Annotated in this window: 46 protein-coding genes and 3 pseudogenes; 32 read left to right on the top strand and 17 right to left on the bottom strand. The window is 60.9% G+C overall.

Annotated features, from left to right (window positions below):
• Window positions 1-354: 354 nt before the first annotated feature.
• The 4 genes and pseudogenes from BN1800_RS33125 (at window position 355) to BN1800_RS33105 (ending at window position 3,188) form a co-directional block, all read left to right on the top strand.
• Window positions 355-1,023 (top strand): haloacid dehalogenase type II, encoded by a 669-nt coding sequence (locus BN1800_RS33125; protein WP_087004004.1) that lies wholly within the window; start codon window positions 355-357, stop codon window positions 1,021-1,023.
• 13 nt (window positions 1,024-1,036) lie between these two features.
• Complete coding sequence (locus tag BN1800_RS33120; protein ID WP_087004025.1) at window positions 1,037-2,311, top strand: NAD(P)/FAD-dependent oxidoreductase; 1,275 nt, start codon at window positions 1,037-1,039, stop codon at window positions 2,309-2,311.
• Window positions 2,312-2,526: 215 nt separating this feature from the next.
• Window positions 2,527-2,781 carry a type II toxin-antitoxin system Phd/YefM family antitoxin gene (locus BN1800_RS33110; protein ID WP_087003999.1) on the top strand — a complete coding sequence of 85 codons (255 nt, stop codon included), beginning with the start codon at window positions 2,527-2,529 and terminating at the stop codon, window positions 2,779-2,781.
• Window positions 2,781-3,188 (top strand): annotated as a pseudogene (locus BN1800_RS33105) (PIN domain-containing protein). Before BN1800_RS33110 ends, BN1800_RS33105 begins: the two are co-directional and overlap by 1 nt.
• A 24-nt stretch (window positions 3,189-3,212) precedes the next feature.
• Here the strand turns inward: BN1800_RS33105 and BN1800_RS33100 are convergent.
• From BN1800_RS33100 to BN1800_RS33085, 4 genes are all read right to left on the bottom strand, one after another.
• Complete coding sequence (locus BN1800_RS33100) at window positions 3,213-4,670, bottom strand: NAD-dependent succinate-semialdehyde dehydrogenase (protein ID WP_087003996.1); 1,458 nt, start codon at window positions 4,668-4,670, stop codon at window positions 3,213-3,215.
• A gap of 16 nt (window positions 4,671-4,686) precedes the next feature.
• Window positions 4,687-5,730 carry a tartrate dehydrogenase gene (locus tag BN1800_RS33095; protein ID WP_087003994.1) on the bottom strand — a complete coding sequence of 348 codons (1,044 nt, stop codon included), beginning with the start codon at window positions 5,728-5,730 and terminating at the stop codon, window positions 4,687-4,689.
• Between the two features lie 9 nt (window positions 5,731-5,739).
• The gene (locus BN1800_RS33090) at window positions 5,740-7,203 is read right to left on the bottom strand and encodes an aldehyde dehydrogenase family protein (RefSeq protein WP_087003991.1); all 1,464 of its coding nucleotides are present in this window, start codon (window positions 7,201-7,203) and stop codon (window positions 5,740-5,742) included.
• Window positions 7,204-7,697: 494 nt separating this feature from the next.
• Window positions 7,698-8,720 (bottom strand): helix-turn-helix domain-containing protein, encoded by a 1,023-nt coding sequence (locus BN1800_RS33085; RefSeq protein ID WP_087003988.1) that lies wholly within the window; start codon window positions 8,718-8,720, stop codon window positions 7,698-7,700.
• A 164-nt stretch (window positions 8,721-8,884) separates the two neighbouring features.
• On the opposite strand from BN1800_RS33085, the gene BN1800_RS33080 reads away from it, so the two are divergent.
• From BN1800_RS33080 to BN1800_RS33065, 4 genes are all read left to right on the top strand, one after another.
• Entirely contained in the window at window positions 8,885-9,457 is a 573-nt protein-coding gene (locus BN1800_RS33080; protein ID WP_087003985.1) for an SMI1/KNR4 family protein, read from the top strand.
• 19 nt (window positions 9,458-9,476) lie between these two features.
• Window positions 9,477-10,961: a DUF1254 domain-containing protein gene (locus BN1800_RS33075; protein WP_087003982.1), complete on the top strand. Its 1,485-nt coding sequence runs from the start codon at window positions 9,477-9,479 to the stop codon at window positions 10,959-10,961.
• A gap of 68 nt (window positions 10,962-11,029) precedes the next feature.
• On the top strand, window positions 11,030-12,583 hold the full coding sequence (locus tag BN1800_RS33070) for a DUF1254 domain-containing protein (protein WP_087003978.1): 1,554 nt from the start codon (window positions 11,030-11,032) through the stop codon (window positions 12,581-12,583).
• Window positions 12,584-12,755: 172 nt separating this feature from the next.
• Window positions 12,756-13,529 carry a hypothetical protein gene (locus BN1800_RS33065; RefSeq protein WP_087003975.1) on the top strand — a complete coding sequence of 258 codons (774 nt, stop codon included), beginning with the start codon at window positions 12,756-12,758 and terminating at the stop codon, window positions 13,527-13,529.
• A 361-nt stretch (window positions 13,530-13,890) separates the two neighbouring features.
• Here BN1800_RS33065 and BN1800_RS33060 read toward each other — a convergent pair whose 3' ends face one another.
• The 7 genes and pseudogenes from BN1800_RS33060 to argE form a co-directional block, all read right to left on the bottom strand.
• The gene (locus BN1800_RS33060) at window positions 13,891-14,868 is read right to left on the bottom strand and encodes a DUF1254 domain-containing protein (RefSeq protein ID WP_087004022.1); all 978 of its coding nucleotides are present in this window, start codon (window positions 14,866-14,868) and stop codon (window positions 13,891-13,893) included.
• A 66-nt stretch (window positions 14,869-14,934) separates the two neighbouring features.
• Window positions 14,935-16,353, bottom strand: coding sequence for a DUF1254 domain-containing protein (locus BN1800_RS33055; protein ID WP_087003972.1), 1,419 nt, complete (start codon window positions 16,351-16,353; stop codon window positions 14,935-14,937).
• A gap of 275 nt (window positions 16,354-16,628) precedes the next feature.
• Complete coding sequence (locus tag BN1800_RS33050) at window positions 16,629-17,222, bottom strand: recombinase family protein (protein WP_087003969.1); 594 nt, start codon at window positions 17,220-17,222, stop codon at window positions 16,629-16,631.
• A pseudogene (locus BN1800_RS33045) lies at window positions 17,167-17,367 on the bottom strand (Tn3 family transposase); the annotation flags it as partial. The pseudogene BN1800_RS33045 and the gene BN1800_RS33050, both read right to left, overlap by 56 nt.
• A gap of 345 nt (window positions 17,368-17,712) precedes the next feature.
• Window positions 17,713-18,063 (bottom strand): annotated as a pseudogene (locus tag BN1800_RS33040) (cupin domain-containing protein); the annotation flags it as partial.
• Window positions 18,064-18,086: 23 nt separating this feature from the next.
• On the bottom strand, window positions 18,087-19,010 hold the full coding sequence (locus BN1800_RS33035; RefSeq protein WP_087003962.1) for a 2-hydroxyacid dehydrogenase: 924 nt from the start codon (window positions 19,008-19,010) through the stop codon (window positions 18,087-18,089).
• 58 nt (window positions 19,011-19,068) lie between these two features.
• The gene (gene argE / locus BN1800_RS33030; protein ID WP_087004019.1) at window positions 19,069-20,193 is read right to left on the bottom strand and encodes an acetylornithine deacetylase; all 1,125 of its coding nucleotides are present in this window, start codon (window positions 20,191-20,193) and stop codon (window positions 19,069-19,071) included.
• A gap of 270 nt (window positions 20,194-20,463) precedes the next feature.
• Between argE and BN1800_RS33025 the strand changes: the two genes are divergently transcribed.
• Entirely contained in the window at window positions 20,464-21,345 is an 882-nt protein-coding gene (locus BN1800_RS33025) for a GNAT family N-acetyltransferase (RefSeq protein ID WP_087003959.1), read from the top strand.
• A 160-nt stretch (window positions 21,346-21,505) separates the two neighbouring features.
• Here BN1800_RS33025 and BN1800_RS33020 read toward each other — a convergent pair whose 3' ends face one another.
• Window positions 21,506-22,510, bottom strand: coding sequence for a LacI family DNA-binding transcriptional regulator (locus BN1800_RS33020; protein ID WP_087003956.1), 1,005 nt, complete (start codon window positions 22,508-22,510; stop codon window positions 21,506-21,508).
• A 191-nt stretch (window positions 22,511-22,701) separates the two neighbouring features.
• On the opposite strand from BN1800_RS33020, the gene BN1800_RS33015 reads away from it, so the two are divergent.
• The 3 genes from BN1800_RS33015 to BN1800_RS33005 are packed head-to-tail and all read left to right on the top strand — an operon-like array spanning window position 22,702 to window position 25,765.
• Entirely contained in the window at window positions 22,702-23,616 is a 915-nt protein-coding gene (locus BN1800_RS33015) for a sugar phosphate isomerase/epimerase family protein (protein ID WP_087004016.1), read from the top strand.
• A 43-nt stretch (window positions 23,617-23,659) separates the two neighbouring features.
• Window positions 23,660-24,583, top strand: a complete 924-nt coding sequence (locus tag BN1800_RS33010; RefSeq protein WP_087003953.1) for a TIM barrel protein — start codon at window positions 23,660-23,662, stop codon at window positions 24,581-24,583.
• A gap of 18 nt (window positions 24,584-24,601) precedes the next feature.
• On the top strand, window positions 24,602-25,765 hold the full coding sequence (locus BN1800_RS33005) for a Gfo/Idh/MocA family protein (RefSeq protein ID WP_087003949.1): 1,164 nt from the start codon (window positions 24,602-24,604) through the stop codon (window positions 25,763-25,765).
• Window positions 25,766-25,811: 46 nt separating this feature from the next.
• Here BN1800_RS33005 and BN1800_RS33000 read toward each other — a convergent pair whose 3' ends face one another.
• The 4 genes from BN1800_RS33000 to BN1800_RS32985 form a co-directional block, all read right to left on the bottom strand.
• Window positions 25,812-27,098: a D-tagatose-bisphosphate aldolase, class II, non-catalytic subunit gene (locus BN1800_RS33000; protein WP_087003946.1), complete on the bottom strand. Its 1,287-nt coding sequence runs from the start codon at window positions 27,096-27,098 to the stop codon at window positions 25,812-25,814.
• A complete protein-coding gene (locus tag BN1800_RS32995; protein ID WP_087003943.1) occupies window positions 27,095-28,078 on the bottom strand; it encodes a tagatose kinase in 984 nt (327 codons plus the stop codon). The genes BN1800_RS33000 and BN1800_RS32995 overlap by 4 nt, the downstream gene beginning before the upstream one ends.
• Window positions 28,075-29,268, bottom strand: coding sequence for an ROK family transcriptional regulator (locus tag BN1800_RS32990; RefSeq protein WP_244564743.1), 1,194 nt, complete (start codon window positions 29,266-29,268; stop codon window positions 28,075-28,077). The genes BN1800_RS32995 and BN1800_RS32990 overlap by 4 nt, the downstream gene beginning before the upstream one ends.
• A gap of 102 nt (window positions 29,269-29,370) precedes the next feature.
• Entirely contained in the window at window positions 29,371-30,255 is an 885-nt protein-coding gene (locus tag BN1800_RS32985; RefSeq protein ID WP_087003940.1) for a sugar phosphate isomerase/epimerase family protein, read from the bottom strand.
• A 417-nt stretch (window positions 30,256-30,672) separates the two neighbouring features.
• Between BN1800_RS32985 and BN1800_RS32980 the strand changes: the two genes are divergently transcribed.
• From BN1800_RS32980 to BN1800_RS32925, 12 genes are all read left to right on the top strand, one after another.
• Window positions 30,673-31,626 carry a helix-turn-helix domain-containing protein gene (locus tag BN1800_RS32980; RefSeq protein WP_027510256.1) on the top strand — a complete coding sequence of 318 codons (954 nt, stop codon included), beginning with the start codon at window positions 30,673-30,675 and terminating at the stop codon, window positions 31,624-31,626.
• Between the two features lie 239 nt (window positions 31,627-31,865).
• Entirely contained in the window at window positions 31,866-33,299 is a 1,434-nt protein-coding gene (locus tag BN1800_RS32975) for an extracellular solute-binding protein (RefSeq protein WP_087003937.1), read from the top strand.
• Between the two features lie 111 nt (window positions 33,300-33,410).
• Window positions 33,411-34,292, top strand: coding sequence for a carbohydrate ABC transporter permease (locus tag BN1800_RS32970; RefSeq protein WP_087003934.1), 882 nt, complete (start codon window positions 33,411-33,413; stop codon window positions 34,290-34,292).
• Window positions 34,292-35,128: a carbohydrate ABC transporter permease gene (locus BN1800_RS32965; protein ID WP_087003932.1), complete on the top strand. Its 837-nt coding sequence runs from the start codon at window positions 34,292-34,294 to the stop codon at window positions 35,126-35,128. Before BN1800_RS32970 ends, BN1800_RS32965 begins: the two co-directional genes overlap by 1 nt.
• A gap of 4 nt (window positions 35,129-35,132) precedes the next feature.
• Window positions 35,133-35,372, top strand: coding sequence for a DUF2160 family membrane protein (locus BN1800_RS32960; RefSeq protein WP_143534205.1), 240 nt, complete (start codon window positions 35,133-35,135; stop codon window positions 35,370-35,372).
• Between the two features lie 27 nt (window positions 35,373-35,399).
• Window positions 35,400-36,443, top strand: coding sequence for an NAD(P)-dependent alcohol dehydrogenase (locus BN1800_RS32955; RefSeq protein ID WP_087003929.1), 1,044 nt, complete (start codon window positions 35,400-35,402; stop codon window positions 36,441-36,443).
• 10 nt (window positions 36,444-36,453) lie between these two features.
• The gene (locus tag BN1800_RS32950; RefSeq protein ID WP_087003926.1) at window positions 36,454-37,515 is read left to right on the top strand and encodes an ABC transporter ATP-binding protein; all 1,062 of its coding nucleotides are present in this window, start codon (window positions 36,454-36,456) and stop codon (window positions 37,513-37,515) included.
• 25 nt (window positions 37,516-37,540) lie between these two features.
• Window positions 37,541-38,311 carry an SDR family NAD(P)-dependent oxidoreductase gene (locus BN1800_RS32945; RefSeq protein WP_087003923.1) on the top strand — a complete coding sequence of 257 codons (771 nt, stop codon included), beginning with the start codon at window positions 37,541-37,543 and terminating at the stop codon, window positions 38,309-38,311.
• A gap of 12 nt (window positions 38,312-38,323) precedes the next feature.
• Window positions 38,324-39,049: an SDR family oxidoreductase gene (locus BN1800_RS32940; RefSeq protein ID WP_087003921.1), complete on the top strand. Its 726-nt coding sequence runs from the start codon at window positions 38,324-38,326 to the stop codon at window positions 39,047-39,049.
• 82 nt (window positions 39,050-39,131) lie between these two features.
• Window positions 39,132-40,115, top strand: coding sequence for a beta/alpha barrel domain-containing protein (locus BN1800_RS32935; protein WP_087004007.1), 984 nt, complete (start codon window positions 39,132-39,134; stop codon window positions 40,113-40,115).
• A 20-nt stretch (window positions 40,116-40,135) separates the two neighbouring features.
• Window positions 40,136-41,152 carry a carbohydrate kinase family protein gene (locus tag BN1800_RS32930; RefSeq protein ID WP_087003918.1) on the top strand — a complete coding sequence of 339 codons (1,017 nt, stop codon included), beginning with the start codon at window positions 40,136-40,138 and terminating at the stop codon, window positions 41,150-41,152.
• 55 nt (window positions 41,153-41,207) lie between these two features.
• Window positions 41,208-41,936 carry an SDR family oxidoreductase gene (locus BN1800_RS32925; protein WP_027510245.1) on the top strand — a complete coding sequence of 243 codons (729 nt, stop codon included), beginning with the start codon at window positions 41,208-41,210 and terminating at the stop codon, window positions 41,934-41,936.
• 154 nt (window positions 41,937-42,090) lie between these two features.
• Here BN1800_RS32925 and BN1800_RS32920 read toward each other — a convergent pair whose 3' ends face one another.
• Window positions 42,091-42,708: an FMN-dependent NADH-azoreductase gene (locus BN1800_RS32920; protein WP_087003916.1), complete on the bottom strand. Its 618-nt coding sequence runs from the start codon at window positions 42,706-42,708 to the stop codon at window positions 42,091-42,093.
• An 80-nt stretch (window positions 42,709-42,788) separates the two neighbouring features.
• Between BN1800_RS32920 and BN1800_RS32915 the strand changes: the two genes are divergently transcribed.
• The 8 genes from BN1800_RS32915 (at window position 42,789) to BN1800_RS32880 (ending at window position 50,728) form a co-directional block, all read left to right on the top strand.
• Complete coding sequence (locus BN1800_RS32915) at window positions 42,789-43,169, top strand: winged helix-turn-helix transcriptional regulator (RefSeq protein ID WP_087003913.1); 381 nt, start codon at window positions 42,789-42,791, stop codon at window positions 43,167-43,169.
• Between the two features lie 364 nt (window positions 43,170-43,533).
• On the top strand, window positions 43,534-44,034 hold the full coding sequence (locus BN1800_RS32910; RefSeq protein WP_087003910.1) for an NADH-quinone oxidoreductase subunit J: 501 nt from the start codon (window positions 43,534-43,536) through the stop codon (window positions 44,032-44,034).
• Window positions 44,034-44,336, top strand: coding sequence for an NADH-quinone oxidoreductase subunit NuoK (gene nuoK / locus BN1800_RS32905; RefSeq protein ID WP_027510241.1), 303 nt, complete (start codon window positions 44,034-44,036; stop codon window positions 44,334-44,336). The genes BN1800_RS32910 and nuoK overlap by 1 nt, the downstream gene beginning before the upstream one ends.
• A gap of 4 nt (window positions 44,337-44,340) precedes the next feature.
• Window positions 44,341-45,804: a monovalent cation/H+ antiporter subunit D family protein gene (locus tag BN1800_RS32900; protein WP_027510240.1), complete on the top strand. Its 1,464-nt coding sequence runs from the start codon at window positions 44,341-44,343 to the stop codon at window positions 45,802-45,804.
• Window positions 45,801-46,055, top strand: coding sequence for a hypothetical protein (locus tag BN1800_RS32895; RefSeq protein ID WP_027510239.1), 255 nt, complete (start codon window positions 45,801-45,803; stop codon window positions 46,053-46,055). The genes BN1800_RS32900 and BN1800_RS32895 overlap by 4 nt, the downstream gene beginning before the upstream one ends.
• Window positions 46,048-47,808: a Na(+)/H(+) antiporter subunit D gene (locus tag BN1800_RS32890; RefSeq protein WP_087003907.1), complete on the top strand. Its 1,761-nt coding sequence runs from the start codon at window positions 46,048-46,050 to the stop codon at window positions 47,806-47,808. The genes BN1800_RS32895 and BN1800_RS32890 overlap by 8 nt, the downstream gene beginning before the upstream one ends.
• 8 nt (window positions 47,809-47,816) lie before the next feature.
• Window positions 47,817-49,292: an NADH-quinone oxidoreductase subunit M gene (locus BN1800_RS32885; RefSeq protein ID WP_087003904.1), complete on the top strand. Its 1,476-nt coding sequence runs from the start codon at window positions 47,817-47,819 to the stop codon at window positions 49,290-49,292.
• Window positions 49,289-50,728 (top strand): NADH-quinone oxidoreductase subunit N, encoded by a 1,440-nt coding sequence (locus tag BN1800_RS32880; protein ID WP_087003901.1) that lies wholly within the window; start codon window positions 49,289-49,291, stop codon window positions 50,726-50,728. Before BN1800_RS32885 ends, BN1800_RS32880 begins: the two co-directional genes overlap by 4 nt.
• Window positions 50,729-50,847 lie beyond the last annotated feature (119 nt).

Below are 50,847 nucleotides of genomic sequence, written 5' to 3'. Positions count from 1 at the left end.
TGCGGCCACGCCGCCTGCGCCGACCACAATGCGGCGCTGAACATCCTTTACCTGGGCCGCAAGGCCCGAACCGGAGGACATCCGGAGATGGCCTGTGAATCGAACCCGGTTGCGGGTCGGAAGCAGGAAGAAGACGGTAGCAGTCCCCGCGCGAATGCGGCGTGATCAAGACCGGAAGCCCCGTCCTTCACGGTGGGGAGAAGTCACTGTCGCCGCACAACTCTCTGCCAAAGTGCATGCCGGATACGAAACAATCTGCTTTGCCGGTTCCGATTTCAGTCGACCGGGCGGCCTGACCTCGACTTATGATGTGAAGAGACGAAATCGCTTTAGGAAAACTTACAGGATCCTCTCATGGCTCACTTCCGCCCGAAATACATCACCTTCGACTGCTACGGGACGCTCACCAATTTCCAGATGGCCGAGGCTGCGCGCGATCTTTATGGCAGCCAACTCGATGATGCGCAGATGGCGCAATTCATCAAGAACTTCGCTGCCTACCGCCTCGATGAAGTTCTGGGGGACTGGAAGCCTTACAACGAGGTGGTTCACAATGCCATCGAGCGGACCTGCAAGAAGAACGGTGTGGCCTTCCGCGACGAAGACGCGAGGATAGTCTACGAACGCGTACCGTCATGGGGACCGCATCCGGACGTACCGGCGGGTCTTGCAAGGGTTGCGAAGGAAATCCCGCTGGTCATCCTCTCCAACGCGATGAATTCGCAAATCATGTCGAATGTCGAAAAGCTCGGCGCACCCTTCCATGCGGTCTATACCGCGCAGCAGGCAAATGCCTACAAGCCGCGTTTCAAGGCTTTCGAATATATGTTCGATATGCTGGGCTGCGGTCCAGAGGATGTGCTGCACTGCTCGTCCTCCTTCCGATACGATCTGATGTCTGCCCACGACCTCGGAATTAAGAACAAGGTCTGGGTCAATCGTGGCCATGAACCGGCGAACCCCTATTACGGCTATGTTGAAATTGCCGATATCTCGGGTTTGCCGGGCGTCGTCGGGCTTTGAGAAAGACATGGCGATGAAGTTCCAATCCTATTGGCACGACACGGCCCCTATCTTCAAAGGCGCTGCACAAGGCCCTGTCGAGGGGCATTATGACGTTGCCATTGTCGGCGGCGGCTTCACCGGCCTTGCCGCCGCGCGCCATCTTGCAAAGGCTGGCGTTCGGGTCGTGGTGCTGGAGGCGGAACGCGTGGGCTGGGGTGCTTCGGGCCGCAACGGCGGTCATCTCAACAACGGCCTTGCCCACAGCTTCATTGCCGCCAAGGCCGAACTCGGCAAGGAGCGGGCCATCGCCCTCTACCGGGCGCTCGATCACTCGATCGATACTATCGAGGCGATTATCGCGGAGGAGGGGATCGATTGCAATTTCCGCCGCGCCGGAAAGCTCAAGCTCGCGTCCAAGCCGCAGCACTTCGATGCGATCGCCCGCAATTTCGAGGCCGTCCACGCCGAGGTTGATCCGGACACGGCACTTCTGACTGCGGCTGACCTCAAGGTTGAGGTCGGCTCGCCTTTCCACGGCGCCATGCTGTCGAAGAAGAGCGCGATGATGCATATGGGGCGCTATGTCGTGGGGCTCGCCACCGCCGCTGCCCGTCATGGCGCAACCATTTTCGAGAAGGCAGCGGTGACCGATCATCGCCAAGGCAACGGGCGGCACAGCCTGACGACGGCTCGGGGGACGATTACGGCCGATCACGTGCTCGTCGCGACAGGTGCTTATACGCCTCCGATCTTCGGCTATTTCCGCCGCCGGATTGTTTCTGTCGGAAGCTTCATTATCGCCACGCGCCCTCTGACCGATGCCGAAATTGCAGCGACGATTCCTGGAAACCGGACCTGCGTCACGTCGATGAACATCGGCAACTATTTCCGGCTGGCGCCTGACAACCGGCTGATCTTCGGTGGCCGCGCCCGGTTTTCCGCAACATCCGACCAGCGTTCGGATGCAAAGAGCGGAGAGATCCTTCGGGCGAGCCTGCTTCAGATTTTCCCGCAACTTTCCGGCGTCGAGATCGACTATTGCTGGGGCGGGCTCGTCGATATGACCAAGGATCGCTATCCGCGTGCCGGTTACGTCAACGGTGTCTGGTACGCCATGGGCTATTCCGGACACGGCGCGCAATTGTCTACGCATCTCGGTATGATCATGGCCGATGCCATCCTGGGCAAGGCCGACCGCAACCCTCTCAATGGGCTCGTCTGGCCGGCTGTTCCCGGGCACTTCGGCAAGCCATGGTTCCTGCCGTTGGTGGGCTTGTACTACAAGACACTCGACCGGTTTCAATAGCGAGCAAGTGATCCATCCGGGCCGCTTACAAACTGCTGACAACTCGTTGAGCAAACATTGGTTTGCGCGCCGCAAGGCCGAGACGTCGCCCTACGACCACGTGACCGACTGAGGGGACGGCGCCGGCGAAGCGCGTGGGCGCAGCGCCGATATCGAGATTGATCCCGGCAACCAGACACGCCATATAGCTCGACAGTCTAGCTTGGATCAGAATCATGGAATGGCAGTTACAGGACGCTAAGAACCAATTCTCGAGAGTCGTTCAGAAAGCTCGGGTCGAGGGGCCGCAGGTGGTCACCGTACGTGGCCAACGCACGGCTGTCGTGCTGTCGGCCCGCGACTACGACGCTTTGCGCGCTGGTCGACCGACTCTGGTGGACGATCTGTTGTCGGGACCTGCTTGGGATGATGACTTCTTAGAGGCAGTGACTGAGCGCTCTAGGACACCAAGCCGAGACGTCGCCTTCTGATGTATCTCCTGGATACGAATGTCATCTCAGAGGCACGCCGTGGCACGCCTCAGGCCGGTATCATGGCTGCGATCGGTCGATCCTCTGGCGGTCCATTTGAGCGTGTTCACGCTAGGCGAAATCATGCGGGGCATAGCCCTCAAGCAGAAGAACGACCCGAAGTCGGCTGGCCATCTTGCGGAGTAGCTCCGCAAATTGCGTCACGATCATGCTGAGCGCTTCTACCCGTATCAGACCAAATTGCGGTCGAATGGGGTCGCATAGCCGCAATCCGTCCGCGCGGCGATATCGCCGGTTTGATCGCCGCGACCGCGATCGTTCACGATCTCATCGTTGTCACGCGGAATATCACGGACTTCGAAGACACTGGTGCCATCATCGTCAACCCGTGGGACCTCGCCGTATGAGGATGCCGTCAAGCGACGGCCGGGTCAGCCAAGTCCGCCGATGTGGAAGCTCTTCATTTCCAAATATTCCTCGATGCCACATTGGGCGCCTTCGCGGCCGAGGCCGGATTGCTTGACGCCCCCGAAGGGAGCGACTTCCGTCGAAATGGCTCCGGTATTCAGGCCGATCATACCGAATTCAAGCGCCTCGCCGACGCGCCAGGAACGCTTCAGGCTTTCGGTATAGAAATAGGCGGCTAGCCCGAAGGGCGTGGCATTGGCGATCCGGATCGCCTCCTCTTCTTTATCGAAACGGAAGAGGGGAGCCACGGGACCGAAAGTCTCCTCGCTGGCAAGCTGCATATCCGTCGTCGCGGCGCCGAGGACGATCGGCGCCGTATACTGGTCGCCGTCCGGCAGGGCGGGCGGGGTCGAGATGATCCGCGCTCCTTTTGCGAGGGCGTCTGCCACATGGCGATTGATCTTCTCGATTGCCGCTTTGTTGATCATCGGGCCGATATCGGCGCCGGAATCAGTTCCGCGCCCCACTTTCATGGCGGAAACGCGGGCTGCCAGCTTTTCAGCGAAGGCGTCATACACGCCCGACTGAATCAGGATGCGGTTGGCGCAGACGCAGGTCTGGCCGCCGTTGCGGAATTTCGAGGCGATCGCACCCTCGACGGCGAGGTCGAGATCGGCATCGTCGAAGACGATGAACGGCGCGTTGCCGCCGAGTTCGAGGCTCAGCCGTTTGATGCTGTCTGATGCGCCACGCATCAAAAGCGAGCCGACACGGGTAGAACCGGTAAAGGAGATCTTGCGAACGGTCTGGTTTGCCATCAACTCGTTGCCGATCTCGGTCGGCATGCCGGTGACGATGTTGATGACGCCTTTCGGGATGCCGGCGCGCTCCGCCAGAACGCCGAGCGCAAGCGCCGAGTAGGGCGTCAGATCGGATGGCTTGATGACGACCGTGCATCCGGCGGCAAGCGCCGGCCCGACCTTGCGGGTGATCATCGCATTGGGAAAATTCCAAGGCGTGATGATCGCCGAAACACCGACCGGCTCCTTCAGGACAACGATCCGCCGATCGGCCGTTGGCGAGGGAATGGTGGTGCCGCCGATGCGGCGAGCTTCTTCGGAGAACCACTTGACGAACGAGGCACCGTAGCGGATTTCGCCCCGTGCTTCTGCAAGCGGCTTGCCCTGCTCGCTGGTGAGGATCAACGCAAGATCTTCGAGGTTATCGATCATCAGGTCGTGCCAGGCCTCCAGCAGTGCGGCACGTTCGGCATGGGTCTTCTTGCGCCACGATGGAAAGGCAGTCTCTGCCGCCTCGATCGCAGCGCGGGTGTCGCCGCCGTCCATGTCCGGCACTGTTCCCAACACCTCCTGCGTCGCGGGGTCAATGACCTCGATTATGCGTCCCGCGGCTGCACCGCGCCATTCGCCGTTGATGAGCCCGTGTTCGCGAAACAGGCTGGTGTCCTTCAACTCGTTCATCTTATCCTCTTTTCCGTCAGTCCAGCGCCGAAAGCACGGCTTTGGTGATTGTGTCTGTCTTGTCCTTGCCGGGAATTGCGCCGATGCCGCGCGCTGTCGTCGTCTCGATCGCAGCCATCACATTCCTGGCCGCTGCCGTTTCCCCCAGATGTTCGAACATCATCGCTCCCGACCATATGGCGGCGATCGGATTGGCGATGCCGAGATGGGCGATATCAGGCGCCGAGCCATGGACGGGTTCGAACATCGACGGCGCGGTGCGGTCGGGATTGACGTTGGCGGAGGCCGCAAAGCCGAGCCCGCCCTGGATGGCGGCGCCAAGATCGGTCAAGATATCGCCGAACAGATTGGAAGCGACCACTACATCGAGGCTTTCCGGCGCCATGACCATGCGGGCGGCCATGGCGTCGATGTGATAACTCGTCACCTCGACATCTGGAAACTCGCCGGCAAGCTTTCGGGTGATCTCGTCCCAGAACACCATGGAATGTTTCTGTGCGTTTGACTTCGTCACAGAAGCGAGCTTGCCGCGCCGGGCGCGCGCCTGCTCAAAGCCGAAGCGCAAGATGCGCTCCACCCCCTTGCGGGTGAAAATCGTGGTCTCGACGGCCACTTCGTTGTCCGTGCCTTGATGCACGCGGCCGCCGGCGCCGGAGTATTCGCCCTCGGTGTTTTCGCGGATGCAGAGAATATCGAAGTGGTCCGATTTCAGCGGCCCCTGAACCCCGGGTAGCAGCCGATGCGGACGGATATTTGCATACTGTACAAAAGCTTTGCGGATGGGCAGAAGAAGTCCGTGCAGCGAGACGGAGTCCGGTACTTTTGCCGGCCAGCCGACAGCGCCGAGCAGGATGGCATCGAAGGGTTTCAGCGTCTCGATGCCGTCGGCCGGCATCATGCTGCCATGCTGGAGGTAATAGTCGCAGGACCACGGATAGCTGGTGCCCGACAAGGCAAACCCAGCGGCGTTGGACGCCTTTTCCAGTACCGCCCAGGCTGCATCGGTGACATCTCGGCCAATACCGTCTCCAGGCAGAAGGGCAATCTTATAGATCTTCATGGTCGGTCCTCAAAGGCTGATGAGCACGCTCTTGCTCTTGCGGTTGGCGAGATAGGCTTCGCGTCCAAGATCCTTACCGATGCCGGATTGCTTGTAGCCGCCGGTCGGCAGGATGTGGTCGCGCGAGCGGCCGTAGCGATTGACCCAGACGGTGCCGGCCTGCAGGCGCCGTGTGAGACGGATGGCACGCGAAAGGTCACGGGTGAAAAGTCCAGCCGCAAGACCATAGGTCGGGTGGTCTGCGAGGGTCAGCGCTTCCTCCTCATCCTCGAAGGTCTGAATGGTCAGCACCGGCCCGAAGATCTCCTCCAGAACGGCCGGTGACGTCGCCGTCACGCCGGAGATCAGCGTCGGGGCGTAAAAGTAGCCTTCGCAATCCAGGCGCTTCCCACCAGCCAGGCACTCTGCACCATCGTCGACGGTGGCGCGGACGATGCTGTCCATGCGGCCGATCTGCCGCTCGGAAATGATCGGCGGGTAGTCTGTAGCCTCATCCCAGGTGGGACCGGGGCGGATGGCGGCCAGCCTGGCGATGATGGCGTCCACCAGCACGTCCGCCACCTTGGCCTCCACGATCAGCCGCGATCCGGCCACACAGGCCTGTCCGGCATTGCCAAGAAGGCTGGTCGCGATCGCGCCCGCCGCCAGATCGAGATCGGCGTCGGCAAAAACGAGCTGCGGGCTCTTGCCGCCAAGTTCGAGGGTCATCGGCTTTACGCCGGTTCTAGCAATATTGGTCATGATGGCCGAGCCGGCAGCCGTCGAGCCGGTAAAGCTCACCTTGGCAATGCCCGGATGGCCGGTCATCGCGTTGCCGGTGGTCAAGCCATCGCCGAGGACTATGTTAATCAGGCCCGCAGGCAGACCGGCACGCACGGCAAGCTCGGCGAGATAAAGTGTTGAGAACGGCGTGATTTCGGAGGGTTTCAAGACGACCGCATTGCCGGCGGCGAGCGCCGGAGCGAGCTTCCAGCCGGCCATGGACAAGGGAAAATTCCAAGGCGTGATCGCACCGACGACGCCATAAGCCTCGGTCATGATCATGCCGAGGCTGTCGTCAGCGGTTGGGACGAGGTCGCTGCCTTCCTTGTCAGCAAATTCGGCGAAGAAGCGGATCTGTTCGGCAGTCGCTGCAATATCGCCGGCAATCAAATGCCCAACGGGGCGAGTGGAACCAACGGCTTCCATCTTCGCGAGACGCACGGCCTCCTGCTCGATGAGATCGGCCCAGCGCTGCATCGCTTTGGTCCGTTCGCGCGGACGTAGCGACGCCCAGCCGCTCTCCTTCAAGGCTTTTTGCGCCGTGTCGACCGCTTGGTCGACGATATCCGCAGAGGCAACCGGACAATCCCAATATGCCTTCGCATCCGAGGGGCGGTGCGTCGGCAGCTCGCCTCTTGCCACGACCAGCCTCCCACCGATGAAGTGACCTTTCGGCAGAGAAAGTGAATCTGGATCGAAGCTGAGGGTCATGAAATGTCCTTGCTGGGCGTTTGCGCAAGGTTAGCGTTCAGGCTCCGGCAGCATGCGTCGACTGTGGCGGACAGGACGGAGGAAAATCCTGTTTATCAGCGGTTGCCGGTTGAATCTTCGGCGGATGATGCCGCCCGACCCACGCCGGGCAGCGTCGGCATCACATCACGGCCCCTGTGCATTATCGGGACACAGATTCACGGTAGCCGTTTCGCCGCTGCCTGATCAGCAAGGTTCGACCCCTCTCTGCCTTTCCGCCGCACAGCCTGAACCGGAAGTTCTGACCCGACGCTGTCATCGACGCTAGTTGCAGTGAACGGCTCGACTGCGCCCCATCGCAGCCGTCCAGATTTGCGCGCGAGACGGGTCAGGCCAGCGTACAGTTAGCAATACTCGCTTCAGGATAAATGCCCCATTCATCGCTCATGGATCATGCAGTTCGGACAAAAAGCTGTCGCCAGAGCGACCGCAGTGTTGCGCCGAATCTCTTCGCACTATCCGGGGAGCGCGCGAATCCAGTCGTCGAATCCGTCGGATCCGCCAAGCCTGGCGGGCGAAGTTTCGGAGGGGACTTCCGCAGCCCGGTGTGTCAGATTGCGGACGTCTCGCGCTGATCGCCCGTACAGGTGCTTGAACGCGCGGGCAAAATGATCGCCGCGCAGAAATCCGAACTCGGCAGCAACATCCGAGATGCGTCGGGTTTCGCACGGGTCGGCCAAGGCCGCCCTTACGCGCTCAAGCCGTCTGCTCTGGACATAGCGCAGCACACCGCCCTCCCGGTCGAACAATCGGTATAGCGTTCTGCGGGACACACCCACGGCATTGCAGATCGCGTCGATGTTCAAGTCGGCGGAATCGAGGTGTGCCTCGACATAGCGCTTCGCCCGACGCTGCAGGACCAGTTCGAGACCCGGACGCGCCGCCTCGACATTGGCAAGTGAGGGGGCAAGGCAAGCCGTCAGCATTTCGCATGTGGCTCGGCTCAGCGCCTGTTCGTCGCCCGCCGGCAAGCTGGGCAGCCGCCGTGCGAGGATATCGATGTATTCCGCCAGCAGCACGGCGTGGGGACCAGATGGAGCACTGCCGTGAAGAGCGCCGAGGTTCGGGAGTCGATCCTCAAGCAGTGATCTCGGCAGGAACAGCGCTACGAGACTGCAATCGGGTTCATCACTGATCAATTCACAGGAGAGATCAAGTACGGAAACCTGGCCGGCCGCACCCTTGAACTCGCCTCGTGGCGTCTGGGCTCTCCAGCCGCCTGTCCGATAAAGGTTGAGGACAAAATGGTCCATGCCATCCTGGCGCAGCCGCGCCGGGGATCTGACATACCGTTGGCCGCCAAGATCAGCGTTGGTGACAACCATGTCACCAAGTTGAAAGGCCTCGACCCTCGCGTCGAAAGTCGCGTCGGCATCGTGGGAAAGACGCTCCACGTCAAAAACCACGGCGATGCTCTCTCGCCATGCATCGAATTGCTGGGTCACAAAGTGGGTGCTTGGAATAGTCGAAGGGTCCATAGGTCTCCCACCTCCTTCCTCACGAGGTTTCACATCGCTTTGGCACGCTCAGTCAAGTTTTGGCACGGATATGGTCTTGAGACCGGCGGTGGCAAGCCTAACCTCGTACACAACTTCTTGTCCGAAAGTATCAATGCCGCTTCACTTTGACGAAGGAGGTGCCCATGTCGGCTGCCGTTGACTTGGTCTGGTTGCTAAGACGCATCGAAGCGTGGGTTGCGCGCAACCACCCGGACCGTCTGCCGTTCGTCCGGCCAGGGGCAGAGGCCTCCACACTTCAACGGATCGAGACCAAGCTGGGCAACGCACTGCCTTCTGACATTCGGCTTCTCTACGCTGCCCATGACGGCCAGCCAGAGGGAGCTCCCGCGCTTTACCTGAATCAGCGATGGCTACCCCTCGATCTTGTGGCTGTGGCCTGGGAGGATCTTTGCCTCCGCTACGGCGCTCCTGGCGAACTGCATCTGGCCGCAAGGGCCAAGGGCGGGCCTCGCCGGCAGGCAGCATGGTCGCCGAGTTGGCTTCCTCTCTTCGGCAGCCCGCGGGGTGATCACTATTGCATCGATATCAGCCCGGAGCCTTCGGAACGTTTCGGCCAGGTCCTATGGTTTCTTTACGACTGGCCCGGGCGCACGGCCATTGCCCCAAATATTGGCGAACTTCTCCAAAGGGTTGCGGATGGTATCGAAGCCGGAAGGTGGCGAATTGACGATGGGTACGATGGTTTGAGTGATTGATCGGCAATAGGAGGCGCATATGAACTCGAAGGTAATTTTTCTGACGGCAGCGATAACGTCAGCGCTGTCAGCTTCCACGGTCTTGGCCCAAGAGACAGAGCCACCAATGACGCCGTTGATGGAGCAGATCAACGGCGGCAAATGGCTGGACCAGGCGGAGGCGGCAAAGCTGCGCGACGAGCTTTACTACCAGCGCGCCATCGACGCCTATTTTCGTACGCTGCCGGCCCTGAACGTCATCGGCATGCGCGACGGCTCGGAGGCGAAGTTCGGAGCGGGCTACAACGTGCTGCCGATCTGGAAAGAAAGGATGGACAGCCGCGCCTGGGTGCCGACGCCGAACGCCGACGTGATCTATTCGATGAGCTACCTCGATTTGAAGGAGACGGGTCCGCTTGTCGTCGCCGCGCCGCCGAACCTGATCGGCATGTTCACCGACTTCTTCCAGCGCACGATCACCGATGTCGGCGCAATCGGGCCGGACCGTGCCCGCGGCGGCCTCTACCTCCTTTTGCCGCCGGACTATGACGGGCAAGTTCCGCAGGGCTATTACACGTTCACCTCGCCGACCTACAACGTCTTCCTGTTCTTCCGCACCATCATGCCTAAGGGCGACAAGGGGCCGGACCCTGCGCCAGCGGTGGCGGCGGCCGAACAGACCCGCGTCTACCCGCTCTGGACCTCGGAGAAGGAGGTCAAGCCGATGGAGTTCCCGAACGGCTCGGGGCAGGACGTCAACATGATGTATCCGGTCGACATGAGCTACTGGACCAAGCTCAAGGAGCTTGTCGACTACGAGCCGGTCGCCGCCATCGCTCCCGAGGTTCGCGGGGTGCTTGCCTCGATCGGCATTGTCAAGGGTCAGCCCTTCGAGCCGACGGACAAGCAAAAGGAACTGTTGCAGAAGGCTGTCGAAACTGCGCCAAAGATGATCATGGCGCTGCGGCAGGACTGGCGGTCCGACGGCCGCGACCGCTACTATCCGGATCGGCAGTACTTCAATGCCTGGGGCAGCGCGACATCGGAATGGCTTCAGGACAGCTATCTCGACGTGAATCAGCGCGCCACCTATTTCCAAGTCGCCTATTCCTCGGCGCCGGCGATGGTGATGCGGACGCTCGGCGCGGGGTCGAAATATCCCACTACATTGCGAGACGCCGACGGCGATTTCCTCGAGGGAGGCAAAGCCTATAGACTGCACCTGCCGCCGAACCCGCCGGCTGCCCTGTTCTGGGCGGTGACGGCATACAACATCACCGATGGTTCGATGGTCGCTGCGCCGCAACTCATGCCCTCGATCAACGGCATGAACGATGTTGCTACCAACGCGGACGGCTCGGTCGACCTGTGGTTCGGTCCCGAGAAGCCAGGCGACGCTGCCGACACGAACTGGATTCAGACGGTTCCCGACCGAAACTTCCTCGTCACGGTCCGACTCTATGGAACAGGCGTCGAATTCTTCGACCAGACGTGGAGACCCGACGATGTCGTCAAGGTGAAGTGACAACCCGGGCGCGCTCGTGGGGGCGCCCTTATTCATGGCCTGAGGCCCCGATCCCGGAGGATGATGCAATGAATCCCGATACGAGCAGTAATCTGAAAGTCACCCGGCGCGATGCACTCAAGAGCGGGCTCGGTGCCGCCGCCGCCCTTGCCACGGTTGGAGGCAGAGCAGCCGTCCCTGCTGCCCTATCGTCTGCGGCAGTGGTTGCGGCGGCAGCGACGACGAATGCGCAGGGCATGGCTGCACAGACTGAGGTAACCCAGCCGGCAACAGGTATCGAGATGCAACCCGGTTATGCCCGCGCCATCGCGCAGACGGCCTATATCTGGGGCTGGCCCATGGTCAACATGATCAACCGCAACGCCAGGACCACGCAGGCCCCGCGGCCGGGACTTGTCGGCGGCATTCTGCCGAGCGCGCCGCGCGGCCAGATTGGGATGCTGCACGACTACATAGTGCCTGAGGAAACTTTCGTCACCTGCCCCAATCAGGACGTGGTCTATGGTTTAGGGTTCTTCTCGCTCGACGAGGAGCCTGTGGTCGCGCAGGTGCCGGACTTCGGCGACCGCTTCTGGGTCTATGCCTTGTATGATCAGCGTACCGATCAATTCGGTCATATCGGCAAACCCTACGGAACAAAGCCCGGTTTCTATCTGCTGGTGGGTCCGAGATGGAATGGTCTGAAGCCCGCCGGCATCACCGATATCGTGCGTTGCCCGACGGTGCTGGCCAACGCGATCCCGCGCATTTTCCAGGACGATACGCCGGAGGACAAGCAGGCGATCCAGGCCGCGATTAACCAGATCGTCTTCTACCCGCTCAAGGATTTCACTGGCGAGATGAAGACGATCGAGTGGGTCAATGTGCCGGACCTCCCGGCTCCGCCGCCGGATGGTAGCAGCGGCGGCGGAGAAACGAAGTGGGTGGAGCCGGAAAAATTCTTTGATCAGTTCGGCGAGGTGCTGGCCATGCTCGATCCTTTGCCGGGTGAGGAAGCTCTATATCAACAATTCCGCCTGCTGCTTGATGTCTCGGCAAAGGATCCCGAGCTGAAAAAGCTGCTGGTCGACACGGCCGTCGAGACTGAAGAGAAGGTCATCCTTCCCTTCTTCCAGTGGAAGTACAACGGACGACCCGCCGGCAACGGCTGGAACCGCTCGACCAATAACGCGCAATGGGGCATCGACTACTACAATCGCACCGGCACGGCGAAGTCGAACATGTTCGACAACCGGCCGAACGAAACTCAATATTTCTACACCGATCACGACGGCACGGGTGACCAACTCACTGGTAGTGGCAGCTATGCGGTCACGTTCGCGGCGGGACAGGAACCGCCGGTCAACGGCTTCTGGTCATTGACTCTCTACAACGACAAGCATCTCTTCCACGCAAACGACCTCAGGCGCTACTCGCTCGGCACCAAGAACAAGAACCTTCAGCGCAACGCCGATGGTTCGCTGACCCTCTATGCCGGCGCTAAATCGCCAGGAGCAGACAAGGAGGCGAACTGGCTGCCGGCGCCGGGCGGAACATTCTCGCTGTACATCCGCGCCTACTGGGGCAAGGAAGCCATTCTCGACGGTTCCTGGCAGCCGCCGAAGATCGAGGCGGTTCAATAGCATGCCTAATGCCAGCGGGCGCAAATGCGCGCTGGCAAATTCTTCGACCACAGTGGAAGCCCCGGCGACTTCGGGAAGGTTGAATGACGGATTGTCGATGGTCGCCCGGGCACGCCACAAGGAAGCGACTGGGGGGTCGAGGAGGGTTCTGAGATGAGATCACTGGTCCGCCCTGGTGGTGTCCGCATTCGCGTCCGGGAGCGCGGCTTCCGCCCAGGACGCCGATCTTGCGAAGCAATTGTCGAACCCGATCGCTTCGCTGATCAGCGTGCCGTTCCAGTTCAACTACGACAGCGGCTTCGGGCCGACCGACGGCGACAGGGTGACGCTGAACATCCAGCCGGTGATCCCGATATCGCTCAACGAGGACTGGAACCTGATCTCGCGCACGATCGTGCCGGTTATCTGGCAGGAGGATATCGCCGGGCCGTCCGGCGATCAGTTCGGTCTCGGCGACACCGTGCAGAGCCTGTTCTTCTCACCCAAGGCGCCCGGCCCCGGCGGCATCATCTGGGGCGTCGGGCCGGTATTCCTGCTGCCCACCGGCACCGACCCGCTGCTCGGCGGCGAGAAATGGGGCGCCGGCCCGACCGGCGTGGCGTTGAAGCAGTCAGGCCCCTGGACCTACGGCATGCTGGCCAATCACATCTGGTCCTTCGCAGGCGACGACAATCGCATCGACGTCAGCGCCACCTGCCTGCAACCGTTCATCTCCTACACGACGCCCGACGCCTGGACCTTCGCGCTCAACACGGAGTCCACCTATGACTGGAAAAGTGAATCCTGGTCCGTGCCGGTGAATTTCACAATCAGCAAACTCGTCAAGTTCGGCCAACAGCCGGTCAGCTTGCAGGCCGGCGTCCGCTATTGGGCCGAGAGTCCCGAGGGAGGGGCGGAGGGTTTCGGTTTCCGTACCGCCGTCACCTTCCTGTTCCCGAAAAAATAGGCGCGAAAGGCCGGCATGAAGCGAAAGGCGGATAACCCCTCGTAAGCCGCTGTTGAAGTCCGCCGCCTCAAATGTCTAGAAATGGCGCAGTCGAGCCGACTAGGCCGAGCGAGGCGAATTCGGAGGCTGAACAACCTCCTACAGCCGCATCGGGTGTTCTTTGCCGTACCAGCCCGGCAAGTGAACGAGTAATGGCCCCAAATTCCGGACATTCCGGGCGCTGCTTCAAAGCCGACATTCGCGCTACAGCCGGAGTCGACCCTTCAAGGACCTTCGTTCGACGAAGTCCTACGTCCCTAGACCAAGGCGGACCTGGGCAACGTCCCGCGACCATGTTTACCTGATGTAGATACCTGCACCTTCAAGTCGAAGGTTGGGGCTCCGGGAAAGCCCAACTTCCGTCGAGAATCGTGGCGCGTGGACGATAAAGCCGGACCGTATAGTTCCATCCCTTCATGATGGGCAAGCAATTCGGAATTTTGCCGTCGCAGCCGCCGAACTGGACATCGATCGAACCATCACTGCTTTTCTCGGCCGTGACATTGTTGAGCGAATAGGCATCGTAAGGATTCTTCTCAAAGTAACCTTCGGCGTTGTAGAGGCTGATCGACCAGAAGCCGTCGACCGGAACGTCCTTCACATTCAGCTTGTAGACTGTCTCGCCATCGTTCTTCGCCGGCGTGATGTTGAGATAAGTGGCGTCCTTGTCGGGATTTCCGCCCCAGGCCGCAGCGCTGCTTACCAGATGCCGAACGGGGTCCACCTCCTCCTTGGAGCCGAACGCATTGTTGAAGTCGGGCATGGTCGTCGCGAGAACGAGAAGCGCATCCCTGACTTTCTTCTGGCTAGCCGGGTCCCACTCCGGAACCGCGAACTCGCCCGGCCCTCCAGGCTGGTCGATCTTGATGGCATCCTGCAACTCATGGACCTGCTTGACGTCCTCGGGGTCAGCGGGATCGACGAATGTTCGGATAGCGATCACCAGATACCGCGTGCCAACTTCGTCCTTCGCGAAGGTGCTTTCGCCGTCATATGCTACCGCTGACACATAGTGATCTTCGTTGATGGCCAGCAGGGACATGAACCGTTCGCCTGCATCCGGAAGAGTAATCGTCACCGGCCCGGCGTCGAGATCGAACACGGCGGCGGAGTAGAGCGTGTCGCGGTTGAGACGTATGACCGTCTGGCTGTCGATCGTGGCAGGTTCACGACGATGATTGAATTTGCCAAAACCTCCGTCCTTGACGATGTTGCTGAAGTAGAGGTCGCTCTCGGCCCGAATAAAATTGTCCACAGTGACAGCCTCTGCAGCAATCGCTGCCGCCGGCCACCCTACCATTGCGGCGAGTCCGACCACTGCGGCGAACGCGGGATGTCTGATGTTCATGGGAACCCTCCCTTCAGTTCAGTTTACCCTTTCGAGCGGCGGCGCTTTCCATTTTCCGTCCAATGCGTCCTGCTTCGGCCAGTAAAGACGCATCGCCATGAAAAACGGGCCGGCCGGCGCCGGAAGCCAGTTTGCTTCCTCGTCGGCTCCGGGCGACTCGTGCTGGACGTGGAGAGTCAGCCCGCCGTCGCTGTCCTTTCTCAGATCGGGCAGCATCGGCGAGTTGATGAGATAGCGGTTGATCGGATTGGCGGAGAGCAGGCTTGAGGGCAGCTCGTACAGCGTCAACGACCAGAAGGCGTGGACGGGAGGCAACTGGCCGGGCTTGAAGTTTATCCGGTAACGATTGGCACCGTTCGGCGGGTTCTTGTCGTTGTCGATGAAATAGACGGGGTAAATGGCCTCGTCTTTAGAGTTGCCATAGATGCCAAGAACCGCCCCCGACATTCGATCGATGTAGCTCCCGTTCAGGTACTCGCGCGTCCCGAAACTGTCCGCACTGGTCCGCTTTCCGGTGTCAAGCTGCGTTTCCTTGTACTCCTTGAACGCGGCCCACGCGTCGACCATGCCCGCCGTGATCGCCTCCCGAATGTCGGCAGGCAGGTTGGCGGCATCAAATTTCTTGCCGGCCCCGATACCAAGCTTGGCGAAGCGCGCCATCGTTTCGGTCTCTGACGGGTGCACCGGGCAGAACTGAAGAATAAAATTGAGTTCATTGAAAAACTCCAGCGATGTCTTTTCGTCTTCCGCGCTCAGCGGCTTGACGAAGTCTGCAGTCGGGGCTGGCGCGGGAGCCGGTTGGCCGAGAAACGACGAGAGCGGCTGGACCTTGTAGCCTGCCTGAACTTTCTTGACGTTGTCGATGTCATCCGGGCCGAACAGCTGTGTTCGGTAAAGGATAAAGGCAAATTCGGTCTCCGACCGGATAACATCCTTGATACCTTCCGGCTTCTCGCCCTGCCAGCCCGGTCCTGCAAGCAGGTAGCTTCCAGCGCCGTTGCCCGTTGCGCGGCTCCCGACATAGGCGAAGTTGAACGTGTACATGTCGATGAATTGCAGGGAGTAGTAGCGGCCCTGCTCGATCTCAGGTACCGTGAACACGAGCGGTTCGGCGCGAAGGTCAGCCCCGACATAAGAGTAGGGCGTATCGGAATTGGGGGTCTGGATCGCTTTGTCGTCCGGCGTGTAGACGCGGGCATTGTTGACGAGGGCGTTCCAGGGGGCCTTGTACTCGGCATCGTTCCGATCGACGAAGTAAGAGTACTGGATGCGATAGCTGTCCACGAGCGGGAAGCCATAAATGTAGGCTTCTTTGGCGATGGCTCGCGCATCTTTCGCGGATATCTCTTGGGAGTAGACCACAGGCGCCAGCAATGCCCCGCCGAGGAGCGCGGCTGCTACAGCACCTGACGCCAACAGTGTGTCCCGTCTGTTCATGGCATTTCCTCCTGATGGTGAGCGTTAGACGAGCGTCGAGACGGCACTGCTCGCGAGCATATCATGACGTATCTATATTGCATGACGGGTTTCGATGAGCGGCCACACTACAAAGATGTATTATGTCCCCTGCGGAGAAGGTGATGGAGGCTATCGTAAAGCGTGCGGGAATTGGCAAGCACGTTGCATCAAAAGGCGGCATTGGGCACCACCTGCTCGTTCCGATCGACGAGACAGACGGCAGAAAACCACCCCGTGCGGTCATTCAAGCCAAGTCATTCCAGTGCTTCATGTGCCTCCTGCTGGCGAAATTCGGCAACGATTCTTGAGACGGTTTGCTCGCTCACGTCATATAGCCTTGCCATTTCGGCGCCAGACTTGCGGCCCGAAATGACGGACTCGGCGATCTCACGCCGCTTTTTGTCATCGAGCTTGCGCCGTCGCCCACCAACGCGACCTTCCAGCCGGGCCTGAGCCAGCCCTGCACTTGTCCGCTCGCGGATCATGGCACGCTCGAATTCGGCGAAGCTGCCGACCATCTGCATCATCATGCGGCCAGCGGGCGTGGTGGTGTCGATCGCCTCGGTGAGCGAGCGGAACCCAGCGCCCGCCGCCTCGATCTTCTCCATGAGGTGCAGGAGATCCTTCAGGCTGCGCGACAGCCGGTCGAGCTTCCAGACGACGACGACATCGCCGTCGCGGAGCTGGCCGATCATTTCCTGGAGCCTGGGCCGATCCCATCGGCCCCCACTGGCAGCCTCTTCGAATAGTCGCTTGCACCCTACGGCGTTGAGCGCGCGAGCCTGTGCCGCAAACCGCGCGCGCCAGGCTGTTGCGGGCTTCCCCTTTGTTGAGTTCGCCGGTGACAAGCTGGCGGAGCGCAGGGTCCTGGAACCATCTCAATGTAAATAGCGTGCGTTCGATGCGACCAACCTCGCGCAGTGCGGCGGCAAGGCTATTCTGTTGCCGGTATGCGGAGAGCTTTTTAAGGATCAGCGATGGCGTGACGGTCCTGTCGCGCATCGCGCTGAATATCGGGCCAGTGATTGACGATCAAATCGCGGTTGAGCCTGTGTCCGAACAGCGGTGCCAGGCTACCGTAGCGCTTGGGTCTCTCGAAGGCATAGATGGTGTGCGTCGCGCGAAACCAGCTATCACTTCTGCATCGACCCCGATCTGCTCGGCTATATGATCGAGCATGATCCTTTGGGTTGGGACCGGATCAACCTCACTGGAGATTATGTCTGGTCAGACAGCATTGAACTCGACGCTAATGGCCTCATGCCGCTCCAATTGACCGCTCGCCCGTGATTGGTACTCCGCTACCGTGAATCCGTGTCCGAATAATGCACTGGGGCCAATCACAGTCACGTAGATCTTGCGGACAGTTTCGATGGTCTTCCACATGCCAGTGAAGCCAGGCTTCATGACGAAGCTGTCGCCGGCCTTGTAGACGGCAGGCTCACCGCCATCGGGGGTGATCTCCACAACGCCGGCAAGGATATGGCAGAATTCGAAGGTTTCGCCCTTGATCGAGCGGGTCTCGCCCGGCGTCGCTTCCCAGACCCCGGTATGGATCATCTCTCCGCGCGCCACATCCTGCGCCCAGGTCTTGAAGGCGGGATCCCCGGCAATGAGGCGTTCCGGAAGCGGTTTTGATTCCCGAGGGGCGGTCGAGGGATTGGTGTCGATAGTTTTGAGCAGAGACATGGAGGACCTTTCGTCGTTGAATGTCAGTAGCCGCGTGTACGATCGACCAAACCGACCGGATCGAGACCGGCGCGGTCGCGCTTGATGTTGTCTATGACCGCGCATGCGGCTGTTTCGGCTTGGGTGACGCTTGCGATATGCGGCGTCAGGATGATCTTCGGATGTGACCAGAAGGCATGGGCGGGCGGTAGCGGTTCGGGATCGGTCACATCGATGACGGCACCGGAGAGTTGGCCACTATCCAGCGCTTCGATCAACGCTTGATGATCGAGCTGCGGGCCGCGGCCCGTGTGGACGAGGCTTGCGCCGGAAGGCAGTTCGTTGAACAAATCCGCATTCAGCAAGCCGTGCGTTTCCGCCGTCAGCGGCAGCAGGCAGATCAGGGTATCGACCTTCTCCAGAAAGGGATTCAGTCCCTGCTGGCCACTGTAACAGGTCGCGCCGTCGATCTCGCGGGGGCTGCGGCTCCAGCCGGACAGCATAAATCCAAAGGGCTTGAGCCGCTCCAGCACGGCGCTGCCGAGCATACCGAGACCGAGAACACCCACATTTTGGCTTGCGGCCTGCTTCTGCGGAATCCCGCGCCACGACTGCCTCTTCTGCTGGTCAAGATAGGTGGGCAGATTGCGGTGAAGCATAAGCACGGCGAGCGTCACATATTCCTGCATCATGCGGATGATGCCGTCCTCGACCATGCGCACTAGCCTTATCTTTTCCGGTAGGCTGTCGAGCCTGAATTGGTCGATGCCCGCGCCGATCGAAAAGACGATCTCAAGATTGCGATATCGAAGAAGGTCGGCGGGCGCCGTCCAGGTTACCAGATAGCGGACCGCCTGCGGATCCACCGCGGCCGGATCCATCGAAAAGGCAAGGTCTGGAATCTCCCTGGCGAAAGCATCACGAAAAATGCGACCGCGCTCGGCGTCGGAATTGAAGAGCAGAGTCATCGGCATTTTCCCGTCGTTTCGGTATCCACGGTCATCGTTCGCATGGGCTGCTGCCTCACTAAGGGCAAAGCCTGTTGCCCAGCGCCTCGATCATGGATTGGCAGGCCGTCAATTCGTCGGTGAGAATGAACTCGTCGGGCCGGTGCGCACGTGCAATGTCGCCGGGGCCGCAGATGATGGCGTCGATTCCGGCGGCCTGATAAAGTCCGGCCTCCGTCCCGTAGCTCACAGCGGCGAGCGGCTCCTCGCCTGTCAGTTCCGCAAGTAGGCACGCGAGCGGCGCATCGGCTGAAAGCGACAAGCCGGGATAGGCGCTCGTGAGCTCCCAATTCACCTCAAAACCTTTGGCTCGCAGGCTCTCGGCCCTCGCCTTGAGGGGAGCCAGCAATTCGGTCGGGGAAACACCGGAAACCGCCCGGGCTTCGAACTCGGCGATGCACAGGTCAGGAATGATGTTGACCGCCTGGCCGCCCTTGATTGTGCCCGCCTGAAGGGAGGAATAGGCGGGCTCGAAAGCCGTATCGAAAGGACCCTGAGACGCGCGTTTGGCGCGTACGACAGCTTCCGCCAGCACTTCCGCCATCGCGTGGACGGCATTCAATCCCTGATCGGGACGCGAGGAATGTCCCGAACGACCGTGGATTTCGACGCGTGCCGCAGCCTTTCCCTTGTGCGCACGGATGGCGCGCATCTTGCTTGGCTCGCCGATGATCGCGCCTTCTGGCCTGGCGCAGAGTTCTGCGAAACGCGCGATCATGTGGGGTGCGCCCCGGCAGCCTGCCTCCTCGTCATAGGAAAAGGCAAGATGGATGGGGCGAGCAAGCGGCTTCGCTGCAAGCGCGGGCAGGGCGGCGAGCGCGGCCGCTAAAAAGCCCTTCATGTCGGAGGTGCCGCGTCCGTAGAGGCGATTTCCCTCCGCGCGAAGGGTGAAAGGGTCTGACGACCAGGCAGGTTCGTTGGCCGGTACCACGTCCATGTGGCCCGAGAGTATGTAGCCAGGAACGTCTGCCGGGCCGATAGTTGCAAAGAGGTTCGAACGGTTTCCTTCCGGCCCTGGCAGCACTGTGACCGTGGCATTGCAGTCTTCAATGTAGGCACGGATCCACTCGACGATCGCATCATTGGCCTGTCCGGCGACGGAGGGAAAGGCGATCAGGCGCTCAAGGATCTCAACGGCGTGCATCATAGGATTCTCGCGAACATGGCCGGCGCTCCGTCGGGATACATGGAAGGCCTAGTTGCGAAGCTTAAAGCCGCCGCACCGGATTGCGTGCCGAAATCGGCTCGGTTTCAGTGAATTGTTGCGGGCGGTGAGGCTCCTGGAGCGGATTGTACCGGCGCCTGCCGCCTAATATCCTTTTCAGCGGGTCCGGCGTGTTCCACGGATGCGCGGACTGCCTGCGTTTCGGATGCAATCGGGAGGTTTGAAGTGGAAGGAACGGCGTCAGAATCCATGGTTGTCGATTCCGTGCAGATGAAAATTGGCGATATCGTGGAGGCGGATCTCGACCAACTGCATGCGTTGTCGATTGCCGTCGGCTGGCCGCATCGCGCGGAGGATTGGCAGTTTCTGCGGCGTGTCGGTAAGGGCGTTGTCGCCCTGGACGACATCGGCCGCGTTCTCGGTTCGGCCATGTGGTTTCCGCATGGCGATAATTTTGCCACCGTCGGAATGGTCATTACATCGCCCCGCCTGCAGGCCAACGGGACCGGACGGTGGCTGATGCAGCATGCCTTTGCCCGGCTCGCGGGCTATACTCTCGGTCTCAATGCGACGCGCGCAGCACGGCGGCTATATCTTTCCCTTGGCTTTGCGGCTGAGAAGATCGTTTACCAGTGTCAAGGCGAAGCTCACGAGCCTGACCCTCCGGGTGCAACGCCGGACGGGGCGCATTTGCGCGCCATTGATATTGCCGATCTTGCTTTGTTGGCCGAGCTCGATCGCCAGGCATATGGTGCGGACCGCATGCCGGTTCTCGCCGGCTTGCTGAAGCACTCCAAGGGTTTTGGCCTGTTTCGCAATGATCGGCTTGACGCATTTTCGCTCTGCAGGCCTTTCGGCCGCGGGCATGTTATAGGCCCGGTGGTCGCCAATGGCGACCAGGATGCGATTGCGGTGATCCGGCCGCATGTTTCAGAGCATGCCGGCCATTTCCTCCGTCTTGATACCCGCCAGAAAGACGGAGCCTTCGCCGCGTTTTTGTCCCGATGCGGCATGCCCGTATTCGATACAGTTACGACGATGTCGCTCGGAAAGCGCTGGATTCCGGAGGACAGCCTGATCCCCGAAGGGCGCCCGATGACTTACGCGTTGGCAAGCCAGGCTTTGGGCTAAGCTGGGTGGTGGGTTGAGGAGTAACCTATGCAGATGCTCTGCCGACGAACCGCATTCTTGCGCGCCTATTATAATAATCGTGATTATAACATGGCGATATTTTGAGGCGCGCCCGATGACTTCCGCACTCGCAAGCAAGTTTTAAGTCAGGGATTCGAACTCACACGTTTTCGGGGGTTACGGTCAAGAAGCGCACAGGCTCCTTACTGACGTCGACCTCAATCAGACCAAGCGCCTTCAATGTCAAATCGATTGATCTGCGGGCCTGAATTTCCGGTACCTGATCGAGTACGACCGCCATGATGCCTTCACGCAGATAGCTCCGTGTCTGATCGCTCAATTCGTGCCCAACCCAAAACACCGCGCGTGCCTGCTGATTTTTGAGGACCGAGGCGACGGCGACGTTGTCGCCGCCGGCGCTGTAGACGCCAATGACGTCCGGGTGCCTGCGAAGCGCGTGGCGCAACAGTTCCATCGTGTTGTGTTCGTCGTCGAAATCGAACATCACCTCCACAAGGGCGTGTTCCCCATCGGCATGCTCGGCGAGATATTCGGAAAAGCCCCGGATACGCTCCTTGTGGTTTTCGTAGGCGCCGCTGTGGCAGAGAGCGACGAAGGAACCTGCCTTGCCCGCCTGCATGCGCGACATGTAATAGGCGGCCGTACGGCCGGCAGCGTAATTGTCGATCCCGACATAGGGCAGTTCCGTCGCCGGTCGCGTCATGATCTGGATGACGGGTATGCCGAGGGCCGCTGCTTGCCGGACACTCGTGACGACATCCGGATGATCGGGCGCGACGACGATCAGCGCGGACCGCCGGTTCTTCGGCTTTGCGATATAATGGGCGAAATCCGCGGGATCGTTTTCGCGGGCAAAGGTCCGGTGAACGACGATGCTGTGGTCAAGCAGGGCGGCGATCCTCTCGAACGCCTGGTTCATACGTGAATAGAAGTTCGTTTCCGGGCGCACGAGGATGACTTCGATCCGGACAAGGCCGCGATGGGCCTCTGGCATCACATGCCGATAGTTGAGCTTCCTGACCGCCAGAAAGACCTTCTCCACCGTTTCAGGTCTCACACCGCCACGACCATTGATCACCCGCTCGACCGTCGCGGTACCGACATCGGCTTCTCTCGCCACATCCCTCAGGGTGATCTTTGCCATGGTTTTATTCCGTCTCCCGTGACGAACTTCAGCATCTGCGCGGCACAAGGTCAATGATCAAATTTGATCAAGGAAGCATTGGCTCGTGGTCCGCAAGCACGCGTAATCTCGCCGGTAATTCGGGAGGAGATACCGAAGCCGAGCTAGATCGTTCGCTGGCCCGAATGCTGCCGGATGAAGGAGGAGACATCATGAAAATCGCACTCGACCCGCACATGCATCGCCATCTAGGCCCGAACGAGCTTTGCCGGAAGGCGGCAGAGCTCGGCTACGACTATATCGAGATGTCGCCGCGGGATGATTTTTTGCCCTGGTGGGTGCGCCCGCGCGCCCACAAGGAGCGGATTGCTCAGTTCAAGATGGCGCTTGCAGATCACGGCGTCAAACTCGCCTCGCTGCTTCCGATGTACCGCTGGGCAAGCCCGCATGAAGACGAGCGGGTGGCCGCGGTCGGTTACTGGAAGCAGGCCATCGAGATCGCCGTCGAGATGGGTTGCGATACGATGAACTCGGAGTTCGGCCGCGGCCCGTCGCCCGATCGCGGCCACAAGTCGAATTGCTGCGGCGGGCACTATACGCACGAATCCAGCGAGGCCGCCTGGTGGCGGTCGATCGAGGAACTGGTGCCGGTCTTCGAAAAGCACGGCGTGACCCTCAACATGGAACCGCATCCGGAAGACTGGTGCGAGACGCTTCATCCGGCGCTCGACATGCTGAAGACCATCGGCTCGAAGAATGTCAAGTTCCTCTATTGCGCCCCGCATACTTTCTACTTCGGCGACAACATGGCGAGGATGATCGAAGAGGCCGGTCCGATGATCGCCCACGTCCACGTGGCCGACACCTATAACCACAAGGCCTCGTCCGGCCTTCGCTACATCATCAATCCTCCCGGTGCGAAGGTGACGATCCACCAGCACATGGACATGCATCAGGGCGAGATCGACTGGGATGTCTTCTTCGGTTCGCTGGCCAAGATCGGCTTTGACGGCATCGTCACGGCTTGCGTTTTCGGCTGGGAAGACCGGGCCGATGCATCCGGCCGCTTCATGCGCTCCGAGATCCAGAAATATGTCGACAAGTATTGGCCGGTAAAGGGCACTTGAGCAAAGACCACGACATGACCGGCCCTTTGCGAGGAATAACCCCATGACCATCACCATCACGACCGCTCCATGCTGCTGGGGGGTCGACGACGTGAATAATCCGAACCTGCCGGCCTGGGAGCGCGTCTTCGATGAGGCGGCCGCCGCCGGCTATGGTGGCCTCGAACTCGGCCCCTACGGCTACGTACCGCTCGATCATCAACAGGTGGGAAAGGCGCTTGCCGAGCGCGGCCTTTTCATCGTCGCCGGCACGATTTTCGACGATCTCGTCTCTCCGGCCAACCGGGAGAACCTGCTGCGCCAGACGGACGAAATCTGCGCTGTTATCACCAGGTTACCGCAGCCCGCTCAAGTTGCAGGACAGCAGTTTAAGACGCCTTACCTGACCGTCATGGACTGGGGTCATGACGAACGGGATTATGCCGCGGGTCATTTTGATCGGGCGCCTCGGCTTTCCGACGAAGCCTGGGCCGGCATGGTCGCCAACATCAAGGCAATCGCCACACTTGCCAGGAGCCGATACGGCGTTCGCGCTGTCATCCATCCCCATGCCGGCGGCTACGTCGAATTTGCTGATGAGATAGAGCGGATCGCAAGCGATGTCCCGGCAGAAATCGCAGGCTTCTGCCTCGACACCGGCCACACCTATTATGCCGGCATGGATCCGGTTAAGACACTGCGCCGCTACGCGGGCCGGCTCGACTATGTGCACTTCAAGGATATCGACCGGGCCGTGTTCGAGCGCGTGCTCGGCGAGAAGATCCGTTTCTTCGAGGCCTGCGCCGAAGGGGTCATGTGCCCGATCGGGCGCGGTGTCATCGATTATCCGGCCGTGAAGCAGGTGCTTGAGGAGATCGGCTATCACGGTTTCATCACCGTCGAACAGGAACGCGATCCGCAGAGGGTGGCAGGAAGCCTCCAAGACGTGAAGGAAAGTCGCGACTACCTCCGGTCAGTCGGCTTCTAAGACAAGAGGAGACTGAACATGTCAGCAAGCAAGACAAGGCCGATCCGCTGGGGCATGGTGGGCGGCGGACGTGGCAGCCAGATCGGCTATATCCACCGCTCGGCAGCGCTAAGGGACAGCACGTTCGAACTCACAGCCGGTGCATTCGATATCGATCCGGAGCGTGGGCGCGCTTTCGGTGTCGAGCTCGGCCTTGACTCGGCTCGCAGCTATCCGGACTACGTGGCGATGTTCGCTGCAGAGGCTGAACGGCCGGATGGCATTGAGGCGGTGTCGATCGCCACGCCGAACAACACCCATTTTGCGATCTGCACGGCAGCGCTCGAACACGGCCTGCATGTCATCTGCGAAAAGCCGCTCTGCTTCACCGTCTCCGAAGCGGAAGAGCTGAAGGCGCTGTCGCAGGCGCGCGGTAAGATCGTCGGCGTTACCTACGGCTATGCCGGTCATCAGATGATCGAGCAGGCACGGGCCATGGTGAAGAACGGCGATCTCGGCGAGATCCGCATCGTCAATCTGCAATTTGCCCATGGTTTTCACAGTGCGCCCGTTGAGGAGCAGAATCCTTCCACGCGTTGGCGCGTCGATCCGAGGTTCGCAGGCCCAAGCTATGTGCTCGGCGATGTCGGTACGCACCCGCTCTATATCTCGGAAGTGATCCTGCCGCATTTGAAGATCAAGCGGCTGATGTGTACCCGGCAGAGCTTCGTCAAAAGCCGCGCGCCGCTGGAAGACAATGCCGTTACGCTGATGGAATACGACAACGGTGCCATCGCTACGGTCTGGTCGAGCGCCGTCAACGCCGGCTCTATGCACGGACAAAAGGTACGCATCGTCGGCGAGAAGGCGAGCATCGAATGGTGGGACGAGCGGCCGAACCAGCTCTCCTACGAGATCCAGGGCGAACCGGTCCGCGTCCTCGAACGCGGCATGGATTACCTTTATCCGGAAGCACGGATCGACGACCGCATCGGCGGCGGACATCCGGAGGGCCTGTTCGAGGCTTGGGCGAACCTTTACCGCCGCTTCGACCTCGCGATCAGCGGAAATAGCCGACTTGCTCCCGCAGGCGTCCGGAATCTCGTTTTCCCGGACATAGATGCGGGTCTTGAAGGGGTGCGCTGGGTTGAAAACTGCGTGCGCTCTGCCGATGCTGGAGGGATATGGGTGGACTACAAATAGAGCGGCGGTTCCCCTCGACGGAGGAAGCAGCATGCTTCCGTCGGGATCATGCCAAGGATTGAGGGCCGGGTTGATGGGCGCTCTGGTATTCCTCGAGGACCGCCCGCACGGCATCGATCAGCAATTCCTGCGGGTTAAGCGGCTTTCCTGCGTGTCCTACCAAACGGGGCAGATGCTGCCGGAAAAGAGGTGCCGGGATAATCCGGTGGTCGAGCGCTCTCGCGAGCCGCAAGACGGCGGCCTCCGCCGCCGGGTGATTCCAGTAGTAGCGAATACGATCGGAATAGGAGTAGTGCCGCAGGATATGCTGCTCGGCCTTAGAACCGTGATAGTGGCCCTTCCAGTGGCCGGGGTCCTCCCGCATCAACGCCTCCATCACGGCCATGAGGTTTCGGCTCGGATAGCCGATGACGGAGTCGCTGGCGATCAGGTCGAGGCCGTAGAGCGCCTCGCGCAGCGCAAACGTCAATTCCGGCCCGACCTTGAGGATGGCGAACCCGTCCTCGACGAGTTCGCGCAGCGCCGCCGCGCCCTGGTAATCAGTCGAATGCGCCTCGTAGACGAGCGCGGGCTCCTCGCCGAGCAGCGCGCAAAGGGTGTGCGCTCTCGCCCGGTCGTAGACAATGACATTTTCATTGCCGAATTCGACCCCGGGCTGGACGACGAGCGCCAGCACGCGGGCGAAGGCCTTGCCGAGGCCCGCTTCGTCAAACCGCGTCCTATGCAGCGCAATAGTCTTGCGCGCCGCGTCGATGCTCGTCGGCTCGAGCGCGGTGATCACATGATGGGCGCCGCCGGGCGGCGGTACTTCGGTGCCGATGACATAGACCGGCGGCTCGCCGCCCGTAGAGGCCGCGCACCGTTCCGCCACGGCCGCCAGCCTCACTGCGCGCCCCGCAGTCATCGCGTCGTCGAGCGCGACCGGTTCGCCCGCGCAGCCCATAGACGTATCGAGGTGGAGCTTGCGGAAGCCGGCCTCGACATAGGCCGCGATCATCTCTTCGGCCTTGTTCATGGCGACCTCGGCAGATTCTCCGCGCCATGGATTGGGACCAAGATGATCGCCTCCGAGGATGACCTTGTCTCGCGGCAGACCCTCTTCGCTGGCGATCCGTTCCACCAGTGCCACAAAATCACCGGGCTTCAAGCCGGTGTACCCGCCGAACTGGTTGACCTGATTGCAGGTCGCCTCGATCAATACCGCACCGTCGCGAAGCACGCCATCCCGGAGGGCAGCACGGATCACGATGGGATGAGCCGAGCAAACGGACGTGATGCCGGCGGGGCTGCCCGCGCGCCGGCTGCGAGCCAAGTTGTCGAGAACGGATGTCATGTGCGGCGTACCGGTGTAGCGGCGATGAAGGCGTCGAGCTCGGCGCGGGTGCCGGCTCCCTCCATCGGCCCCTTGGCGGTGACATTGCGGGCGCCGGCGGCATTGGCGTAGGTGAGCGCCTGTTCGATCGGCATACCGAGCCGGCGGCACGCGACATAGGCGCCACCGAAGCAGTCTCCGGCGCCGGTCGGATCGATTTCCTCGACAGCAAAGGCCGGGCAGTCGATGCGTCTGCCGTCCCGTGTGAAGACGGTCGAACCATCGGCGCCGCGCTTGAGCGCCACTTCGCTGGCGTTGCGCCCGAGGAGTGCTTGGACCGCCTCGCTTTCGGCTTCCATGCCGGCCGCAACGAACAGCTCTTCTCCGGACGGGAGGATCAGGTCGGCGATATCGACGAGCCTTGCGAAGCGTGCGCGGGTTTCGGCTTGGCCGAGCAACTCCTTGCGGACATTCGGATCGAAGGAGATGCTGCCGCCGCGCGCCGTGATCGCCGTGATCGCATGCTCAATAATCCTAGCGGCGCCGGGTATCGCAAAGGCGGTCCCCATCACATGCAGGTGCCCCGAGCGGGCAATGAGCGCGCGCGCTGCGGGGGTAAGGTCGATCTGGGCGGCGGCGGATCTTGCGATGTTGAAGACGAAATCGCGCGAACCGTCATGCCGGTAGCGCACGAAGGCGCTGCCGGTCGGAAACTCGGGGCTCGTCGAAATGGCCGAGACGTCGGCGCCGTCGGCGCGCAGGCGCGCGACGTTGACGCGGCCGAAGTCGTCGTTGCCCACGCAGCCGATGATGCCGGCCGAACCGCCGATTCTCGCGCATTGATCGATGAAGATCGCCGGCGCTCCGCTGGGGTAGGGGCCTATGAGCGTGATCGGCTCGAGGAAGCCCGCACCGCGATCCGTCGCCATGATCTCGACGAGGATCTCGCCGATCGTTATCGTTGGTCCAAGGGCGTCGGGAGCAAACGCGGTCGGTGTCATGCGCCATCTTCTCCAAGGCGAGCGCTGTCGGTCAGGAGATAGCGCTGGTGAAGCATGCAGGCAGCGCCGAAGGCCGGCCCTACCGTCTCATCCTCGTTTGTTTCGATCACGGGCAGCGGAAAGCTCTCCTCCTGCATGGAGCGAATGTGATGCAGGACGCGCGCCGCCATCAGCGGATAGAGCGCGGCGACTGAACCACCCAGCACGACCCTGTCGGCATCGATGATCCTGCAGCCCTGGATCAGGCCGTAAGCCAGGGCGCGCGCCCAGTCTTCGGCTATGGCGACGGCGCCCGGAACGCGGTCGCGCACATCGGCGAGGAAGGTCGTGAAGCTCGGTTCCGGCTGCGTCGAGACGGAACGGTAGGCGCTCAGGATGCATTCCAGCCCGAGAACACGTTCAAGGCTGCGGCCGGGCGCACTGGCACCATCGACGCGCAGATGCCCGATTTCGCCGGCAAGTCCCCGCGCGCCTCGAAAAACGGTCCCATCGACGACGATGCCGCCGCCCACGCCGCTCTCCATGACGAGATAGAGCGTGACCCCCGAATGGGCCTCGCCAGCGCCGTAGCTCGCGCCGGTCGCGAAGGCGTTTGCGTCATTCTCGACCATGACCGGCATTTGCGCCGGCACGGCCGCACGCACGAGATCGGCGAGTTGTATGTTCTGCCAGCCGAGCAGGGGAGCGGTGTTGATCAGTCCCTTGCGATCCATTTGCGCCGGCACGGCGACGCCCAACCCTTCGCAGCGGTCGAGATGGTCGGCCGGCAAAGTGTCGAAGGCGATCGCGATCGCGCGCGAAACTGCAGTATCGACATCGACGGACGGGCCGTCGAAGGGCTCCATGCGACTGTTGACGATGCGGCAGGCGAGATCGACCTCAACCACCGTGATGTGTTCGACCCCGATCTCGATGCCGAGAAAGAAGGCGGCTCCAGGCCTAAGTTCAAGCATGATGCCCGGCCGCCCCGCGTGAGCAGTCTGTGCCTGCTCGGTGGTTCCCACCTCGCGCACGAGGCCATCGGCCGTCAATCCGGCGATGATATGGCCGGATGAGGAGCGATTGAGGCCTAAAATGCGCGCAAGCTCCGCCCTGCTCAAGCGGCCGTGACGATAAAGCGCCCGCATCGCAGCGAGTTCATTGCGCTGGCGGATCCCGCTCGGAGACGCGATGGGGCCCACTTCATTCACGAGCGATCCTCCTTGCCTCTCTTCGCCGACCCCTGACACAACATAACCGGGCCGGAAACGCCCGACTTGAGCCGAACAGAGCCTTTCCCACACCTTTCGCCGTCACGGCCGGGCAACGGTCGCGCGACGACGTCTCGCCTCGTCCATCTTGAGGTCGATGAATTGCTTCGCGTGCTGCGCGAGCGGCATGTTTTCGGTCCAGGTGTCGCGCCAGATTGCGCAGGCAAGCGACAATCCTTCATCGACGACGGCGCCCGAGAAGGATTCGAATGTGATGTCGTTCTTGTAGTCGATGTCGAGCAAGGCATCGAACATCAGGTCGAAATTGATGACGCCGTCGCCGAGATAGCCGCGGTTGCTCTCACCAATGTGGAAATAGCCGATCTTGTCGCCCGCATGGCGGATGGCCGCCGCCGGGTTCGCTTCCTCGATGTTCATGTGAAACGTGTCGAGGTGCAGCCGCACATGCGTAGAGCCTACCTGCTCGATGAAGGCGAGCCCCTGGGCGGTGGTGTTGAGGAGATTTGTCTCGAAACGGTTCACCACTTCGAGAACGAGGTCGACTCCTGCAGACTTGGCGAGATCAGCCGTCTTGGCGATGGCCGCGACACTGCTATCCCATCCCTTTCTGGTGGGCATCCGGGAATATTTCCCGTGGGCCGAATAGAGGATCCCTCCGAGCTTGCTCCCGCCTATGTCGCGGACTGCGCGGATGGCGTCGGCCAGCATGCCTTCGCCCGCCCGCACCGCCTCCACATCTTCGCTCGATACATCGTGGCTGAACGGAAGGCCCATGGTGACCGCGATGTCGAGTTTCAGCGCCTCGGCTCGCCTGGCGAGCGCGTCGAGATCGAAATTTTCCGGTCGCAGGTAAGCGAATTCAATGAGGTTGTAGCCGCAGGACGCGGATTTTTCCATCGCCTCCTCGAGCATGGGCTGGGTTTGCCCTCCCGTCCACACGAAAGAATGAATACCTAACCGGCCCATGTCTCACCCAATCCAATACTATGTTGCATAATGCAACAAATAAAACTTCAGCTGGATCTGTCAAGCAGATTCCGTTCCGATTGCGATCCGGCACTCGATACGCGGATGGGCAAATGCTTTGCAACTGCATTGCAAACGAGCAACTTCCGCGCCAGCAGAGGCTGGAATTCGGGCATTCCCGCATCGATCGAGATTGCTGTTGACAGCTTTCCTAAATGAACTAATTTGTTTTTCAAGGCAACATATAGGAGGCGCAACGCCGGGGAGGCGGGCGTGGGATGGCGTGTTCGAGCCGGTGGTTGGCCTGGTCTGAACTGCTATTACCTCAAGGAAGCCGGGCTACGACAAGCGCCTTTGGCATGCATGCCGGCATTGTCGCCTGGGGCACCAGACCTGCCTGTCGGGAGGAGGTTATCGATGAAAGCCGATTTACGGATCGTACCCGATTTCGAGATGATCATCTGCCCGCCAGCAGAATCCTTTCGCTGGAACATGCATGACTATCCCTTTTTCCGGGCGAAGTGGCACTATCATCCTGAATACGAACTGCATCTCACCCGGACGACATCGGGCGTCATGATGGTGGGTGACTATATCGGCGAGTTCGAGCCTGGCTGCCTGGTGCTGACGGGTCCGAACGTACCGCACAACTGGGTCAGCGACATCGAACCGGGCAAGCTCATCCGCAACCGGGACATGCTGATCCAGTTCACCCCTGAATGGGCCGATCGCGTCGCCTCCTTCTGCCCCGAGCTCGGCACGATAAAGCCGCTCTATGAGGATGCGGTCTACGGCGTGGAATTCTTTGGCTCCACGGCGCTTTCGGGCCGGCGGTTACTCGCGCAGATGGGTGCTGCCCACGGCGCCGAGCGCGTGTTGCTCTTTCTACAGCTGATGATTGCGCTGGCGCGCAATCCCGCCGAGCGGCGCAGGCTATCGCGCCTTGCGCCAACCTCCTCCCAGGTGGACCTGCCGCATGAGCTGGATGTTGCCATGCGCTATGTGCTGGAGCACTACAGCGACGACATCGACCTGGCGTCGGTCGCAAGGGTCTGTGGTCTCGAGCCGCAGGCCTTCTCGCGCTTTTTCAAGCGCCAGACCGGTCATACCTTCGCGCGCTACGTGATCCTCGCACGCATCTATGCCGCCTGCTCGCTGCTCACACAAACGTATCGTCCGATCACCGAGATCTGCTTCGAGGTCGGGTTCAACAACATCGCCAATTTCAACAGGCAGTTCTTCAAGATCTGCAGACGCACGCCGTCGGACTACCGGCGCAACGCACACAAGATCGGAACAGAGGCGCGAAGCGACCCCTTCCGGGAAATCCGTGCCTATCCGGCGGGGATCGCGGTCGGCGAAAAAGTATAGGTTGCCAGCAAACCACGCGTGGCAGAGCAAAAGAGCGCATACTAAGCTCCGGTCACGCCAACAGGAACGATCGCTGGGAAACGACCCGGAGGTCGCAATCCTTAAAGGCGAACCGTGTCTGGAAGCCGGGAGGAGCCGTGCTGCCGGAGCCCGGGAGGATCCGACAGGCGTCGGGGGGGTGGGAACGTGCTTGCCGGCCAGCGGCCGCAAGCGGTGCAAAGGCACAAGGAGGAGGAATTATGATCCGGAAAAGTGGAATTGGACTTGCCGCGCTTGCGATCGGTCTTGTTGCGGGCGTGATGCCCGCATGGGCCGATTTCTGGTCGGATGCCGGCGCGAAATACAAGGGCGTCGTCCTGCACGGCGTGACCGAAAGCACGCCCCCGTCCAACTACATCAAGGACGTGCTGGCGCCCGAGTTCGAGAAGAAGACCGGCATCAAGGTCCAGATCGAGACCACGTCCTGGGACCAGATGTACGACAAGGCTATCAAGGACATGGAAGCCAAGACCGGCATCTATGACATGGTCTATATCGAGCAGGACATCATCTATGCCTATCTGGCGCGCAACTTCCTGGTCGACATCTCGAAATCGCTGAAGGACGACCCGTCGCTGAAGGCGCCGGAATTCGACGAAACCCACTTCACGACATTCGCCAACTATTTCAAGAATGCCGGTGGCGATCTCTTCGGCATCCCGATGGAGGCCTTCATCAAGGTCTACCTCTATCGCACCGACCTCTTCAACGACCCGAAGGTCAAGGACGCTTTCAAGAAGGAGACCGGCAAAGATCTGGCTCCGGCCAAGACCCATGAGGAATATACACAGATTGCCGAATTCTTCACGAAATACGGCAAGGACAACGGGATGGAGCTCTGGGGCACGACGGCCCAGGCGCATACCGGCCATCCGGCGTCCTGGTACGAATTCTTCGAGTCGATCGCTCCGACATACGGCGTCTACAACTGGGGTATCGACGCGGCCAACAACTATGCCGCCTCGGTCGAGAATGGCGGCCAGATGAACAGTGACAAGGCCAAGGCCGCCATGAAGTACTGGCTGCATCTGCGCGACATCGCTCCGCCTGAATCTGCTGCATCAACCTGGACGGAAGTCGCAACGACATTCGCCGCCGGCCGTGTCGCACAGGGCCTGGTTTATGGCGAGAACGCCGCCTGGATCGCGTCGGATGCGGAAAAGTCCAAGGTCGTCGGCAATGTCGGCGTCGCGCTGCCGCCCACCGAGCCCGATGTCCTCAAGGAGGTTGAGGCCGGCAAAGGTTATCTCGGCTACTATGACGGCGGCGCCTTCGGGTTGCCGGTCACGTCGAAGAACAACGAGGCGGCATTGCTCTTCCTGCAGTTCATCGGCCAAGACTCTGTCCAGGCCGACTGGGCGATCGCGGCACCGCGCATCACCAATACGGCGACCTATGACGATCCAAAGGTCATCGACATGGATAAGAAGCTGAACGGCTACTACACCATGCTCAAGGATCAGGGAAAGCTGTTTGCCGGTGCGCCGCCTTTCCCCTTCCATGCGCAGGTGCGTGAAGCCACGGCGCCGATCTTCTACAGGATCCTGCTGGGTGAAGTCGGTCCCGACGAAGGCCTCGACCAGATGGCGGCGGCTGCCGAAGCAGAACTGAAGAACCTCGGCTACCGCAAATAAGACCGGCAAGAGCCTGCGTCCGGGTGGCATCTCCCAAGACCGCCACCCGGGCGCAGTTGCCGGTTACTGCAGGCTGTTGACCTGCGTGAATATCTTCGGGAGCACGAATTCATGCGTTCAAACACTGTCGGCTGGCTGATGCTCGCCCCGACGATCGCGATCCTCGGCATCTTCGGCATCATACCCTTCATATACGTGCTCTACGTGGCATTCCACCAATGGAACCCGTTCGGCGCAAGCTCCGAAATGATCTACAACGGCGCCAACAACTTCCGTCGTCTTGTCTTCGATGCCGAGTTCCTGACCTCTGTTGCCTTCACGATGAAGTTCGCTTTCTTCGCGGTACTGAGCGAGATCGCGCTGGGCTATCTGCTCGCGCAGCTTTTCATGAGGGAATTTCCCGGACGTGGCTTTTTCCGCACGATCCACACACTGCCCCTGATCGTCGCGCCCATCGTCGTCGGCTCGGTCTGGCGCCTGATGACGACCCCCAGCATCGGCATCATTCCCTATCTCCTGAGAAGCTGGTTCGGCTATGATCTCAACATTGGCCGCGATGCCAGCACCGCTTTTGCGCTGACGGTCATCATGGATATCTGGCACTGGACGCCGCTGGTGACGCTGACACTGCTTGCCGCGTTGCTTGCTCTGCCGAAAGAGCCGTTCGAGCAGGCGCAAATCGATGGCGCCAACCGCCGCCAGATCTTCTGGCACGTCACGCTGCCGATGATCCGCCCGGCCATTCTCGCGACGGTCTTCATTCGCCTGATGGATGCGCTGCGTACCGTCGATGAAGTCTGGATGCTGACCTCGGGCGGCCCGGGTGCGGCAACCCGCTATGTCGGGCTGCATATCTGGAAGATCGTCTTCCCAAAGACCGACTACGGCTATGGCGCTGCGATCTCGGTGATCGTGCTCTACCTCACGCTGGTGATGTGCTGGCTGCTCTATGTCGCTCTCGTGGCTCGACGCGAACGGAAGAGGACATTCTGATGCAGGGCCGCAATCCCCTTCTCTACGTGGCGCTTTGGCTGCTCCTCAGCCTGCTGACGCTTTTCCCGATCTATTGGCTCTTCATCATTTCGGTGAAGCCGGCGGTCGATCTCTTCACGACGCCGAGCCTGTTTCTCGACGTGATTTACTGGAAGAATTACGTCAACGTCTTAGGCAATGAGACGCTGCGTGGCTACATGCTCAATTCGATGATCATATCCAGCGGCAACGCGGTACTGGTCACGGTGCTGGCCTTCATGGCTTGCTACGCGCTCTCGCGCTTCGACCTCGCGGGCAAGGAGAACATCTTCTTCTGGACCATCACCAACCGCATGGCACCGGCGGCGGTGTTCCTTTTGCCGTTCTTCCTGCTCTTCACCCAGATCATCACGTTCGGCGACTGGAAGCTTTACGACACCAAGATCGGCATGATCCTGCTCTATTGCACGTTCAACCTGCCTTTCGCGATCTGGACGCTGAGGCCCACCATCGACGGAATTCCCAAGGAACTCGACGAGGCCGCGACCGTCGACGGCGCCTCGACCTGGCAGGTCATCTACGAAGTCATCTTCCCGCTTGCCAGACCCGGCCTTGCCGTCACGCTGATCCTGACCTGGGTGTTTGCCTGGAACGAGTTCCTACTCGCCGCGACCCTGACCAGCTTCAACGCGCGCACGATCACGACGGGCCTTTCGGAATATGTGACGACGACGGGAACGGAATGGGGGGCGATGGCGGCGATCGCGGTTATCACGCTCATCCCCGCGCTCATCATCTTCGCCGTGGTCCAGCGTCATATCGTGGCGGGTCTCACCTTCGGCGCGGTCAAGGAGTAGAGCGATGCAAGAGCCATTCGACCCAGGGCAGACAGATGCCGAACCGGACGTGGCGGGCAGCAAGTCCGAGCCGGCCGGCTTCCTGCCGATCACCACCAACTGGTTCGACCGCGTCTTCGTCGGCATCTACCTGTTCGTCGCGCTCGAACTCCTCTGGATGCGGTTCCTCGAACAATCGATTCCGTTGACGGTCTGCCACGTTCTGGCCGTTGCGCTCGGGGTCCTGATCGTATGGCGCGGCTAATGCTTCTTGAAAGATAGGACAGAGACAATGAAATCGCTGGTACTAGAAGAGAAGATGAAGCTGTCGCTGCGGGATTTCCCGATCGAGCGTGAAGAGGTGCTGGGTCCGCGCGACGTCCGGATCAAGCTCCACACCGTGGGCATCTGCGGTTCCGATGTGCATTACTATACGCATGGCGGCACCGGCGTGTTCCAGGTGAAAGCGCCGATGATCCTCGGCCACGAGGCGTCCGGCACTGTGATGGAGACCGGTGCCGAGGTGACCTCGCTGAAGGCGGGCGATCGGGTGTGTATGGAGCCAGGAGTCCCCGATCCCAACAGCCGCGCGACGCGCATGGGACTCTACAATGTCGATCCGGCGGTCCGCTTCTGGGCGACGCCGCCCGTCCATGGCGTACTCAGGCCCGCGGTCGTCCACCCTGCCGATTTCTCCTTTAAGCTGCCCGACAATGTGTCGTTCGCCGAAGCCGCGATGGTCGAGCCGCTGGCGGTGGGTGTGCATGCGGCGACCAAGGCCCAAGTCAAGCCGGGCGACATAGCGCTCGTGATCGGTGCCGGTCCGATCGGTCTGGTGACAGCGCTTTCGGCTGTCGCGGCCGGCTGCGCACGGGTTTTCGTGAGCGACATCGACGACGCCAAGCTGGAGCTCGCCGCCAAGCTCGGTCCGATCTCACCAGTCAATGTTGCAAGGCAGGACCTGGCCAAGGAAATCCTTGCCGCCACCGACGGCTGGGGCGTTGAGATCGTGTTCGAGTGCTCGGGCCATCCCAAGGGCGCCGAGGGCGTGTTCGACCCGCTTTCGCCCGGCGGCCGCGTTGTCTTCATCGGTTCGCAGGTCCATCCGATCCACTACGATGTCGGCAAGGCCATGGTGCGGGAAGCGCGCGTGGAGCATGTCTTCCGCTATGCCCATGTCTTTCCGCGCTGCGTGGCCATGCTGGCATCAGGTGCGATCGACGTGAAGCCGCTCATCACCCGCACATTCGATTTCGGCGAAAGCGTCCGTGCTTTCGAGATCGCGGCGTCCGCCCCGAAAGGCGAAGTCAAGATGCAGATCGCACTGCCGCAATAGAGGAATTCATATGGCTCCTGTCACCGTCAAGGACGTTACAAAGAAGTATGGCGCGCTGCCGGTCATCCACGGCGTCGGCATAGACATCGCCGATGGCGAATTCGTCGTATTGGTCGGGCCTTCCGGATGTGGCAAGTCCACGCTTCTGCGGATGATCGCGGGGCTCGAGACGATCTCCGGCGGCACGGTCGCCATTGGCGGCAGGGTGGTCAACGACGTCCTTCCCAAGGACCGTGATATCGCCATGGTGTTTCAGAACTACGCGCTCTATCCGCACAAGACGGTCGCAGACAATATGGGCTTTCCCCTCAAGCTCAAGGGCGCGCCGAAAAGCGAGATCGAAACGAAGGTCCGCAGGGCAGCCGAAATCCTCGATCTCGGCAAACTGCTCGACCGCTACCCGAAGCAGCTTTCAGGCGGCCAGCGCCAGCGCGTCGCCATGGGACGCGCCATCGTACGCGATCCGCAGGTCTTCCTGTTCGACGAGCCGCTTTCCAATCTCGACGCCAAGCTGCGCGTGACCATGCGCGTCGAGATCAAGGAACTGCACCAGCGCCTGAAGACGACCACCATCTACGTGACGCACGACCAGATCGAGGCCATGACCATGGCCGACAAGATCGTCGTGATGCGCGAAGGGCGGGTGGAGCAGATCGGCGCGCCGCTTGATCTCTACGACCGTCCGGCCAATGTCTTCGTGGCAGGTTTCATCGGTTCGCCGTCGATGAATTTCGTTCCCGGCAGATTGTCGATGGAAAGCGGCCGGCTGGCCTTCGTCAGCGACAAGGGCACCGTGCTGCCGGTGCCGGAGGGTACGCCGAGCCACGGCGAACCTGCTCTCTACGGCATCCGACCGGAACATATCGACGTGCGGCCCGACGGGATGCCGTCGACGATCTCGGTTCTCGAACCCACCGGCTCGGAAACGCAGATCTTTGCACATCTGGGCGGCGATGCCATCATGGCGGCGGTTCGCGACCGCATCGTCGCGCTGCCGGGCGAGGCAATCTCTCTCCGGATCGATCCGGCCCGCGTGCATCTCTTCGATGCCAAGAGCGGCCGGCGCCTCTAATTCCGCATAGCCAGGGAAGCAAGACATGTTCTTTGAGAAGTTCCGGATGGATGGCCAAACCGCGGTGGTGACCGGCGGCGGGCGCGGTATCGGCCTTGCCTGCGCCGAAGCGCTTGCCGAGGCGGGCGCCCGTGTCGTCATCATCGATCGCGACGAAGCGGTCGCCGAATCCGGCAGGCAGGCCTTGGCCGGGAAGGGTATCGAAGCCGATGCGCTGGTCCTCGATGTCACGGATTCGGCGGCCATCGACAAAGCCGCGGCGGATATCTTCGCAAAACATGGTCGCATCGACGCGCTGGTCGCCAATGCAGGCATTGCCCGCACCGGCACGGCGGCAGAGGATACGCCGGACGAACTCTGGCTCAATGTCAACGATGTGAACTACAACGGCGTCTTCTGGTGCAATCGCACCTTCGGCCGCTATATGCTCAAGGCCGGCCATGGCGCGATCGTCAATATCGGATCGATGTCAGGCTATATCGCGAACCGGCCGCAACTCCAGACCTATTACAACGCCTCCAAGGCGGCCGTCCACCACCTGACCGCGTCACTCGCCGTGGAATGGGCGGACCGCGGCGTTCGCGTCAATGCCGTGGCACCAACCTATATCGAAACCGAAATGACGAAATCCGTGGTCGACAAGTCGATGATGGACATCTGGCTGCGCGACACGCCGATGGGCCGGATGGGCCAGCCCCATGAGATTGCGTCGGTCGTGCATTTTCTCGCCTGCGACGCATCGAGCCTGATCACCGGCGCGACCGTCAAGGCTGATGGCGGCTTCACTTGCTGGTAGGAGGTATTGGAAATGGACTTTTCAAACAGGCGTGTGGTGGTGACCGGCGCCGGCAAGGGCATCGGGCGTGCGACCGCCGTCATGCTGGCTAAGCGTGGGGCCAAGGTGACCGCGCTGTCGCGCTCGGCGGCCGATCTTGAGGAACTGAAGAGTGAAATCGGATGCATCGCGATTGCGGTCGATCTTGCCGATCCGGACGCAACGCGCGCCGCAGCCCTTCAGGCGCTGCCAGCCGATTTTCTGATCAACTGTGCCGGCACGACCGAGCTTGAACCTTTCCTCGATCTCAAGGTCGAGAACTTCGATCTGCTCTATGCCGTCAATGCGAGGGCACCGATGATCGTTTCGCAGGAATATGCCCGTGACATGGTGAAGAACGGCCGGAAAGGCGCAATCGTCAATGTATCGAGCGTCGCCGCCTTTGTGGGTATTCCCGATCACGCGGCCTATTGCGCTTCCAAGTCCGGTCTCGACGGGCTGACCCGGGTGATGGCCAAGGAGCTTGCGCCGATGGGCATACGCGTCAACGGCGTGCATCCCACCGTGACACTCACGCCTATGGCCATCAAGGCCTGGAGCGATCCGGAAAAGGCAGCCGGCATGCTCAACCGCATTCCGGTCGGCCGTTTCGCCGATCCCGGCGACATCGCCGAGGTCATTCTTTTCCTGCTCTCCGACGAGGCAGCCATGGTCAACGGCCTGTCGATGCCCGTGGATGGCGGTTACATGATCGCATGACGATTGTCCGAGGCGGATGCCTCAATTTGTAAACCTTCCCGCCGCCGGACTGGCGGCCCCAGATTTTCTCAAGGATCAGCGCATGACACGCTTTGACGCAAAAATCGCCAGGATCAGGGCCGGCAACTACAAGCGAACGGATTTCATCATCGCGGACGCCAAGGATGGCGATATGGGGCCAAGCATTCCATCCTGCGGCCCCAAGCTCGAAAAGGACTGCTCCCACACGCGCTACCGGACGCGGGCGGAATTCCTCGGCCAGATCAAGGCCGTGATCACCCAGGACATCGTTGATATCATGCTGACCTCCGCCTCCAATCTCGAACTGCTGACGGAAAGCGGCGCTTATGCCGATAGCAGCGTCAAACCGGCCATTCGCGCCAATGATGCGACGGATATCTGGGTAGGGCGCGGCGCGGCCTATGCCAGCCAGCCGTCTCGGCCCTATCGCACCGCTTCGCTGTCGGTCAACCGGCGTCATACCGATCTCGGCCTTTATTCGATCACCTTCAACAACGATCTAGATGCGGATTACAATTCGCTCCTCGCCTTCCTGGATTTCGTAGAGGATGCCGACGACAACGGCTTCAATTATTTCCTCGAGGTCTTCAACCCGAACGTCGATACCGGGATTGCGCCCGACCTCCAGCCGCATTTCGTGAATGATTGCATATGCCGGGCGCTCGCCGGGCTGACGGGCGCCCGGCGGCCGCAGTTCCTGAAGATCCCGTTCAATGGGCCGAAGGCGCTGGAGGAGCTCACCTCCTACGACCCGAGCCTGGTCGTCGGCGTGCTGGGCGGCGGTGCAGGGACCGCGCGCGACACCTTCGAACTCATCCACCAGGCGGAGAAATACGGCGCCCGCGTAGCGCTCTTCGGCCGCAAGATCAATCTCGCCGAGGACCCGCTCGCTATGGTGAAATTCATGCGCGCCGTAGCAGATGGTGATCTCGGGCCGGAAGAGGCGGTCAGGGCTTATCACGGCGCGCTGCAGGCAGGCGGGCAGAAGCCGATGCGGAGCCTCTCCGGCGACATGGCTATCACAGAGAAGGTCCTGATGAATTGAGCCCGGCAGGGGAGGAGACGATGGCTGGAACGAGCAGGCGCGGCTTCATCGCCGGTGGTACCTGGTGCCTGGACCGAAACCGCAGAATCGACGCATGGCCGCGGGAAGACAGCGTCGGTATCGCCTGGGGGCTTGAGGAACGCGGCGGCGGCCCTGCCTGCAATCTCGCCATCGACATCAAGAGGCTCGACCCGTCGATCCCCGTCGAAACCATCGGACTGGTCGGCAACGACGAGGCCGGGCGAAAGCTCATCACTGAGGCCGAACGGGCGGGTCTCGGCCATCGGCAAATGCATGTCAGCGACGAAGCGCCCACCCATACGACCGAGGCCTTCATCTCGCAGGCAAGTGGACTGCGAACACATATTTCCGACCTCGGAGTTTCGGCGCTGCTTTCGCCGGACCATTTTGATTTCTCCGGGACCTCCGCGCGCTTCTTGCATCTTGGGCTTCCCGGCATCCATCCCACGATGGATGCACCCTGGGGCGATAACGCCAACGGATGGGTGACGGTGCTCAAAGCCGCTCGCGCCGCTCGTCTCGAAACCAATCTCGAACTCTGCACGGTCACGCCGGAATGCCTGCGTGGCCTGATCCTGCCCTGCCTACCACATCTCGATACGCTCATCGTCAACGACAGCGAGATCGGCGCGCTGGCGGAGACGGAGACTACGCGGGCGGGCAGGACGGATATCGAGGCCTGCGCGGCGGCCTCGGCCGCCATTCTCCAAAAGGGCGCGATGGGGCTTGTCACAGTCCATTTTCCCGAAGGCGCGATCACCGTCACGCGGCCTGGAGAGAAGATATTCGTGGCGTCGGTGAGGGTGCCGCAGACTGTGATTGTCGGACCGAACGGTGCGGGTGATGCCTTCGCGGCTGGCTTTATGTACGGCCTGCATGAGCACTGGGCGATCAAGGACTGCCTTTGGCTCGGTCACGCCGCGGCCGCCTGCTCGCTGCGGAGCGCGGGCACGACCGACGGTGTCGTCGGGTGGAAACAATGCCTCGACCTGGCACGCCAGTGGGGCAGCCGTTGACGGCGGATCGACGGCGGGATTTTCGATATTTGATCTGAGGCAGAAGGAGACGAGCATGGTCAAGCAATTGGAAGGCATGGTGGCAGCGATTACGGGTGCGGCCTCCGGCATTGGACTGGCGAGCACGAGGGCGATGATTGCGCAAGGCGCGCGCGTGGTACTCGTCGATCGCGACCAGAAAGCGCTGGACGCGGTTTGCGCGGAGCTCGGCGATGTCGCGATCCCCCTGGTAATCGATCTTCTCGATCCCGCCAGTTGCGCAACCCTCATGCCGTCTATCGAGAAGTTGACCGGCCAACTCGATATTTTCCATGCCAATGCGGGCACCTATATCGGGGGCGATCTGATTGAGGCCGACACGGCCATTATTGACCGGATGCTCAACCTCAACGTCAACGCGGTCATGAAGAATGTCCATGACGTTCTGCCGCACATGATCGCGCGCGGCTCGGGCGACATTATCATTACGAGTTCAGTCGCGGGGCATTATCCCGTCCCTTGGGAGCCCGTCTATTCGGCTTCCAAGTGGGCCATGACCTGCTTCGTCCAGACCGTGCGGCGCCAGGTCAACAAGAAAGGCATCCGGGTGGGCTCGGTTTCGCCCGGGCCGGTAATCAGCGCGCTCCTTGCCGACTGGCCCGAAGAAAATCTGCAAAAGGCCAAGGAATCCGGAAGCCTCATCGAGCCGTCCGAGGTGGCCGATGCCATCATCTTCATGCTGACAAGGCCGAGAAATGTCACAATTCGGGATGTCGTCGTGCTGCCGACCAATTTCGATATCTGAATGCCCAATCGCTTGCTGCTTGCCCGGCCGCTGCACACCATGAGCCGGGGAGGGCAGCAGCTGCAAGGCAGCCCTGCCATCCTTGCCATCGCCATACCCGCTCGCATCACACCATTCGCCGATTTCTTCGGTAGCTGGCTGATGGGTTTGCGGGTCAGGCGGCACGCTCTAGTGCAGCCCGGATCTGTGCTTCGGTGGAGGCGATCGCAGCCTTGGCTGCGTCCGGGCTTACGAGTGTCCCTTCAACGCGGACCACTTCGATATCCGTCAGTCCGATAAAACCGAGAAGATGCGCGAGATAGGTGGTTTGGAAGTCTAACGGGGCATTCTTGCCTTCCGAAAAGACGCCGCCAGCTGCCGTCACGAGATAGACTCTCTTGGCGGGCAACAATCCCATCACACCGGTTGCGTCGTAGCGAAAGGTGACGCCAGGCCAAGTGATGTAGTCAAACCAAGCCTTGAGCTGCGTCGGCGGGCCGAAGTTGATCATGCCCGAGCCAATGACGATCACGTCGGCAGCCTGGACCTCGTCAACGAGGCTTTGAGCGAGATTGACGGCTTCGATCTGTTCGGGTGTACGTGTCTCGGGCGGCGCAATGCGGCCGTCGATATAGGCCGCTGTGATATGCGGCATCGGTGCCGCCCCAAGATCACGTTCGACAATTGTGCCGCCGGTACGGGCGTTGAGGCTTTCAGCGATGTCACGGGCAAATCGGGTGGAAAGGCTCTGAGGACCGCGTGGGCTAGAGGTAACGAGGAGGATGTTGGTCATTGGTGCTCCTTGGGGGTAGTATCAAACTGTGACCAACACTATTAAGGTGACTATTTCACTGTTCGCAAGAAGGCACATTCATGACACTCAGTGACATAGAGTTTCCTACCCCAAGCGAAGACGCCGACTGCCGTCCCGTTCGGGAGATCCTCGATCGCATTGCCGATAAGTGGAGTCTTTACATCTTCGTGGCCCTGAAGGATGGGCCGGTCCGCTTCAATGCATTGCGACGGCAGATCGACGGCATCTCGCAGCGGATGCTCACGATTACGCTTCGTCAATTGGAACGCGACGGTTTGATCAGTCGCACCCACTTTCCGACGATCCCACCGCGCGTGGATTACGAGCTGACTGAAGTCGGCAGGTCGCTTCTCGCCCCAGTCATGGCCTTGGTGACCTGGGCGGATTCAAATCGGGACGTGATCGAGGAGGCGCGCCGGCACCATGACCAAACTAGATGATCGCTGCGGCGATATTTTGTATTCGGCCTCTATCCCTCAAAGACTGCAAATCCGCCGCGATGCGTCGTTCAGGGCGTTTCTCGGTCGAGCCGGCCAACTAAGGCTCGATACTCACGGGTTCCAGCCGCCGCTACCAACGGTCCTCCCGATGGTCACGACGCGATCAAGGTCGCTCTCTCACGCCCCGACACTATGTGGATTGCTTTGGAACATGCGGTCTAGCTCGGCTTTGCTCGGCCGGTGACAATAATCTTGTGAAAAATCCGATACTAGGGCACAATTTTGCGAATGCACCTGAAGTACGAAGCGATCACAATCCGGCCGTCTCGCGCCGAGTGACAGCTCGCGTGGGAGGGTCGCGTCGATGGATCAGGGATTCTTTCTTCTGTTCGCTACGGTGTCCGTGATCACGGCCCTGACGGTGGTTTTGGCGCGGAACCCGGTTCACAGTGCATTGGCGCTGATGGCCTGTTTCTTGCAGATTTCCGCAATTTTTGTCTTGCTCGAGGCGCCTTTTCTGGCGGTTATCCAGATATTTGTCTACGTCGGCGCGATCATGGTCCTGTTTCTGTTCGTGATCATGATGATCGATGTGCGCGAAGCGGTGTTGCAGCGCTTCTTGCCGGGCGGGAACCTGCCGGCCCTGGTGCTGCTCGTCTTGCTTGGCGTCGAGATGTCTGTGCTCGTGTTCTGGAGCGACCGCTTTTCGGGCTCGGAGCCCGTCCCGATCGGCGGCGGCGGTGATATCAGGAAGCTCGCCACGACACTTTTCGCCGACTATCTCCTGCCTTTTGAAGCTGCCTCCGTCATCCTGCTGGCCGCCCTGGTCGGCGCCATCGTGCTGGCGCGGAAGGAGCGGGAGTGATGGTTCCGCTCTCGTGGTATATTTTGCTCGGGGTGGTTCTGTTCGTGATCGGAGCAGCGGGCGTGCTACTCAGGCGCAATATTCTGGTCGTGCTGATGTCGCTGGAGTTGCTGCTCAACTCGGTCAACATCAATTTCATCGCTTTCGGGCGCATCCACGACGACTTCCGCGGACAGATCTTCGCCATCTTCGTCATCGCAATCACTGCGGCGGAGGTTGCCGTTGCTCTCGGCATCCTGGTCGCGCTTGTGAGGAACAAATCCACCCTCAAGGTCGACGACGTGACCATGATGAAAGGATAGCGGCTTGGACCCGATGACATCGATCAGGCCGCTGCTTGCCGTCGCCGTCCCAGGTCTGGCGGCCCTGGCAATTCTCCTTCTGAACAACCGTGAGAAACTCCGCGATCTCGTCTCGCCGTTGGCCGCGATCGCCCTGTTCGCGATTGTCGCCTCGATGGCGCCCACGGTACTGGCGGGCGGCACCGTCGATTTGCGCCTGTTCGGGATCCTGCCCGGGATCGACTTCGCGTTCCGCGCCGATGCGCTCGGCATGGTGTTCGCCACCGTCTCGTCACTCCTATGGATTGTGGCTGCGATCTATTCCATCGGCTACATGCGACACCTGAAGGAGCATGCGCAGACCCGCTTCTTCGCCTGTTTCGCCACCAGTCTTGCGGCGGCAGTCGGGGGCGCCTTCGCAGCCAATCTGTTCACGCTGGTGATTTTCTACGAGGTGCTCAGCCTCGTTACCTATCCGCTCGTCTATCACCACGAGGACGAAGAGGGATGGACGGGCAGCCGCAAGTACATCGTCTATTTGATGGGCGCGTCGAAAAGCATACTGCTCGCCGCGCTAGCGCTGACCTATTCCATTGCGGGGTCGCTCGACTTTGTGGAAGGTGGGCTGTTGGCGAGGATCAATGCCCCTACGGCGCTGCTGACGGTTGTCTATTTTTGCTATCTTTTCGGCTTCGCCAAGGCTGCGGTGATGCCGATGCACGCCTGGCTGCCTGCTGCAATGGTGGCGCCGACGCCGGTCAGCGCGCTCTTGCATGCGGTGGCCGTTGTCAAGATGGGCGTGTTCTGCGTGCTCAGGGTGGTGTTCCATGTCTTCGGCGTCGGGCTGGTGGGCGGGCTGGGGCTCGGCATCGCCACGGCCTATCTGGTCTCCTTCACGATCCTGATGGCGTCCGTCTACGCCCTGACGCGGGACGACCTGAAGGCCAGACTCGCCTATTCGACGGTCAGCCAGCTCTCTTACATTGTGCTGGGCGCGGTTCTGCTCTCGCCGGTCGCGATGGTCGGCGGGATCATCCATATCGCGGCGCACGCTTTCTCCAAGATCACGCTCTTTTTCTGTGCCGGCTCGATCTATTGCGCGTCTGGCAAGCGGAACATCAGCGATATGGCCGGTATCGGGCGCAGGCTGCCGTGGACGATGGGGGCGTTTTTCATCGCTTCGCTCAGCATGATCGGGGTGCCGCCGACCGCCGGATTCGTCAGCAAATGGTATTTGACGTTGGGCTCCGTGGAGGCTGGGCAGACCGCGTTCTTGACCGTGCTCCTCGTGAGCTCGATCCTGAACGCCGCCTATTTCCTGCCGGTCAGCTATATCGCCTTCTTCGGGACGGAGACGCAAGAGAGCCCGGCGACGGTTCGTGAAATTCCGATGGTTGCGATCCCGCTGGTTGCGACTGCCATCCTGTCGGTGCTGATGGGCATCTTCCCGGACTATTTTCTTACCCTTGCGGACGGAGTGATCAGATGATCAAGCGCGTGGTCGACTTTTTTGGCGACGAAGAATATGCAAGGCAGCGCCGCCGACTGTTCTATCTGGCACTCGTTCTGATCGTCGTCGCCGACATTCTGGTCTTTCGCGAACACGCCGAATACCTGTGGGAGCGTCTGCCTGGCTGGTCCGCCGTCTACGGCTTCGTGTCCTGCGTATTGCTTATCTTCGTTTCCAAGTTTCTCGGCCATCGGGTCGGGCTGATGCGGCGCGAGGATTATTATGACTGACTTCATCCATCCGGCTCTGCTCTTCATTTTCGGCGCCCTGCCAATCCCGTTCCTCAAAGGATCGATCCGCAAGGCCTATCTGCTGCTGATCCCGGCCCTCGCGATCCTCGCCGTGGTTACGATGCAGCCAAGCAGTTATGGCGAGGGGCGGTTTATCGGGCAGGACATACTGATCGCGAACGTCGACAAGCTGAGTATCGTCTTCGCCACTGTTTTCACCATCATGGCTTTGATCGGAACGATCTACGCGCTGCATCTGCCTCGCCCTGGCCAGCATGTTGCTGCGTTCGTCTACGTCGGCAGCGCGCTCGGCGTGGTGTTCGCCGGCGACTACCTGACCTTATACCTGTTCTGGGAAGGCATGGCGTTTGCCTCTGCCTATCTCGTCTTCGCCCAAGGCGGCCGGCAAGCGATCGCCTCCGGGTTCCGATATCTCATGGTCCATATCTCTGGCGGCGTCGTCCTGCTGGGCGGCATCATTCTCAACGGGCTCTCAACAGGCTCGCTGCTTTTCGGCCCGATGGCCGGGGCCATGGGCGCCGGCGCCTATCTGATCCTTGCGGGGTTCATGCTCAACGCCGCGGTGCCGCCACTCAACGCCTGGCTGACCGATGCTTACCCCGAGGCGACCGTTACCGGGGCGGTATTCATGAGCGCCTTCACCACCAAGACTGCCGTCTATGTGCTGGCGCGGGCGTTTCCGGGCACCGAGCTTCTCGTCTGGCTCGGTACCGCGATGGCGCTCTACGGCGTTGTCTACGCGGTGCTGGAAAACGACTGCCGCCGGCTACTTGCCTATCATATCGTCAGCCAGGTGGGCTACATGGTGGCGGGCGTCGGCATCGGGACCGAAATGGCGGTGAACGGAGCCACCAGCCATGCCTTCGCCCATATCCTCTACAAGGCGCTTCTGTTCATGGGTGCGGGGGCGGTGATCTACGTCACCGGGCGCCGCAAGCTCACAGAGCTCGGCGGGCTCTATAAGACCATGCCGCTGACAGTGGCGCTTTACATGGTTGGAGCCTTCGCGATCTCGGCATTTCCGTTCTTCTCGGGCTTCGTCACCAAATCGATGGTGGTGGCCGCCGCCGGGCTGGATCACCGCGCGCTGGTGGTGCTGGCGCTGACGATGGCCTCGTCGGGAACCTTCCTGCACACCGGGCTCAAGCTCCCATATTACATGTTCTTCGGCACCGACCGGAAACTGGAGGCGCGGGAGCCGCCACGCAACATGCTTGTTGCGATGGGCATAGCGGCGGTGCTCTGTATCGCGATCGGGGTATTCCCCCAGCCGCTCTATGCGCTTCTGCCGTATAAGGTCGACTTCGAACCCTACACCGGCGTCCATGTCTCCGAGAGCCTTGGCGTGCTGATGTTCACGGCGCTGGGCTTTGTCATTTTCCTACGAGCGCTCGATCCCGAGAACACGATCAGCCTGGACACCGACTGGTTCTACCGCAAGGGCGCGCGGTACTTCATGTGGCTCGCCGAAAGGCCGCTGGCGCGCTACGAGAAGGCGATGAGCGAGGTGTCTGAGACAGCCGCGCTGCCTTTCATGTACGGGTCGGCGAGGGCGGGGCTACGGCTCGACCTTAATGGCGTGGACGCCGTCGTGAACGGCGTCGCCCGCTCGGTTCTGCGCGGCGGCGGGGCGCTGCGGCGGCTGCAGACCGGCGTCGTGACCCATTACGCGCTGGCGATGATCGCCGGTGTGATCGCAGCAACCGTCATCTTCGCAGTTGTGTGGCGGTAGGGGGCGCCATGGGATTCCCGCTGCTCAGCCTCATCGTTTTCGTGCCCGCCGCCGGGGCAGCGGTCTTAATGTTGATGCGCGGTGACGATGCGGTACGGTGGACGGCGCTCGGTTTCACCTTGCTCGATTTCGCTCTTTCTATCGCGATGCTGGCCGGCTTCGACACCGCGACCCACGAGATGCAGTTCACCGAGATACACCCGTGGGTACCGGCGCTCGGGATCACCTACGCGCTCGGCGTTGACGGCATAAGTGCGCTCTTCGTGTTCCTGACCGCGCTGTTGGGCTGGATCTGCGTGCTCGCTTCGTGGGTCGCGATCGAACGCAGGGTGAAGGCGTTCATGGTCAGTCTGCTCTCCATGCAGGCGTTGATGCTCGGGGTGTTCTCAGCGCTCGACCTGTTCCTGTTCTATGTCTTCTGGGAGGCGATGCTGATCCCGATGTACCTGATCATCGGCATCTGGGGTGGCGAGGGCCGGGTCTATGCGGCGTTCAAGTTCTTCCTGTATACGCTGGCGGGCAGCCTCCTGTTCCTGATCGGTGTCATCGTGCTCTATCTTCAGGGCGGCAAGACCTTCGACATCCTCATTCTCACAGCGCAGGATCTGCCATTCCCGGTCCAGTCCTGGCTGTTCTTCGCCTTCCTGATCGCCTTCGCCGTCAAGGTGCCGATGGTTCCGGTCCATACCTGGCTGCCTGACGCCCATGTGCAAGCGCCGACGGCGGGCAGCATCATCCTTGCCGGAGTGCTTCTGAAGATGGGCGCCTACGGCTTCTTGCGATTTTCGCTGCCGATGCTGCCAGAGGCGTCGATGTATTATTCGACGCTGATGTTGGCGCTTTCGGCACTTGCGATCGTCTATGGCGGGTTGCTTGCGCTGGCGCAGGACGACCTGAAGAAGCTGGTGGCCTATTCCAGCATCAGCCATATGGGCTTCGTGACGCTGGGCATCTTTGCGCTGAATCTCCGCGGCCTTGAGGGAGGCATCCTGCAGATGTTCAACCATGGCGTGACGACGGGTGCCCTGTTCCTGCTCGTCGGTCTGATTTACGAGCGGACACATACGCGCAGCATCGCGGACTATGGCGGGCTGATGAAGGCGGCGCCTGTCTACACTGTATTTCTTGCGCTGTTCACCCTGTCGTCGATGGCGCTGCCGGGAACGAATTCGTTCGTGGGCGAGCTGCTGGTGCTCTCAGGAGGTTTTGCGGCCAATCTGGCCGCCGGCGCGGCCGCCGTTTTGGGTGCATTGCTGGGTGCTGCCTATCTGCTTGGCATGTACGGGAAAGTCGCTCTTGGTCCAGCCAATGTCACCGCCCGGTTCAAGATACGCGACGTAAGCGCCCGCGAGATGGCCGCGATCCTGCCGCTGGCCGTCTTCGTACTTTGGGTCGGGCTCTATCCGAAACCCTTTCTCGACATCATCGACGTCTCGGTGAAGCATCTGCTGGTGCACGTGCACGGCAAGGGGAGCGGCCAATGACCGCCGCCGCCCTTTTCCAGTCCGTCCTGGCGAGCCTGCCCGAGATCATTGTGGTCACCGGGGCCTGCATCCTCTTGATCCTGGGACAATTTGTGCGGAAGGGGCAGGATAATCTCCTTGTTGGGGCTTCCGTCGCCATCGTGCTGGTTGCCGCCTTGACGACATTCATGCTCGCGAGCGAAGTGCGCCCAGCCTACACGGGCATGTTCATCGCCGACCGCTTCGCGGTTTTCTTCAAGTTCGTGTTCTACTTAGCCACCGTTCTGACATTCCTCCTTTCGCGGAAGTATGCCGATATCGAAGGGATCGGGAGCAGCGAATACTACGTCCTGCTGCTCTTTGCGCTTTCGGGAATGATGATCATGGCGTCGGCGATCGATCTCTTGTCGATCTACGTGGGCCTCGAACTGATGGTGCTCTGCACCTATGTGCTGACCGGCTTTCTACGGCAAGAGCGGCGGTCGAACGAAGCGGCACTGAAATATGTGATCCTTGGCGCGGTTTCGACCGCGATTTTCCTCTACGGCGTTTCGCTGGTCTACGGGCTCACCGGCACGACGCAACTGGACGGGATGGCGGCTGCTGTGACCGGCGATCCGCTCGATCCTGGATTGCTGCTGGCGGTCGTCTTCATCGTCGCGGGGCTGGTCTTCAAGGTCGGCGCGGTGCCGTTCCACATGTGGGTGCCGGATGTCTATGAAGGGGCGCCGACGACGATCACCGCCTTCATGTCGGTAGCCCCCAAGGCGGCGGGGTTCGCGGTAATCCTCAGGGTGTTCCTCAACCCTCTGGTCGCAGCCTCGGACGTTTGGATCATCGTCGCGGTCATTGCGGTAGCTACGATGGCGCTCGGCAGCTTCGTGGCGCTGGTGCAGGACAATTTCAAGCGTCTTCTGGCCTATTCCAGCATCGCCCATGCCGGGTTCGCCATTTTTGGCGTGGTGGCCGGCGGCGCGGACGGGATCGCCAGCGTGATGCTCTACCTGCTGATCTACTCTTTCATGAATCTCGGCATTTTCGGCACCGTCATCATGATGCGCAACGGCGATTTCTCGGGCGAAGTCATCGAGGACTACGCAGGTTTCGCCAGGTCGCATCCGGGTCTGGCACTTCTGATGCTTCTCTATCTGTTCTCGTTGGCCGGCATCCCGCCGACGGCCGGCTTCTTCGCCAAGTTCTACGTGCTGGTCGCACTCGTCGAGCGGGGTTTTGTCATGCTGGCGTTGATCGCAGTGCTCCTGAGCGCCGTCGCCGCCTATTTTTACATCCGCATCGTCATGGTGATCTACATGCGCGAGCCGCAAAGGGTGTTCGACCCGGCGCTGACGCCCTTGGTCCGCGCTACGCTTGCCTTCACCGCCATCGGCACACTCGGTATCGGCATATTTCCGGAATGGTTCCTAAGACTTGCTCAAGGTGCGGTGTTTGGCGGCTGATCGGAACGTGTCCGCCGCAAACCTCGTCCTTCCGGGCGGTCCGGCATCCGCCGGCGCTTGCGGAACATATGAAGAACGTCCTATGGTCGTTCCGATGAAGGAACGGCTGGGCTACCGAT

The sequence above is a fragment of the Rhizobium sullae genome (assembly GCF_900169785.1).
Classification (GTDB): domain Bacteria; phylum Pseudomonadota; class Alphaproteobacteria; order Rhizobiales; family Rhizobiaceae; genus Rhizobium; species Rhizobium sullae.
This window is presented reverse-complemented; position numbering and strand designations above follow the sequence as displayed.

Excerpts from the sequence above, each read along its gene's own strand:
- BN1800_RS32995 (WP_087003943.1), bottom strand. The coding sequence starts at position 28,078 with ATGACACCGACCGCGTTTGCTCCCGACGCCCTTGGACCAACGATAACG.
- nuoK (WP_027510241.1), top strand. The coding sequence starts at position 44,034 with ATGGTTCCGCTCTCGTGGTATATTTTGCTCGGGGTGGTTCTGTTCGTG.
- BN1800_RS33075 (WP_087003982.1), top strand. The coding sequence starts at position 9,477 with ATGAACTCGAAGGTAATTTTTCTGACGGCAGCGATAACGTCAGCGCTG.
- BN1800_RS32985 (WP_087003940.1), bottom strand. The coding sequence starts at position 30,255 with ATGGGCCGGTTAGGTATTCATTCTTTCGTGTGGACGGGAGGGCAAACC.
- BN1800_RS32965 (WP_087003932.1), top strand. The coding sequence starts at position 34,292 with ATGCAGGGCCGCAATCCCCTTCTCTACGTGGCGCTTTGGCTGCTCCTC.
- BN1800_RS32975 (WP_087003937.1), top strand. The coding sequence starts at position 31,866 with ATGATCCGGAAAAGTGGAATTGGACTTGCCGCGCTTGCGATCGGTCTT.
- BN1800_RS33090 (WP_087003991.1), bottom strand. The coding sequence starts at position 7,203 with ATGACCCTCAGCTTCGATCCAGATTCACTTTCTCTGCCGAAAGGTCAC.
- BN1800_RS32945 (WP_087003923.1), top strand. The coding sequence starts at position 37,541 with ATGTTCTTTGAGAAGTTCCGGATGGATGGCCAAACCGCGGTGGTGACC.
- BN1800_RS33010 (WP_087003953.1), top strand. The coding sequence starts at position 23,660 with ATGACCATCACCATCACGACCGCTCCATGCTGCTGGGGGGTCGACGAC.
- BN1800_RS33015 (WP_087004016.1), top strand. The coding sequence starts at position 22,702 with ATGAAAATCGCACTCGACCCGCACATGCATCGCCATCTAGGCCCGAAC.
- BN1800_RS32910 (WP_087003910.1), top strand. The coding sequence starts at position 43,534 with ATGGATCAGGGATTCTTTCTTCTGTTCGCTACGGTGTCCGTGATCACG.
- BN1800_RS32935 (WP_087004007.1), top strand. The coding sequence starts at position 39,132 with ATGACACGCTTTGACGCAAAAATCGCCAGGATCAGGGCCGGCAACTAC.
- BN1800_RS32970 (WP_087003934.1), top strand. The coding sequence starts at position 33,411 with ATGCGTTCAAACACTGTCGGCTGGCTGATGCTCGCCCCGACGATCGCG.
- BN1800_RS32980 (WP_027510256.1), top strand. The coding sequence starts at position 30,673 with ATGAAAGCCGATTTACGGATCGTACCCGATTTCGAGATGATCATCTGC.
- BN1800_RS33060 (WP_087004022.1), bottom strand. The coding sequence starts at position 14,868 with ATGGTAGGGTGGCCGGCGGCAGCGATTGCTGCAGAGGCTGTCACTGTG.
- BN1800_RS32940 (WP_087003921.1), top strand. The coding sequence starts at position 38,324 with ATGGACTTTTCAAACAGGCGTGTGGTGGTGACCGGCGCCGGCAAGGGC.
- BN1800_RS32885 (WP_087003904.1), top strand. The coding sequence starts at position 47,817 with ATGGGATTCCCGCTGCTCAGCCTCATCGTTTTCGTGCCCGCCGCCGGG.
- BN1800_RS32955 (WP_087003929.1), top strand. The coding sequence starts at position 35,400 with ATGAAATCGCTGGTACTAGAAGAGAAGATGAAGCTGTCGCTGCGGGAT.
- BN1800_RS33080 (WP_087003985.1), top strand. The coding sequence starts at position 8,885 with ATGTCGGCTGCCGTTGACTTGGTCTGGTTGCTAAGACGCATCGAAGCG.
- BN1800_RS33055 (WP_087003972.1), bottom strand. The coding sequence starts at position 16,353 with ATGAACAGACGGGACACACTGTTGGCGTCAGGTGCTGTAGCAGCCGCG.
- BN1800_RS32880 (WP_087003901.1), top strand. The coding sequence starts at position 49,289 with ATGACCGCCGCCGCCCTTTTCCAGTCCGTCCTGGCGAGCCTGCCCGAG.
- BN1800_RS32915 (WP_087003913.1), top strand. The coding sequence starts at position 42,789 with ATGACACTCAGTGACATAGAGTTTCCTACCCCAAGCGAAGACGCCGAC.
- BN1800_RS33085 (WP_087003988.1), bottom strand. The coding sequence starts at position 8,720 with ATGGACCCTTCGACTATTCCAAGCACCCACTTTGTGACCCAGCAATTC.
- BN1800_RS33025 (WP_087003959.1), top strand. The coding sequence starts at position 20,464 with ATGGTTGTCGATTCCGTGCAGATGAAAATTGGCGATATCGTGGAGGCG.
- BN1800_RS33110 (WP_087003999.1), top strand. The coding sequence starts at position 2,527 with ATGGAATGGCAGTTACAGGACGCTAAGAACCAATTCTCGAGAGTCGTT.
- BN1800_RS33005 (WP_087003949.1), top strand. The coding sequence starts at position 24,602 with ATGTCAGCAAGCAAGACAAGGCCGATCCGCTGGGGCATGGTGGGCGGC.
- BN1800_RS32960 (WP_143534205.1), top strand. The coding sequence starts at position 35,133 with ATGCAAGAGCCATTCGACCCAGGGCAGACAGATGCCGAACCGGACGTG.
- BN1800_RS33035 (WP_087003962.1), bottom strand. The coding sequence starts at position 19,010 with ATGACTCTGCTCTTCAATTCCGACGCCGAGCGCGGTCGCATTTTTCGT.
- argE (WP_087004019.1), bottom strand. The coding sequence starts at position 20,193 with ATGCACGCCGTTGAGATCCTTGAGCGCCTGATCGCCTTTCCCTCCGTC.
- BN1800_RS32930 (WP_087003918.1), top strand. The coding sequence starts at position 40,136 with ATGGCTGGAACGAGCAGGCGCGGCTTCATCGCCGGTGGTACCTGGTGC.
- BN1800_RS33125 (WP_087004004.1), top strand. The coding sequence starts at position 355 with ATGGCTCACTTCCGCCCGAAATACATCACCTTCGACTGCTACGGGACG.
- BN1800_RS33100 (WP_087003996.1), bottom strand. The coding sequence starts at position 4,670 with ATGAACGAGTTGAAGGACACCAGCCTGTTTCGCGAACACGGGCTCATC.
- BN1800_RS32925 (WP_027510245.1), top strand. The coding sequence starts at position 41,208 with ATGGTCAAGCAATTGGAAGGCATGGTGGCAGCGATTACGGGTGCGGCC.
- BN1800_RS32950 (WP_087003926.1), top strand. The coding sequence starts at position 36,454 with ATGGCTCCTGTCACCGTCAAGGACGTTACAAAGAAGTATGGCGCGCTG.
- BN1800_RS33120 (WP_087004025.1), top strand. The coding sequence starts at position 1,037 with ATGAAGTTCCAATCCTATTGGCACGACACGGCCCCTATCTTCAAAGGC.
- BN1800_RS33000 (WP_087003946.1), bottom strand. The coding sequence starts at position 27,098 with ATGACATCCGTTCTCGACAACTTGGCTCGCAGCCGGCGCGCGGGCAGC.
- BN1800_RS33020 (WP_087003956.1), bottom strand. The coding sequence starts at position 22,510 with ATGGCAAAGATCACCCTGAGGGATGTGGCGAGAGAAGCCGATGTCGGT.
- BN1800_RS32895 (WP_027510239.1), top strand. The coding sequence starts at position 45,801 with ATGATCAAGCGCGTGGTCGACTTTTTTGGCGACGAAGAATATGCAAGG.
- BN1800_RS32890 (WP_087003907.1), top strand. The coding sequence starts at position 46,048 with ATGACTGACTTCATCCATCCGGCTCTGCTCTTCATTTTCGGCGCCCTG.
- BN1800_RS32920 (WP_087003916.1), bottom strand. The coding sequence starts at position 42,708 with ATGACCAACATCCTCCTCGTTACCTCTAGCCCACGCGGTCCTCAGAGC.
- BN1800_RS33095 (WP_087003994.1), bottom strand. The coding sequence starts at position 5,730 with ATGAAGATCTATAAGATTGCCCTTCTGCCTGGAGACGGTATTGGCCGA.
- BN1800_RS33070 (WP_087003978.1), top strand. The coding sequence starts at position 11,030 with ATGAATCCCGATACGAGCAGTAATCTGAAAGTCACCCGGCGCGATGCA.